This window comes from Vibrio sp. ZOR0018 (genome assembly GCF_963865925.1).
GTDB classification, from domain to species: Bacteria; Pseudomonadota; Gammaproteobacteria; order Enterobacterales; family Vibrionaceae; genus Vibrio; species Vibrio anguillarum.
In genome coordinates this window covers 1-57,671 of record NZ_CAWMCN010000011.1, presented here as the reverse complement: position 1 = coordinate 57,671, position 57,671 = coordinate 1, and the positions used below count along the sequence as shown (strand labels likewise).

Annotated in this window: 54 protein-coding genes and 3 tRNA genes; 36 read left to right on the top strand and 21 right to left on the bottom strand. The window is 44.1% G+C overall.

Annotation, left to right across the window (positions count from 1 at the left end; translation table 11 throughout):
- Positions 1 to 347: 347 nt before the first annotated feature.
- Positions 348 to 1,313: a porin gene (locus AACR75_RS00490; RefSeq protein WP_052190321.1), complete on the top strand. Its 966-nt coding sequence runs from the start codon at positions 348 to 350 to the stop codon at positions 1,311 to 1,313.
- A 66-nt stretch (positions 1,314 to 1,379) separates the two neighbouring features.
- Positions 1,380 to 2,009: a DUF2057 family protein gene (locus AACR75_RS00485; RefSeq protein ID WP_047688325.1), complete on the top strand. Its 630-nt coding sequence runs from the start codon at positions 1,380 to 1,382 to the stop codon at positions 2,007 to 2,009.
- A 114-nt stretch (positions 2,010 to 2,123) separates the two neighbouring features.
- Here AACR75_RS00485 and AACR75_RS00480 read toward each other — a convergent pair whose 3' ends face one another.
- The 4 genes from AACR75_RS00480 to AACR75_RS00465 form a co-directional block, all read right to left on the bottom strand.
- Entirely contained in the window at positions 2,124 to 2,591 is a 468-nt protein-coding gene (locus tag AACR75_RS00480; RefSeq protein WP_047688323.1) for a YchJ family metal-binding protein, read from the bottom strand.
- Positions 2,592 to 2,658: 67 nt separating this feature from the next.
- Positions 2,659 to 3,873 carry an EAL and HDOD domain-containing protein gene (locus AACR75_RS00475; protein ID WP_047688321.1) on the bottom strand — a complete coding sequence of 405 codons (1,215 nt, stop codon included), beginning with the start codon at positions 3,871 to 3,873 and terminating at the stop codon, positions 2,659 to 2,661.
- Between the two features lie 97 nt (positions 3,874 to 3,970).
- A complete protein-coding gene (gene lpxH / locus AACR75_RS00470; RefSeq protein ID WP_047688319.1) occupies positions 3,971 to 4,705 on the bottom strand; it encodes a UDP-2,3-diacylglucosamine diphosphatase in 735 nt (244 codons plus the stop codon).
- A gap of 36 nt (positions 4,706 to 4,741) precedes the next feature.
- Positions 4,742 to 5,236 (bottom strand): peptidylprolyl isomerase, encoded by a 495-nt coding sequence (locus AACR75_RS00465; protein ID WP_010319203.1) that lies wholly within the window; start codon positions 5,234 to 5,236, stop codon positions 4,742 to 4,744.
- A 179-nt stretch (positions 5,237 to 5,415) separates the two neighbouring features.
- On the opposite strand from AACR75_RS00465, the gene cysS reads away from it, so the two are divergent.
- The 16 genes from cysS to nadA all read left to right on the top strand — a co-directional run bounded on the left by cysS (position 5,416) and on the right by nadA (position 19,475).
- Entirely contained in the window at positions 5,416 to 6,798 is a 1,383-nt protein-coding gene (cysS, locus tag AACR75_RS00460) for a cysteine--tRNA ligase (protein ID WP_047688317.1), read from the top strand.
- Between the two features lie 81 nt (positions 6,799 to 6,879).
- Complete coding sequence (ruvC, locus tag AACR75_RS00455; protein ID WP_013856565.1) at positions 6,880 to 7,401, top strand: crossover junction endodeoxyribonuclease RuvC; 522 nt, start codon at positions 6,880 to 6,882, stop codon at positions 7,399 to 7,401.
- A 100-nt stretch (positions 7,402 to 7,501) separates the two neighbouring features.
- The gene (gene ruvA, locus AACR75_RS00450; protein ID WP_013856566.1) at positions 7,502 to 8,122 is read left to right on the top strand and encodes a Holliday junction branch migration protein RuvA; all 621 of its coding nucleotides are present in this window, start codon (positions 7,502 to 7,504) and stop codon (positions 8,120 to 8,122) included.
- Entirely contained in the window at positions 8,119 to 9,123 is a 1,005-nt protein-coding gene (gene ruvB / locus AACR75_RS00445; protein ID WP_047688314.1) for a Holliday junction branch migration DNA helicase RuvB, read from the top strand. Before ruvA ends, ruvB begins: the two co-directional genes overlap by 4 nt.
- 472 nt (positions 9,124 to 9,595) lie before the next feature.
- Positions 9,596 to 11,182 (top strand): cytochrome ubiquinol oxidase subunit I, encoded by a 1,587-nt coding sequence (gene cydA, locus AACR75_RS00440; protein WP_047688312.1) that lies wholly within the window; start codon positions 9,596 to 9,598, stop codon positions 11,180 to 11,182.
- A gap of 17 nt (positions 11,183 to 11,199) precedes the next feature.
- Entirely contained in the window at positions 11,200 to 12,336 is a 1,137-nt protein-coding gene (gene cydB / locus AACR75_RS00435) for a cytochrome d ubiquinol oxidase subunit II (RefSeq protein WP_013856570.1), read from the top strand.
- A gap of 11 nt (positions 12,337 to 12,347) precedes the next feature.
- Positions 12,348 to 12,455 (top strand): cytochrome bd-I oxidase subunit CydX, encoded by a 108-nt coding sequence (cydX, locus tag AACR75_RS00430; protein ID WP_000270284.1) that lies wholly within the window; start codon positions 12,348 to 12,350, stop codon positions 12,453 to 12,455.
- Positions 12,448 to 12,750: a cyd operon protein YbgE gene (gene ybgE / locus AACR75_RS00425; RefSeq protein WP_013856571.1), complete on the top strand. Its 303-nt coding sequence runs from the start codon at positions 12,448 to 12,450 to the stop codon at positions 12,748 to 12,750. The genes cydX and ybgE overlap by 8 nt, the downstream gene beginning before the upstream one ends.
- 179 nt (positions 12,751 to 12,929) lie before the next feature.
- On the top strand, positions 12,930 to 13,349 hold the full coding sequence (gene ybgC / locus AACR75_RS00420) for a tol-pal system-associated acyl-CoA thioesterase (protein WP_047688309.1): 420 nt from the start codon (positions 12,930 to 12,932) through the stop codon (positions 13,347 to 13,349).
- Positions 13,339 to 14,022, top strand: a complete 684-nt coding sequence (tolQ, locus tag AACR75_RS00415) for a protein TolQ (protein ID WP_013856573.1) — start codon at positions 13,339 to 13,341, stop codon at positions 14,020 to 14,022. The genes ybgC and tolQ overlap by 11 nt, the downstream gene beginning before the upstream one ends.
- 3 nt (positions 14,023 to 14,025) lie before the next feature.
- Complete coding sequence (tolR, locus tag AACR75_RS00410; RefSeq protein ID WP_013856574.1) at positions 14,026 to 14,469, top strand: protein TolR; 444 nt, start codon at positions 14,026 to 14,028, stop codon at positions 14,467 to 14,469.
- Between the two features lie 12 nt (positions 14,470 to 14,481).
- Positions 14,482 to 15,552 carry a cell envelope integrity protein TolA gene (gene tolA, locus AACR75_RS00405; RefSeq protein ID WP_047688307.1) on the top strand — a complete coding sequence of 357 codons (1,071 nt, stop codon included), beginning with the start codon at positions 14,482 to 14,484 and terminating at the stop codon, positions 15,550 to 15,552.
- A gap of 27 nt (positions 15,553 to 15,579) precedes the next feature.
- Positions 15,580 to 16,917 (top strand): Tol-Pal system beta propeller repeat protein TolB, encoded by a 1,338-nt coding sequence (gene tolB / locus AACR75_RS00400; protein ID WP_156117091.1) that lies wholly within the window; start codon positions 15,580 to 15,582, stop codon positions 16,915 to 16,917.
- Positions 16,918 to 16,947: 30 nt separating this feature from the next.
- Positions 16,948 to 17,487, top strand: a complete 540-nt coding sequence (gene pal, locus AACR75_RS00395; RefSeq protein ID WP_013856577.1) for a peptidoglycan-associated lipoprotein Pal — start codon at positions 16,948 to 16,950, stop codon at positions 17,485 to 17,487.
- A gap of 15 nt (positions 17,488 to 17,502) precedes the next feature.
- The gene (ybgF, locus tag AACR75_RS00390) at positions 17,503 to 18,279 is read left to right on the top strand and encodes a tol-pal system protein YbgF (RefSeq protein WP_017048054.1); all 777 of its coding nucleotides are present in this window, start codon (positions 17,503 to 17,505) and stop codon (positions 18,277 to 18,279) included.
- A 134-nt stretch (positions 18,280 to 18,413) separates the two neighbouring features.
- A complete protein-coding gene (gene nadA / locus AACR75_RS00385; RefSeq protein WP_047688303.1) occupies positions 18,414 to 19,475 on the top strand; it encodes a quinolinate synthase NadA in 1,062 nt (353 codons plus the stop codon).
- A gap of 111 nt (positions 19,476 to 19,586) precedes the next feature.
- On the opposite strand, the gene AACR75_RS00380 is transcribed toward nadA, so the two are convergent.
- A complete protein-coding gene (locus AACR75_RS00380) occupies positions 19,587 to 20,168 on the bottom strand; it encodes a UPF0149 family protein (protein ID WP_013856580.1) in 582 nt (193 codons plus the stop codon).
- A 161-nt stretch (positions 20,169 to 20,329) separates the two neighbouring features.
- Between AACR75_RS00380 and AACR75_RS00375 the strand changes: the two genes are divergently transcribed.
- The 6 genes from AACR75_RS00375 to AACR75_RS00350 all read left to right on the top strand — a co-directional run bounded on the left by AACR75_RS00375 (position 20,330) and on the right by AACR75_RS00350 (position 27,857).
- Positions 20,330 to 22,753: a hybrid sensor histidine kinase/response regulator gene (locus tag AACR75_RS00375; protein ID WP_052190320.1), complete on the top strand. Its 2,424-nt coding sequence runs from the start codon at positions 20,330 to 20,332 to the stop codon at positions 22,751 to 22,753.
- Positions 22,754 to 22,990: 237 nt separating this feature from the next.
- Entirely contained in the window at positions 22,991 to 23,440 is a 450-nt protein-coding gene (locus tag AACR75_RS00370) for an L-alanine exporter AlaE (RefSeq protein WP_047688301.1), read from the top strand.
- 168 nt (positions 23,441 to 23,608) lie between these two features.
- Positions 23,609 to 23,696: transfer RNA gene (locus AACR75_RS00365), tRNA-Ser, on the top strand.
- A gap of 187 nt (positions 23,697 to 23,883) precedes the next feature.
- Positions 23,884 to 24,918, top strand: a complete 1,035-nt coding sequence (locus AACR75_RS00360; protein ID WP_047688299.1) for an ABC transporter substrate-binding protein — start codon at positions 23,884 to 23,886, stop codon at positions 24,916 to 24,918.
- Positions 24,915 to 26,255, top strand: coding sequence for a diguanylate cyclase domain-containing protein (locus AACR75_RS00355; RefSeq protein ID WP_017050369.1), 1,341 nt, complete (start codon positions 24,915 to 24,917; stop codon positions 26,253 to 26,255). The genes AACR75_RS00360 and AACR75_RS00355 overlap by 4 nt, the downstream gene beginning before the upstream one ends.
- A 150-nt stretch (positions 26,256 to 26,405) precedes the next feature.
- Positions 26,406 to 27,857, top strand: coding sequence for an NAD-dependent succinate-semialdehyde dehydrogenase (locus AACR75_RS00350; RefSeq protein ID WP_047688297.1), 1,452 nt, complete (start codon positions 26,406 to 26,408; stop codon positions 27,855 to 27,857).
- Positions 27,858 to 27,868: 11 nt separating this feature from the next.
- On the opposite strand, the gene AACR75_RS00345 is transcribed toward AACR75_RS00350, so the two are convergent.
- Both AACR75_RS00345 and AACR75_RS00340 read right to left on the bottom strand, forming a co-directional pair.
- Complete coding sequence (locus tag AACR75_RS00345) at positions 27,869 to 28,123, bottom strand: DUF1496 domain-containing protein (RefSeq protein WP_047688295.1); 255 nt, start codon at positions 28,121 to 28,123, stop codon at positions 27,869 to 27,871.
- Between the two features lie 28 nt (positions 28,124 to 28,151).
- The gene (locus AACR75_RS00340) at positions 28,152 to 29,045 is read right to left on the bottom strand and encodes a pyridoxal-phosphate dependent enzyme (RefSeq protein WP_047688293.1); all 894 of its coding nucleotides are present in this window, start codon (positions 29,043 to 29,045) and stop codon (positions 28,152 to 28,154) included.
- A gap of 447 nt (positions 29,046 to 29,492) precedes the next feature.
- Here AACR75_RS00340 and AACR75_RS00335 point away from each other — a divergent pair, with 447 nt between their 5' ends.
- From AACR75_RS00335 to fabV, 3 genes are all read left to right on the top strand, one after another.
- The gene (locus tag AACR75_RS00335) at positions 29,493 to 30,119 is read left to right on the top strand and encodes a TetR/AcrR family transcriptional regulator (RefSeq protein ID WP_010319039.1); all 627 of its coding nucleotides are present in this window, start codon (positions 29,493 to 29,495) and stop codon (positions 30,117 to 30,119) included.
- A gap of 55 nt (positions 30,120 to 30,174) precedes the next feature.
- A complete protein-coding gene (locus tag AACR75_RS00330; RefSeq protein WP_026028135.1) occupies positions 30,175 to 32,457 on the top strand; it encodes an acyl-CoA dehydrogenase in 2,283 nt (760 codons plus the stop codon).
- 177 nt (positions 32,458 to 32,634) lie between these two features.
- Entirely contained in the window at positions 32,635 to 33,837 is a 1,203-nt protein-coding gene (fabV, locus tag AACR75_RS00325; RefSeq protein WP_047688290.1) for an enoyl-ACP reductase FabV, read from the top strand.
- Positions 33,838 to 33,958: 121 nt separating this feature from the next.
- On the opposite strand, the gene AACR75_RS00320 is transcribed toward fabV, so the two are convergent.
- From AACR75_RS00320 to AACR75_RS00300, 5 genes are all read right to left on the bottom strand, one after another.
- A complete protein-coding gene (locus AACR75_RS00320) occupies positions 33,959 to 34,357 on the bottom strand; it encodes a 50S ribosomal protein L7ae (protein WP_047688288.1) in 399 nt (132 codons plus the stop codon).
- Between the two features lie 328 nt (positions 34,358 to 34,685).
- Positions 34,686 to 34,868, bottom strand: a complete 183-nt coding sequence (locus AACR75_RS00315) for a hypothetical protein (RefSeq protein WP_010319035.1) — start codon at positions 34,866 to 34,868, stop codon at positions 34,686 to 34,688.
- 172 nt (positions 34,869 to 35,040) lie between these two features.
- Positions 35,041 to 36,018 carry a J domain-containing protein gene (locus tag AACR75_RS00310; protein ID WP_047688345.1) on the bottom strand — a complete coding sequence of 326 codons (978 nt, stop codon included), beginning with the start codon at positions 36,016 to 36,018 and terminating at the stop codon, positions 35,041 to 35,043.
- A 105-nt stretch (positions 36,019 to 36,123) separates the two neighbouring features.
- Entirely contained in the window at positions 36,124 to 36,807 is a 684-nt protein-coding gene (locus tag AACR75_RS00305; RefSeq protein ID WP_017042255.1) for a DUF2786 domain-containing protein, read from the bottom strand.
- A 129-nt stretch (positions 36,808 to 36,936) separates the two neighbouring features.
- On the bottom strand, positions 36,937 to 37,626 hold the full coding sequence (locus AACR75_RS00300) for a DUF3334 family protein (RefSeq protein ID WP_026028133.1): 690 nt from the start codon (positions 37,624 to 37,626) through the stop codon (positions 36,937 to 36,939).
- A gap of 275 nt (positions 37,627 to 37,901) precedes the next feature.
- On the opposite strand from AACR75_RS00300, the gene ydiJ reads away from it, so the two are divergent.
- A complete protein-coding gene (gene ydiJ / locus AACR75_RS00295) occupies positions 37,902 to 40,937 on the top strand; it encodes a D-2-hydroxyglutarate dehydrogenase YdiJ (protein ID WP_047688286.1) in 3,036 nt (1,011 codons plus the stop codon).
- A gap of 50 nt (positions 40,938 to 40,987) precedes the next feature.
- The gene (locus AACR75_RS00290) at positions 40,988 to 41,479 is read left to right on the top strand and encodes a methyltransferase family protein (RefSeq protein ID WP_081989680.1); all 492 of its coding nucleotides are present in this window, start codon (positions 40,988 to 40,990) and stop codon (positions 41,477 to 41,479) included.
- Positions 41,480 to 41,620: 141 nt separating this feature from the next.
- Here AACR75_RS00290 and AACR75_RS00285 read toward each other — a convergent pair whose 3' ends face one another.
- The 6 genes from AACR75_RS00285 to hutC form a co-directional block, all read right to left on the bottom strand.
- A complete protein-coding gene (locus tag AACR75_RS00285) occupies positions 41,621 to 42,346 on the bottom strand; it encodes a DUF3581 domain-containing protein (protein WP_047688343.1) in 726 nt (241 codons plus the stop codon).
- A gap of 109 nt (positions 42,347 to 42,455) precedes the next feature.
- Positions 42,456 to 43,988 (bottom strand): histidine ammonia-lyase, encoded by a 1,533-nt coding sequence (hutH, locus tag AACR75_RS00280; RefSeq protein ID WP_017048047.1) that lies wholly within the window; start codon positions 43,986 to 43,988, stop codon positions 42,456 to 42,458.
- A gap of 13 nt (positions 43,989 to 44,001) precedes the next feature.
- Positions 44,002 to 45,699 carry a urocanate hydratase gene (hutU, locus tag AACR75_RS00275; RefSeq protein WP_047688282.1) on the bottom strand — a complete coding sequence of 566 codons (1,698 nt, stop codon included), beginning with the start codon at positions 45,697 to 45,699 and terminating at the stop codon, positions 44,002 to 44,004.
- Between the two features lie 77 nt (positions 45,700 to 45,776).
- Positions 45,777 to 46,790: a formimidoylglutamase gene (hutG, locus tag AACR75_RS00270; RefSeq protein WP_047688280.1), complete on the bottom strand. Its 1,014-nt coding sequence runs from the start codon at positions 46,788 to 46,790 to the stop codon at positions 45,777 to 45,779.
- On the bottom strand, positions 46,783 to 47,997 hold the full coding sequence (gene hutI / locus AACR75_RS00265) for an imidazolonepropionase (RefSeq protein ID WP_047688278.1): 1,215 nt from the start codon (positions 47,995 to 47,997) through the stop codon (positions 46,783 to 46,785). The genes hutG and hutI overlap by 8 nt, the downstream gene beginning before the upstream one ends.
- A 127-nt stretch (positions 47,998 to 48,124) precedes the next feature.
- A complete protein-coding gene (gene hutC / locus AACR75_RS00260) occupies positions 48,125 to 48,838 on the bottom strand; it encodes a histidine utilization repressor (protein WP_038148510.1) in 714 nt (237 codons plus the stop codon).
- Positions 48,839 to 49,067: 229 nt separating this feature from the next.
- On the opposite strand from hutC, the gene yqfB reads away from it, so the two are divergent.
- Positions 49,068 to 49,412, top strand: coding sequence for a N(4)-acetylcytidine aminohydrolase (gene yqfB / locus AACR75_RS00255; protein ID WP_010319023.1), 345 nt, complete (start codon positions 49,068 to 49,070; stop codon positions 49,410 to 49,412).
- Positions 49,413 to 49,510: 98 nt separating this feature from the next.
- On the opposite strand, the gene AACR75_RS00250 is transcribed toward yqfB, so the two are convergent.
- Both AACR75_RS00250 and yeiP read right to left on the bottom strand, forming a co-directional pair.
- On the bottom strand, positions 49,511 to 49,831 hold the full coding sequence (locus AACR75_RS00250; protein WP_017048043.1) for an HI1450 family dsDNA-mimic protein: 321 nt from the start codon (positions 49,829 to 49,831) through the stop codon (positions 49,511 to 49,513).
- A gap of 2 nt (positions 49,832 to 49,833) precedes the next feature.
- The gene (yeiP, locus tag AACR75_RS00245; RefSeq protein ID WP_013856610.1) at positions 49,834 to 50,400 is read right to left on the bottom strand and encodes an elongation factor P-like protein YeiP; all 567 of its coding nucleotides are present in this window, start codon (positions 50,398 to 50,400) and stop codon (positions 49,834 to 49,836) included.
- Between the two features lie 134 nt (positions 50,401 to 50,534).
- Here yeiP and AACR75_RS00240 point away from each other — a divergent pair, with 134 nt between their 5' ends.
- Complete coding sequence (locus AACR75_RS00240; RefSeq protein WP_013856611.1) at positions 50,535 to 51,302, top strand: nucleotidyltransferase; 768 nt, start codon at positions 50,535 to 50,537, stop codon at positions 51,300 to 51,302.
- A gap of 24 nt (positions 51,303 to 51,326) precedes the next feature.
- Here AACR75_RS00240 and AACR75_RS00235 read toward each other — a convergent pair whose 3' ends face one another.
- Positions 51,327 to 53,690: a DNA polymerase II gene (locus AACR75_RS00235; RefSeq protein ID WP_047688341.1), complete on the bottom strand. Its 2,364-nt coding sequence runs from the start codon at positions 53,688 to 53,690 to the stop codon at positions 51,327 to 51,329.
- A gap of 480 nt (positions 53,691 to 54,170) precedes the next feature.
- On the opposite strand from AACR75_RS00235, the gene uvrY reads away from it, so the two are divergent.
- The 5 genes from uvrY to AACR75_RS00210 all read left to right on the top strand — a co-directional run bounded on the left by uvrY (position 54,171) and on the right by AACR75_RS00210 (position 57,671).
- Positions 54,171 to 54,815, top strand: coding sequence for a UvrY/SirA/GacA family response regulator transcription factor (gene uvrY / locus AACR75_RS00230; protein ID WP_026028128.1), 645 nt, complete (start codon positions 54,171 to 54,173; stop codon positions 54,813 to 54,815).
- The gene (gene uvrC, locus AACR75_RS00225; protein ID WP_047688276.1) at positions 54,815 to 56,647 is read left to right on the top strand and encodes an excinuclease ABC subunit UvrC; all 1,833 of its coding nucleotides are present in this window, start codon (positions 54,815 to 54,817) and stop codon (positions 56,645 to 56,647) included. Before uvrY ends, uvrC begins: the two co-directional genes overlap by 1 nt.
- Before the next feature lie 46 nt (positions 56,648 to 56,693).
- Positions 56,694 to 57,251 carry a CDP-diacylglycerol--glycerol-3-phosphate 3-phosphatidyltransferase gene (pgsA, locus tag AACR75_RS00220; RefSeq protein WP_013856615.1) on the top strand — a complete coding sequence of 186 codons (558 nt, stop codon included), beginning with the start codon at positions 56,694 to 56,696 and terminating at the stop codon, positions 57,249 to 57,251.
- A 268-nt stretch (positions 57,252 to 57,519) separates the two neighbouring features.
- Positions 57,520 to 57,593, top strand: a tRNA-Cys gene (locus AACR75_RS00215).
- Between the two features lie 2 nt (positions 57,594 to 57,595).
- Positions 57,596 to 57,671: transfer RNA gene (locus AACR75_RS00210), tRNA-Gly, on the top strand.

Genomic DNA, 57,671 nt, shown 5'->3' with positions numbered 1-57,671 from the left:
ATTCGGTTAAATGATGACCTCAATATCTATTTAATCTTGCAAAACTAAATTTTAGTGGTGTTTGATTCTGATGTTTCATGATTGTTAGTTTTTAGATTGAGTGATGTTTTTGCTTGGTAGTCGCCCGTAATTTTATGAAAATATCATGTAACTATATGTTTTTAATTATTTTTACCTTTATTTTTGTTTATTTTTTAGGATATTTGACATGCAGGATAATCTTTTGCAATCTAATCCTTGAGATTTAATGGCGGCAACGAACCGAGTTTAAATTTGGAAGTTGCCAGCAAAAACAAAGGGAACCGGATAAGGAATTCCCATACATAAGAAAAGGCAGTGGATTAATTATGAAAAAGACTCTATTAGCACTATTGGTTGCTGGTGTTGCTACATCTGCACAAGCGAAGGTTGAATTATTCAAAGATGACGCTTCTTCTGTATCTGTGAAGGGTGAAATTGCGACCTTTCTTTATACAAGTGATACTGATGATAAAACAGCAGCAAATAACGATGTGAAAACTGACTTAGACGTTAACGCATGGGCTAAGGTTCAATTTGACTTTTCTCACAAAGTGACTGACACGTTGACTGCTGGTGGTACTTTTGAAATTCAAAGCGGTACTTGGATTGATGGAAGCAAAAACGACGCAGAGTTTGACGACGTTGCTGCTTATTTAAAAGGTAATTTCGGCCTAATTGGTATTGGTGAAATCGGTGATGTATCTGACTCTAATGATGCTGTGTCAAAAACGGACATTTTGAATGAATTAGATAACAATTACTTACCAGCTTATGCCAAGGATAGTACAGGTCACGGTATTTCTTACACTAAAGGCTTTGGTGGCTTAACATTGGTTGTTGATGCTTATACTGAAGCTGCTGAAAATACAGACAGTGTTTTTGGTTTGAGTGCAAACTATGCAGCAGAGATTTTCTCTGTTGGTGCGATGTATCAAAATTGGGGTGACAAACAAGGTTCATACCAAGATAAATCTTCTATGGCGATCGCAGCTGACGTGAATCTAGGCAAAGTAACTTTGGCTGGTTCTTATAACGTAGTGTCTGTAGATACTGTAAAAGATGTTAAAAACACGACTCTAGCTGCAACGTTTGCAGCGACTGATTCTTTCTCTATTTACGGCGTTGCGGGTATGCAAGATGACGGTAGCAAAGATGATGGTCAAGAGTTTATCCTAGGTGCGTCTTACGCTGCGTCTAGCTTACTTACTGCATTCACTGAGATCGCAACTCGCGATAATCACGGTAATGCAGATAAAACTGAAATCTTAGTAGGTGCTTACTTCGATTTCTAATTTTTGAAATTGATTACTATAAAAGCCAGTACATAGTACTGGCTTTTCCATTTCTGGAGTGCGTCTATGTTTATTTATCGACTTCTTAGCTTTCTTTGTATAGCCCTAATTACTGCCCCAACGTTATCTGCAACATTGTCTACAGATTCAAGCATTACGTTGTTAGTCGTGAATCTTGAAAAGGTTACCGAGTCACCACAGGCACTGCCTGATGGTTTAAATCAATTAGTTGTCCAATATAAAGGGCGAATTCGTGATGGAGCTAAGCGAGAGGCGATTTCATCTATCCCTTACGTTATCACTTTGATGACTAAACCTGATGATCATTTACATATCAAATTTGTTGCTAAAGATTTAAGTGACTATCAGCAGCGCTTGCAGCATGGTGATGATCTGTTTGAGTTAACCGTGAATGATTTACCTTCAGTAGCTATTATTGATATTTTGCCTGGTAAGAAGGGCTTTCTCCCATACGGTGATCCTGTATCTCTATTGCATGATTACAATCAGCAGAATGGCATAATGGTAGATTCGGGAAAAGTACGAGCATTAAAACAAGAATTGGCTGAAGTTGAAGAACAAGCTGACCCTATCCAAGGCTCGGAAAGCGAAGCTATTTTACAGCTAAAACTTTGGTATGGTCGTGCAACAGAGCAAGATAGAAAAATATTCCACCAGTGGCTAGGACAAAAGTAAGGTTGCTCATTTACAATCAATAGCCAAATATAAGAAATGGATTGTAGTCAGGATAGAAAACTAATCATATTGTAAACCCTTTTCTGCATAGAAAAGGGTTTTACTTTGAGTACCCTATCCACAACACTTCTTAAATTTCTTGCCGCTACCGCACTGACATGGGTCATTTCGTCCTAGCTTCGTTGGTGTGTTCTCCTGTGGAAATTCACCGTCAACGTAGAACCAGATACCATTTTCTCGTATAAATCGTGAACGTTCTTGCAGACAAAATTGCTGTTGATTCTGTGTGTAATAGGCTTTGAAATGAACGAAGCCTTCATTTTCGTTGTTGCGGATACTTGCGGAGATGACGTCTAGCCCACACCATTGACTGTTGATTGATTCTTCAATCATGTCGCGTTGCTGTGGTGCATTGCAACTCGGATGATAGGTATTGATGACGAAATCAACCAAGCCCAGAACATGGGCACTATAGCGGGCTCTCATCAGTTGTTCTGGATAGATGGCTAAAGCTGAATCACTGTGGATTGGTTCACAACAGTGTTGGTAATCTAAATGGCTACCACAATAGCATTGGCTCATAAATCCTCTCAAATTGCCCATTCATATAAGACGGGGAAGTTTAAGGAGATCTAAACTCGATGTCTACTCAGGAGTGGACACCCAGTAAATCGGCTGTCCATTTCACAGCTTCGTTGTAACACTCTTTCACCACGGGCTCTTCGATATTTAACGCATGAGCAATTTTCTCAACCTTTTGCCAGTCAGCCTGTTCATAAGCTCGAGTTAATTCAAGTACCAGACCTAATTCTCCTTTCCCCTCTATTAGTGCAAGTTTAACGTATTCGTCGATAGGCATCTCTTCCATGATACTTTCTAAAGGTTGATCAAGTAGGCTATCGAGTAGCGAAAACATTCCTGTCAGGAAGGCCGAACCGGGTTCGACGTTCATTTTTGCTTTCACACCAATCAGCTCGCAATATCTTGCCCTTTGAATGGATAAGCCATACAAATAATCCGGTTTAGATTCTTGCGTCGAAGCAATCGCAACCAAGGAGATGAACTTTCTCAATCGTTGTTCACCGAGATAAATCAGCGCTTGTTTAAATGAATGGATCTTTGAACTGACTGTCGCGGATGAGTTAACAAAGGTTAACAGTTTATAAGATAGGGTCAGGTCGGTGGCGACAAGCTCCTCAATGGCTTTGTAATCTAGGTTAGATTTGGCTATTTCTTTGAACAGTTGTACCACAGTAAGAAATGCGGGCTCTAACGCTTTGCGCTGTAACATCTCTGGTTTGCTAAAAAAGTAGCCTTGAAAATAGGTAAAGCCCGCCTTTTTAGCTTGCTTAAACTCTTCATCAGTTTCTACTTTTTCAGCAAGGAACTCAATTTTCGTTGCGCCAAGTTTTTGAATAAAGTGAGCGGCTTTTTCAAGGGAAACAACACGGATGTCAAATTTGATAATTGACACATAGGGGAAGAAGACGAGCCAGCCTGAACTGGGTACAAAGTCATCAAGCGCAATTCGGTAACCAAGCTTCGCCATCTTTTTAATTGCTTCTAATAACTCTAAAGTTGGTTTGCAATCTTCCAATACCTCAACGACCAAATTTTGCGCAGGAAAAAGCGTAGGCACGAGGTTAATCAGGCTTTGATAAGGAAAATTGACAAACCCTAAATGCTTACCCAGCGTATTGTAATGAGTGGATAAAAAATGATCAGAGAGTAACCGGCTCGTTGCTAAGTCTGGGTCTATATCTGGAAAGGTGTTCTTAGGGCCGTCTCGAAATAGCAGCTCGTAGCCGATAGTTTTTCGGTCACGATCGAGTATAGGCTGTCTGGCGATATAGGAGTATTTCAAGGCAAGACTCTTATCTAATTATTGATATCATTGATATTACTTATTATAGCTTAGCTTTTAATACGAACAATTAATAGTATCAGAGTGCGACTTGGCATCAGTTTTTAGAACTAAATGGCCGAGTTTGCAGTTCGTAACCATCATTAGCATAGACTAAGACTGAGCCTTGAGTGTACCAGTCACCTAAAACAATTCGCGTTGCGGTGCCATGAAGTTGATTTCTGTGATGAATCTCTGGTCGATGGGTATGGCCATGAATTATTAAATCGACCCTATACTGGGTCAGAACTCTATCCACTTCACTTTGTGTGACATCCATAATATCCATAGATTTCATTTGCTTATCATTATGGATGCCCGACTGTACTTTACCCACAATACGAACCTTTACAAAAAATGGCAGCCGATTAAATACCCATTGTAGCCAAGGCTGGTGAACCTTCTTTCGATAGGCTTGATACTTTATATCGTCAATACAGAGTGTATCACCATGCAACACCACGGCTTTTTTCCCGTAAAGGTCAATTACTTGTTCTTCTTGGAGAAGAGTGATTCCGGTTTCTTTCGCAAATCGTTTGCCAAGCAAGAAGTCGCGGTTTCCTTGAGTAAAATAGCAAGGAACCCCTTCGCGAGTCAGTTGCTTAAATTCCGATTTTATTTGGTTGGCGAAAGGTGAATTATCATCGTCACCTATCCAAAATTCGAAAAGATCGCCAAGCACGTACAGTGCATCGGCATGAATGGCTTCTTCGCGCATGAAACGGATAAAACAGTCAGTGATATCTGGTCGAGAAGGGCTTAGGTGTAAATCAGAAATAAATAGTGTATGCATAATAAAAATAAGGAGCGCATAGCGCTCCTTTTACCGTTACTCTTCGATGGTTGTGCCAGAAATGAACACTTCTTCTAGTGGAACATCTTGATGCATGCCCATAGAGCCTGTGCTCACGGCTTTTATTTTGTTCACAATATCCATACCTTCGATCACTTCAGCGAACACGCAGTAGCCCCAGCCATCTCGGCTTTCTGAACGAAAATCTAGGAATGTGTTGTTGTTCACGTTGATGAAAAACTGAGAACTTGCAGAGTGTGGATCCATAGTGCGCGCCATGGCAAGAGTACCGATCTTATTGCTTAGGCCATTGTTGGCTTCGTTTTTAATCGTTGCGCGAGTTGTTTTTTCTTTTAGGCCAGAGGTCATGCCGCCGCCTTGAATCATGAATCCATCGATAACGCGGTGGAACAGAGTGTTATCGTAAAAACCGTCACGGCAGTACTGTAGAAAGTTTGCGCTTGTTTCTGGTGCTTTTTCTTCATTAAGTTGAATTTTAATATCACCAAAATTCGTGTGAAGGATGATCATGATAGTTACCTTTATCTATTTTTCGTTGAGGCCCGGATTTTAACTGAACTTTGGACACATTCAAATCAACAAATGTCTTTAGGGGCCGTATTATTGCGAGAGAATAAGGATGACCAAGCTAGGCTAGAGTTGTTATACTGTGAAGCCATTTTAGTTCAAACAGTTATTAGATAGAGATCATGCTGAAAATATATAACTCAATCACTAGACAAAAAGAAGAATTCAAACCAATTCATGCCAACAAAGTGGGTATGTATGTCTGTGGAGTCACCATTTATGATCTCTGTCATATTGGTCATGGTCGCACCTTCGTTTCTTTTGATGTGATTTCTCGCTACTTGCGCTACTTAGGCTATGACCTTACATTTGTGCGTAACATCACTGATATTGATGACAAAATCATTAAACGTGCTGCCGAAAATGGTGAATCTTGCGATTCGCTAACCGAGCGCTTAATCGCAGACATGCATGCAGATTTCGATGCATTGAATATGAAACGTCCAGATGTCGAGCCTCGTGCAACCGCTTATATCCAAGAAATCATAGGCTTGGTGCAACGACTGATTGAACGCGGTTTTGCTTACGTTGCTTCTAATGGCGATGTGATGTTTGAAGTCAACAAATTTGACGAATACGGCAAGTTATCCAAACAAGATCTCGATCAGCTTCAAGCGGGCGCTCGTGTTGATGTTGATCTTGCTAAGCGTAGCCCACTTGATTTTGTGTTGTGGAAAATGTCGAAGCCGGGAGAGCCCACTTGGGAATCCCCATGGGGAGAAGGACGCCCAGGCTGGCACATCGAATGTTCGGCGATGAATTCAGCGATTTTGGGTAACCACTTTGATATTCATGGTGGAGGCTCTGATTTGCAGTTTCCTCACCATGAAAATGAAATTGCTCAATCATGCTGCGCACATGACACTCCCTATGTGAACACATGGATGCACAGTGGCATGGTGATGGTGGATAGAGAAAAAATGTCTAAATCATTAGGGAATTTTTTCACAATCCGCGATGTACTTGCTCACTATGATGCGGAAACGGTGCGCTATTTCTTGATGTCGGGCCATTATCGCAGCCAATTAAATTACAGCGAAGATAACCTAAAACAAGCGCGTGCCTCGCTAGAGCGTCTATACACAGCGTTGAGAGGGTTGGATTTAACCGTAGCAGTTGCAGGTGGTGAGGAGTATGTCAGTCGCTTTACGATGGCGATGAATGATGACTTTAATACGCCAGAGGCTTATTCCGTCTTGTTTGATATGGCACGTGATATCAACAAGTTGAAGACAGAAAATCTTCAGCAAGCCAGCGCTCTTGGCGCACTTATGCGTGAGCTTGCCGATGTGATTGGCATTTTGCATCAAGATCCAGAAGCGTTTCTTAAAGGGGATGCTAATGGCGACGAACAAGTGGCTGAAATTGAAGCTTTGATCAAACTGCGTAATGACTCACGTGCAGCAAAAGATTGGGCTAATGCTGACGTGGCACGCGATAAGTTGAACGAACTCGGCATCATTTTAGAAGATGGCCCAAGTGGGACTACTTGGCGTCGTAAATAATCAGGCAGTTAACTTGTCGATGATGGGCTTGAACTTTATTGGTTAAGCCCATTTTGTTTTTCGTCCACGATTAAGGTTTTCATGTCAATTATTTTAGGTATAGATCCCGGCTCGCGAATCACAGGTTATGGTGTGATCAGGCAGCATGGACGATATTTGTACTATCTTGGTAGTGGATGTATTCGTACCTCCGAAAAAGAGTTACCTGGGCGGCTCAAGCAAATTTACGCTGGCGTGACGGAAATCATCACACAGTTTCAGCCTGATGTTTTTGCCATCGAGCAAGTATTTATGGCAAAGAATGCGGACTCAGCACTCAAACTCGGGCAAGCAAGGGGCAGTGCTATTGTGGCGGCGGTGAATGCGGATCTTCCAGTCTATGAATATGCCGCTCGACTGGTTAAACAATCTGTAGTTGGTACGGGTAGTGCTGATAAAGCGCAGGTGCAACATATGGTCCAGCAAATGCTCAAATTATCGGCTAAGCCACAAGCGGATGCCGCTGATGCTCTGGGTGTGGCAATTTGTCATGCGAATACCAATAAAACCTTGATTGCGTTAGCTGGGCGGGCAAGCAGTGCTAAAAAAGGCCGATATCGCTGAAAAACCGATCTCGAGCGAGGTGGTATTTTTCTACTGGCTATACATCCAGTTATTTATTATCATCCGAGTCAAATAACCTCATTTCTCTAAGGAATTTCCTGTGATTGGACGTCTTCGCGGCATTCTGATTGAAAAGCAACCTCCAGAGCTATTGATTGAAGTCGCTGGCATTGGTTATGAAGTCCAAATGCCAATGAGTTGCTTCTATGAACTCCCTAAATTGGGCGAAGAAGCGGTCATTTATACCCATTTTGTGGTCCGAGAAGATGCGCAGCTTTTATATGGTTTCAACACGGTAAAAGAGCGAGCTTTATTTCGTGAAGTGATTAAAGCGAATGGCGTAGGGCCAAAATTAGGCTTGGGTATTTTGTCCGGAATGACGGCCGGTCAATTTGTTTCATGCGTTGAGCGTGAAGATATCTCCACATTAGTTAAGCTTCCTGGCGTGGGTAAAAAAACCGCTGAACGTTTGGTTGTTGAGATGAAAGATAGGCTGAAAGGTTGGGGAGCCGGTGACCTATTCACTCCCGCTACTGACGCTGCGCCAGTCGATAACAATTCCTTGGAAGCGCTTACGAGCAATGCAGAAGAAGAAGCGATCAGTGCGTTACTTTCTTTGGGTTATAAGCCTCAACAAGCTTCTAAAGTAGTGGCACAAGTAATGAAAGCTGACATGACCAGTGAAGCGCTGATTAAAGAAGCCTTGAGAGCAATGGTATGATTGAAGCTGATCGCTTAATTGCTCCTGATAGCCCTATTTTTAAAGATGAAGATATTATTGATCGCGCGATTCGTCCCAAAAAATTAGCGGATTATCGTGGCCAAGATCATGTACGCAATCAAATGGAAATCTTCATTAAAGCGGCACAAATGCGCAGCGAACCACTCGACCATCTCCTGATTTTTGGTCCTCCAGGGCTTGGGAAAACAACATTAGCCAATATCGTTGCCAATGAGATGGAAGTGAATATCCGCACAACTTCTGGTCCGGTATTGGAAAAAGCAGGTGATTTGGCGGCATTACTGACTAACCTTGAAGAGAACGACGTTCTTTTTATTGATGAAATTCATCGATTAAGTCCAGTGGTTGAAGAAATTCTTTATCCCGCAATGGAAGATTACCAGCTCGATATAATGATTGGCGAAGGTCCAGCCGCTCGGTCCATTAAAATCGATTTACCCCCTTTTACGCTGATTGGGGCAACAACTCGCGCTGGCTCGTTAACCTCACCCTTGCGTGATCGCTTTGGTATTGTACAGCGCCTTGAGTATTACAAAATTGATGATCTACAGTACATAGTGCAAAGAAGCGCGGACTGTTTAGGATTGTCGATGGAAGCGGATGGTGCACTTGAAGTGGCAAGGAGAGCAAGGGGAACGCCTCGGATTGCCAACCGTTTATTGCGCCGAGTTCGAGATTACGCTGAAGTGAAAGGTAACGGGCACATATGTATAGAGACTGCAGATAAAGCGCTAAACATGTTGGATGTTGATACCCAAGGTTTCGACTATATGGATAGAAAGCTATTACTAGCGATTATGGACAAATTTGGCGGTGGCCCTGTTGGTCTCGATAACCTAGCTGCTGCAATCGGCGAAGAAAAAGATACCATTGAAGATGTGCTAGAACCCTTTCTTATCCAACAAGGTTATTTACAACGGACACCAAGAGGACGAATGGCGACCGATCGCGCCTATCTTCACTTCGGAATTGAAAAATAAGTTTACACCTCACCGTCATTTTTAGGTGGTAAGCACAAAGTGTGAACTACATCTTATTTATGATAATTTCCTTATCACTAAAGAGTTAATGATGTGAAGTGTATTGTTAACTCTCTGTGTAATTCGTTGTATTAATTTCTATCCCTTTCACTAAATACTCACAACAATTTCATTCTTCCTTTGATGTGGATCATTTTGTTCTTTTTTTGTTCAGATTTGCCGCGTGAAAATTGATGTAAATCAAGGCGTTTTTCTCCCATAAATCTTTTGAAACAACCTGCATTTAGAAGTAGTATTAGTCCCAGCTATATTAGCTGATGCTTAACAATTAACTAACCATAACGGTACATGCTTGCAACAAAATTCTGATATTTTTCAACATTTGATGAGGTTATATCACTGATGAATTTTGAGGAATTTTAACCCGTTTAGCATGTCAAAAGTGTCATTCAGCCGGCACAAAGGAGTTACCATGATTGACGTCGTTGATCTATCGCGGTTGCAGTTTGCACTGACAGCGATGTATCACTTCCTGTTCGTTCCATTGACTCTAGGTATGGCTTTTCTTTTAGCCATCATGGAATCTTTGTATGTAATGACTGATAAGCAAATCTATAAGGACATGACAAAGTTCTGGGGTAAGCTTTTTGGTATTAACTTTGCCCTTGGGGTGGCCACTGGCCTCACTATGGAGTTCCAGTTCGGTACAAACTGGTCATACTATTCCCACTATGTAGGTGACATTTTTGGCGCCCCTCTTGCGATTGAAGCACTTGTAGCCTTCTTTTTAGAATCAACCTTTGTCGGTTTGTTCTTCTTTGGTTGGGATAGACTATCAAAACGCCAGCACTTGGGCGTGACTTGGTTGGTTGCTTTGGGGTCCAATTTCTCGGCACTTTGGATCTTGATTGCGAATGGTTGGATGCAAAACCCAGTCGGCGCAGAATTCAATTTTGAAACTATGCGTATGGAAATGGTCAGCTTTGCTGAAGTCGTTTTCAACCCTGTCGCTCAAGTAAAATTTGTGCATACCGTCGCTTCTGGTTACACCACTGGTGCGATGTTCATTCTTGGTATTAGTTCATATTACTTGCTGAAAGGCCGAGACGTTGCGTTTGCACGCCGCTCATTCGCTATCGCTGCATCATTCGGCATGGCCGCTATTTTGTCCGTGATTGTGCTTGGTGATGAATCAGGATATGAAGTAGGTGAAGTTCAAAAAGTGAAGCTGGCTGCGATTGAAGCTGAGTGGCACACGGAACCTGCACCGGCTGCATTTACACTGTTTGGTTTGCCTAACCAAGACGCCATGCACACCGATTATGCAGTAAAAATTCCATACGTGATGGGTATTATCGCTACACGTTCTCTCGATACTGAAGTCACAGGGTTGCGTGATTTACGTGATGATCACGTCGATCGCATCCGTAACGGTATGTATGCCTATGGTTTACTAGAAAAACTTCGTGCGGGTGAAAAATCTCAAGCGAATATGGATGCATTTGACGAAGTGAAAGGTGACTTAGGTTATGGTTTACTTCTTAAGCGCTATACCGAAAAAGTGACGGACGCAACGGAAGAGCAAATTCAAGCCGCCGCCGATGATTCAATTCCAACCGTATGGCCACTATTTTGGTCATTCCGTCTGATGGTCGGTGTTGGTTTTGTGATGCTATTTGTCTTTGGTGCAGCATTTATTCAAACTTGCCGTCAGAAAATTGAGCAAAAACAATGGGTACTTAAAGCCGCCTTGTTCAGTATTCCTCTACCGTGGATTGCAATTGAAGCGGGTTGGTTTGTTGCTGAATATGGCCGTCAACCATGGGCTGTTGGTGAAATATTGCCGACCAATGTTGCCGCTTCTGCGCTAACTCTGGGCGAATTATGGACCTCATTGTTTGCGATTCTTGCACTGTACACTGTGTTCTTGATTGCTGAAGTTTACCTGATGGTTAAATTTGCTCGTAAAGGGCCTAGCAGCCTGAAAACTGGTCGTTATCACTTTGAGCAAAACGCAAACTCTGTTGAAGACAAAGTTAGCCGTCAAGTCGAAGCATAAGGCAGGGAGATAGAATAATGTTTGATTACGAAATCTTGCGACTAATTTGGTGGGTGCTGATCGGCGTACTGCTGGTTGGTTTTGCAATCACAGATGGTTTTGACATGGGCGTTGGTGCTCTTGTTCCCGTCATTGGTAAGAATGACAGTGAGCGTCGTGTCATGATCAACTCTATTGCCCCACACTGGGATGGTAACCAAGTTTGGCTTATCACGGCAGGTGGTGCACTGTTTGCGGCTTGGCCGTTAGTCTATGCGACATCATTTTCCGGATTTTATTTGGCTATGATTGTAACATTGGCTGCATTATGGCTTCGTCCGATTGGTTTGGATTACCGTTCAAAAATTGAAGATCCAAAGTGGCGTAATACTTGGGATATCTGTATTTCAATTAGTGGCTTTGTACCACCAGTCATCTTTGGTGTTGCCTTTGGCAACTTACTACAAGGCGTGCCATTCCAACTCAGTGATTTCATGATGCCAACGTATCACGGTTCATTTTTTGGTCTGTTGAACCCATTTGCTCTGCTTTGTGGCTTAGTCAGCTTGTTTATGATTATTTTACAAGGTGCCGCTTGGCTACAGATGAAAACCACCGATGAGCTGCATGCACGCGCTCGTGGCGTCGCTCAACTAATGGGCTTGTTGGTTGCTGTTACTTTCGTCGCTGCAGGGTTTTGGATCCAAAACATCGATGGTTACGTGATTACCAGCGTAATTGATACACATGCTGCATCAAACCCACTCAATAAAGAAGTGATACGTGAGGCGGGGGCGTGGATGGCTAATTTCAACGCTTACCCATTACTATGGATCGCACCAGCTTTGGGTGTTGCCATGCCACTACTTGCTGTGTTGGCGTCGCGTTTTGAAAAAGGTGGTCTCGCATTCTTGGCTTCTAGCTTAGCCAATGCGGGTGTGATTTTCACCGCTGGTTTTGCGATGTTCCCATTTATCATGCCTTCAAGCTTAGTACCAAGTAACAGCTTGACCATGTGGGACTCAACATCGAGTGAATTGACGTTGAACTTAATGACAGTGGTCGCTTTTGTAATGGTACCTATCATTCTTGGTTACACCACTTGGACTTACTACAAGATGTTTGGTCGTCTTGATAGCAAGTTTATTGAAGAAAACAAAAACTCACTTTACTAAGGAGCATAGATATGTGGTATTTCGCATGGATTCTAGGTGTGCTTTTAGCTTGTGCATTTGGCATCATCAACGCTCTTTGGTTAGAGCATTCTGAAATGATGGACAAAGACAGTGAGTAAACTTGCAATGCAAGTCACTGAGTACCATAAACTGGTTGATAAGACTCTGCTCAGAGTCTTATCGCTCTTGCTTGGTTTTTATCATATCGCCATGATTATGTGGGATCCCGAGTTGTATTCTCAGAGCATTGGTGGTTTTAACGCGGTTATTTCACCACTCATGATATGGGCGCTGTGTGCAAGTATGGTTTTTGGTGTTGGCTTTAGACCACGCAAATGGTTTTGGCAATTATTGTTTAGCCCCTACATTTCATTATCGATCTTAATTTACCTAACGATTATTCGACTAGTTTGATATTTACTGTGTATGAATAACCTGTCGAAGGTTGATTAACGACCCACATTAGTGCTGCCTCTTTGAGACAGCACTAATTTTTTGTTTCAAGTTTTGTAAAAGTCCACTCAATGCTTGTACTAACGTCAATGAGTTGCGTTATAGTATCCGCCTAAATCTGTATATGTGTTGGAACCTTTGTGCAAAATACAGCCTCAGCCTTTCATTGGCCTGTAACGATTTACTATGAAGATACGGATGCTGGTGGTGTCGTCTATCACTCAAACTATCTTAAATTCTTTGAACGAGCCCGAACTGAAATGTTACGCGCAGTTGGAGTGTCTCAGCAGACGCTTTTGCAGCAGAACATTGGTTTTGTGGTCAGGCACGTTGACATCGATTTTCTACAAGCTGCACGTTTAGACGATATGCTGGCGATAAATACTGTGATTTTGGCGTTGAAAAAAGCCTCACTGATCTTCTGTCAGGAGCTCGTCAATCCTGAAGGTAAAGTATTGTGTAAAGCAATAGTTAAGGTAGCATGCATCGACAATCAGAACATGAGGCCCAAAGCGATGCCTCAATCAATAATTTTGGAGTTAACCCATAGTGACTGCTGATATCTCAATTCTCGATCTGTTTTTGCAAGCCAGCTTATTGGTCAAGATGGTGATGCTAATCCTTTTGGGGATGTCTATCGTTTCGTGGGCGATGATCATCAAACGTAGTAAAGTCCTTTCCCAAGCAGAAAAGAACGCTGATGCTTTCGAAGACAAATTTTGGTCTGGTACTGACTTATCCGTTATTTATCAAGATGTCAAAAAGCGTAAAGATGAACTTTTGGGTACAGAAGAGATTTTTTATTCTGGCTTTACCGAATTTGCACGTTTACGCAAGACTAACGCCACTTCACCTGATTTCATCATGGAAGGGACGGGACGTGCGATGCGAGTTGCTGTCGCAAGGGAAGTGGACGAGTTAGAGACCAGTCTGCCATTTCTAGCGACCGTGGGTTCTATCAGCCCATACATTGGATTATTTGGTACGGTATGGGGAATCATGCACTCATTTATTGCGTTAGGTGCGGTGAAGCAAGCGACGTTAGCAATGGTGGCTCCTGGTATTGCAGAGGCGCTGATTGCGACCGCCATGGGTTTATTTGCGGCTATTCCTGCGGTGATGGCTTACAACAGGTTGAGCAATAAAGTTAGCAAATTAGAGCATAATTACGCCACCTTTTCTGAAGAATTTCATAGCATTCTTCACCGCCAAGCGATGGCTGGTAGGGAATAGACGATGGTGGGTTACCAGCGTAAAAAGCGCAAGTTGACAGCTGAGATTAACGTTGTCCCTTATATCGACGTTATGCTCGTGTTGCTGATTATTTTTATGGTGACATCACCGTTTGTCACTCAAGGCGTTGATGTCGAGCTTCCTAAAACCACCACTTCAAAGTCAGCGGCTGAGCTGAAAGGTGATAGTGATAGTAGTTTTATCATCGTGGAAATAGATAAAGAAGGTCGTCTCGGGTTGAGCGTAAATAATGAGGAAGTCGAGCGGGGTCTTTCGCTGCAAGATGTCATCATTAGAGTCAAAGCAGAGCTGTCGTTGAAACCGGATTCACCGGTTGCGGTTGGCGGTGATGCTGCAACGCCTTATGCAGAAGTGATACTGGTTCTGGATGAATTGAATCGTGCGGGCATTTCAAAAGTAGGTCTGCTAACCGAAATTAAAGGATAGTTTGTACTGTTCATGAAAGATCATAAATCCAAAAAAAGTGATTACAAAAAGCCCATCATTATCTCGGCTGTTTTGCATATAGTGTTGATCATTGCTTTGTTATGGGGTTCGGATTTTAGCCTAACTAAGCCCGAGCCTGCAGGGCAGATGGTTCAAGCTGTGGTGATTGATCCACAACTGGTACAAAAACAAGCCCAGCAAATTCGTAACCAGCGTGAAGCTGCTGCCAAAAAAGAGCAGGATCGGCTGGATAAGTTACGCCGCGAAAGTGAGCAGTTGGAAAAAAACCGCAAGGCGGAAGAAGAGAATATTCGCCAACTAAAAGAACAACAAGCTCAGGAAGCGAAAGCGGCCAGAGAAGCTGAAAAGCAACGTGCCGAAAAAGAACAAGAGCGTAAAGTGGCAGAAGAACGAGCTCGTAAAGAAAAAGAGCGAGCGGTAAAAGCGGAAACGGAACGTAAGATAAAAGAAGAAGCGGTAAAAAAAGCAGAGCAGGAGCGCATCGCTAAAGAGGCTGAAATTGCGAAAGCGGAAAAAGAACGCATTGCCCGTGAAAAAGAGGCAGAACAAGCTAAAGAGAAAGCTCGTAAAGAGCGAGAAGCAGCAGAGCGAGCCGAGAAAGAGCGAATAGCCAAAGAACAAGAGGCGAAGAAAGCGGCCGAAAATGCAAAAAAAGAGAAAGCACGTCTAGAGAGATTGGAGCGTGAACGCAAAGAACAAGAAGCGGCGCTGAATAACATTTTTTCTGGGTTAGAAACAGAAGCAGAGCAAAATAGTTCAGCTCGTTCTCAATTTGTAATGAGTGAAGCTCAGCGATATGGAGAAATTTATGTGCAGCTCATTCAACAAAATTTGCTGATTGAAGACAGTTTTAAAAGTAAACAGTGCAAAGTGAACCTACGGCTCATTCCAACGGGAACTGGAGCAATAGTCGGTAATCTAAGCATTATTGATGGTGACTCAAGGTTATGCGCGGCGACAAAACGTGCTGTGGCGCAGGTGGGGACGTTTCCGCTGCCCAAAGATGATCTTGATGTAGTCAATCAATTGAAAGACATTAATTTAACTGTAGAACCAAATTAAAAGGAAAAGCTTGTGTTAAAGCGATTGATGTTAGGATGCCTACTTGTCATCGCAAGTAGTGTACAGCTCGCCAACGCCGCATTGGAGCTTGTGATCACCGACGGCATTAATTCAGCAAGGCCGATTGCTATCGTACCGTTTAAGTGGGAAGGCAAAACCAAATTACCGCAGGATGTCTCTGCGGTGATCGCGTCAGATTTGCAACGTAGTGGTAAATTCAGCCCGATTGCGACCAGCAAAATGCCACAAACGCCTTACAATGAAACCGATGTGAAGTTTGATGCTTGGACCAGTATTGGTGTTGATGCTTTGCTCACAGGTAGCATTACGCAAAATGCAGAAGGTAACTATGTCATCAACTACCAACTGGTAGATGTAGTGCGTGGTCAACTGACACAAGGCCAAAGCAAAGCATTAAGTAACGATGGACAGTTGGTGATTTCTAAAGATCATGTTTTATTCAATAAAGTTGCCACCGTACCAGCAAACCGAATGCGTGAGTATGCGCATCGAATTTCAGATTTGGTCTATCAAGAACTCACGGGTGATAAGGGTGCGTTTCTCACTCGTATTGCCTACGTGGTGGTCAACGACGATGAACAATATCCTTACCAGCTAAGGGTTGCTGACTATGACGGTTACAATGAACGTTTAGTACTTCGTTCAAAACAGCCTTTGATGTCACCGACTTGGTCACCTGATGGTAAGCAACTGGCGTATGTGAGCTTCCAAAACGGCCAAGCGGAAATATTCATCATGAATATTTATACTGGTGAAAGAGAGAAAGTGACCTCGTACCCACGCCATAATGGGGCACCGAGGTTCTCGCCAGATGGGAAAACCCTTGCTTTGGTGTTGTCTAAAACGGGCAGCTTACAGGTTTATACTCTGGACTTGGCAACCAAGAAGCTGAAACAAATAACGAGTGGCAGATCAAATAATACAGAACCGTTCTGGCATCCTGATGGTAAATCGCTAATATTTACTTCGGATCGGGGTGGTAAACCACAGATATATCAAGTAAATTTATCAGACGGTTCTACCAATCGTCTGACATGGCAAGGCAGCCAGAATTTAGGTGGACAAATAACGCCTGATGGTCGATTCCTTGTCATGGTCAACCGAAGTAATTCGGGTTTTAATCTGGCGAAACAAGATTTGGAAACGGGTTCAGTGCAAATTCTAACAAAGACTTTGCTCGATGAGTCTCCAAGTATTGCACCCAATGGTGGTATGGTCATATACAGTTCTATTTATAACAAAGCGAATGTACTTTCGATGGTGTCTATAGATGGGCGTTTCAAAGCTAGATTACCGGCAACAAATGGTCGCGTTAGGGCTCCTGCGTGGTCTCCGTTTTTATAGCAAGTAAGTATCAAAAAGTAAGGAAAAAAAATGCAACTTAATAAAGTTCTTAAAGGGCTACTGATTGCGCTACCAGTACTTGCAGTAACTGCATGTAGTTCAAGCGATGAAGCGACAAACGCTTCTGGTACTCAAACTAACCAGTCTACTTCAGGTTCAGCAAACAGCGTTGATACAACTGTAGTTTCTCCAATTGATGCGAATGGCCAACTCTCTGAACAAGAGCTAAAGGAACAAGCTCTTCGTGAAACTCAAACCATTTATTTCGCATTTGATAACGCGACAATTGCTGGTGATTACGAAGATATGCTTGCTGCACACGCAGCTTACCTAAGCAAAAATTCAGCAATGAAAGTTACCATCGAAGGCCATGCTGACGAACGTGGTACGCCTGAATATAACATCGCGCTAGGTGAGCGTCGTGCACAAGCTGTAGCGAAATATCTACAAGCGCTAGGTGTACAAGCTGACCAAATCTCGATCGTTAGCTATGGCGAAGAGAAGCCACTTCTTCTTGGTCAATCTGAAGAAGTGTATGCGAAGAACCGCCGCGCGGTTCTCGTATACTAATCGAGGAATCGCCTCATGTTCAGTAACTTAAAGCGAATTGTAACGCTTACGTTACTGGCAAGTGCAGCGGGTCAAGTACTCGCTGCACCAGCTCCAGTATCCGATCTTAGCAATAGCTCTTCAGCAAGCACATCTCGTGCTCAACAATCATCATCTGAATCTAATGTACAACGTCTTGAACGTCTGCTTGAAAACCGTAATAGCGTTCAACTCAAAATGCAGCAGCAGCTCGATGATATGGCACTTGAAATCAGCGAATTACGTGGCCAGTTAGAGCGTAATAGCTACGATATGCAGCAAATGTTGCAGCGTCAGCGTGAACTCTTTATCGAGTTAGATCGCGTACGTGGCGAAATGAAGAATACAACCACAAGTTCGTCACAGCCGACAACGGACACTGATATTGCAGGAACGTTTAGCAGCAATGTTGATGAACAAACTGCCTATCAGAATGCGGTTGATTTGATCCTGAAGAAAAGGGATTACAGTGGTGCTATTGCAGCGTTTCAACAGTTTCAAAAAGATTATCCAGATTCTAATTTTGCGTCTAATGCCCATTATTGGTTAGGGCAGCTCTATTTTGCGAAAAAGCAGGATAAAGAAGCGACGCAAAGTTTTGCCGCCGTGCTCACTTACAGTGACTCCAATAAACGTGCTGATGCGCTGGTTAAGTTAGGTGATATTGCCAAGCGCAATAATAATACTGCGCAAGCAAATAAGTATTATCAGCAAGTTGTGGATGAATACCCTACAAGTGCGTCTGCCAAGGTTGCTAAAGAGAATTTGAATTGATAACAATTTGAGTTAATAAAAAGAGGCCTTGTGGCCTCTTTTTTCAACGACACTATTTTATGAATCGCTTTTGATCCTTCGCTAGGTGCGGTGTACAATGCTCGGATTCTTGGAAGTTGCGTAGAGCAAGAGCAATGAGCCACATATTAGATACGATTGAAACTATTTATCCATTTCCGCCAAAGCCCATTCCACTGACGGTTGAGCAAAAACAAGCCTATACAGCAAGTATCAAACAACTCTTAAAAGAAAAAGATGCTGTATTAATTGCGCATTACTATACCGATCCTGAAATTCAAGCTCTCGCTGAAGAAACCGGCGGTTTTGTCGGTGATTCATTAGAGATGGCCAAGTTTGGTAATCGCCATCCTGCCAGTACATTGATCATCGCTGGTGTGCGATTTATGGGCGAATCAGCAAAAATCTTAACCCCTGAAAAACGCATTTTAATGCCAGCCTTAAAAGCAGAATGCTCCTTGGATCTGGGGTGTCCTGCCGATAAATTCACAGAATTTTGTGATGCACACCCAGATCATACCGTTGTTGTGTATGCAAACACATCGGCTGCGGTCAAAGCTCGTGCCGATTGGGTGGTTACATCGAGCATTGCACTTGATATTGTTGAGCACTTAGATGCGGAAGATAAACCCATAATTTGGGGGCCAGATCGCCATTTAGGCTCATACATCGAGAAAAAAACGGGCGCAAAGATGTTGCTCTGGCAAGGTGAATGCGTAGTACACGACGAGTTCTCTGCCGATGCATTGCGTAAGATGAAAGCACTGTATCCTGATGCAGCCATCCTTGTGCATCCAGAATCACCAGCCAGTGTGGTAGAACTTGCGGATGCTGTAGGCTCTACAAGCCAGTTGATTAAGGCAGCAAAATCCTTACCTCAACAGAAAATGATTGTGGCAACCGATAAAGGCATCTTTTTTAAGATGCAGCAGTTAGTCCCTGAGAAAGAATTGATTGAAGCACCGACGGCAGGGGCAGGGGCAACATGCCGAAGCTGCGCGCATTGTCCTTGGATGGCGATGAATGGTCTTCGAGCGATTGAGTCAGCTCTTATGGAAGGCGGTAAAGATCACGAAATTTTCGTCGATGAAGCCGTGAGAGTGAAATCACTCATCCCATTAAACCGTATGTTGGATTTTGCTGAACAGTTAAATTTGCAAGTCAAAGGGAATGCCTAATTCCTTTCGGCGGTAGTGGATGAAAAAAGGCTCTTATTCAGAGCCTTTTTATCGCAAGCAAATTGATTTGAAATTAACGTTATTCGAAAATAAAACTATTCAAAAACAAAGTTATTGCTCTAGTGCCAATTGAGCGCCGCGCTGCGTTAAGCCACACAACATCACCGGTATGGCCTGATAGATTTCTTCAAACTGGTCGAGTCCTTGCATACCTTGTTGGGAAAGTGTTGCTAAGGACGTCTCCGGATCATAAAGCATACTCAGCGAAAGGAGCACGCCCCCAAGTAGCGCATTATCTTGGCTATCTTCAGGCATTAACGTTTCCCAATCATCACGCGTAAGTTGCCAACCTTGAAGAAAACCTTCACAAAAATCACGGACATGTTCAGTCACTATTTCTTGTTCATCGAGTGAGCAACCTGCAGGCCAGCTCCATTGATTTTCGAGCAAAGCAGGGCGATAGTCATTCCACATTTCAACGATCAGTTGGAAATAGGTTTCTAGCTGTTTGCCTTCGCTAAATGGCGCGATCTCTTCTCCCCCCCATAGAAAAGGGAGCCATTCCTCTGGCGGGAGCAAGTTAGGCGCTGACGCCATGGATGCGACAAAACCTTGAGTTTTGGCCTCATTAAGCAATTTATCTTCTAGTTCGGGTTGGGTAAGGAGTTCTTGTAAATTCACAGCAGATCCCATCAGTTGCCGAGTGTATTTGCAGCCATTTTAACGTTAAAGCGATACAATGTGCGAACTTTGCTGATAATTTGTTGGCTTTAGTGATGTTTTACAACAATCAACATATTGCTCGCTAAGATTATTCACTATAATTTGCACAAAAGAAAAAATTGAAAGGATTTATGAGAGCACCTATTTCATTGAAGAAGAAGAGCATTATCGCCCTTTCTTTTTATCTCTGCTTTTTTATTGCGATCACAGGTACCGTCACTTATTGGATTGTCGAAGCGCCACTACGAGCTGAATTAAAACAGAATTTAGATCTTCGTGCAGAAGTGTTATCAGCCCAAATTCGCGAACCTCTCAACCGTTCTATTGGTGTGCTCCAAAGCATTGTCAGCCTTGGGCAAGCTGCAACTAACCAAGCTGAGCAAGACAGAATGCTCTCTTCGCTGTTCACTATACTTGATGATGTTGTCGTCAGTGGTGGGCTATGGCCGAAACCCTACAGTATTAATGCATCGCAGCGATACAGTAGCCTGTTTTATAATCGGGCCGCTGACGGTCAAGTCGACAAATTGCATTCTTGGAACAATCAAGAAGCGTATGGTTACGATAACGAAGAGTGGTACAACGCAGCAAAAGAAAAGCCTGTCGGTAGTGTGGTATGGTCAGAAGTCTATGTCGATGCCTATACGCACGTTCAGATGATCACGGCTTCATCGCCCTATTACGTTAACGGTGAATTTTCTGGAGTAGCAACAGTCGATCTGTCATTGGCGGGGTTAGCCACATTTATTGCCAGTCAAGCGGAGCTTTATAACCTTGGCGTATCCTTAAGTGATTCGGGGGGCTCCCTGATCACTGAACATAATTTTATAATACGTGAAGAAGCTAACGTAAGTCATTTCGGTTTTGGTGATTTTGAATGGCGAGTTGATGTTATTAATGCCCATCGGTTAGTGAATGACGAAGTGTTTGATCTGGTGATGAATGTCGAACGGAGTATCATTCCAATCCTTTTAGTTTGCGTTATGATCGGTTATTACTTGATCAATCAATATGTGATCAAACCGATTACCATCATAGCCAAAAAAGTGAGTGATTCTAAACAAGGCGGTATTATCGATATGCCGTATCGAAGCCAAGATGAGATCCGCCAGCTTATCGATTCATTTAACCAAAAAACCGTTTATCTTGAAGCGGAAAAAGTGAAAGCTCAAGCTTCCACTCAAGCCAAAAGTGCCTTCTTAGCAACTCTGTCACACGAAATCAGAACTCCAATGAATGGTGTTTTAGGAACCGCGCAAATCTTATTGAAAACAGAGCTTTCCCCAGAACAGAGGCAACACCTTAATAGTCTGTATGAGTCTGGCGAGCACATGATGGTGCTGCTTAACGAAATTCTCGATTTCTCCAAGATTGAACAAGGGCGATTAGAACTTGATAACACCCGTTTCCCCTTGGATTCACTGATTGGTAGCATTAACAGTGTTTACCATACCTTATGCAATGAAAAAGGACTGCAGTTTAGGATTTACAGCGATATTGTTCACGATCGCTGGTATTACTCAGATAAAGCACGATTGAGACAGATTCTGTTTAATTTACTGAATAATGCGGTTAAGTTTACCTCTCACGGCTTTGTCGAAGTGACTCTAAAAGAGCAGCAGATGGAAGATAAACGGTATCTTTCTATTCGGATACGGGATTCGGGGATAGGTATAGCAAAAGAGGCTCAGGAAAAAATATTCCGCCCATTTGAACAAGCTGAATCATCGACGACAAGGCGTTTTGGTGGAACGGGGTTGGGCTTAGCGATTGTAAAACAAATTGTAGAGCTAATGGATGGGACAGTCACGGTAACCAGTGAGTTAGGAATTGGTACCAGTTTTCACGTTATGCTAGCGATAGAAATAACGACGCCCGGGACCATTGAAGTCAAGCCACGTCGCAAGCTTAATTACCAAGGACTGAAAGCTCTCATTGTGGAAGATAACCGGACCAACTCTATCATCATCGAAACCTTTATGAAGAATAAAGGGTTTACATGCGATTGTGTTGAGAATGGTGAATTGGCAATTCAAGCGGTTGTTGGCGGGAATTATGACCTGATATTGATGGATAACCATATGCCCGTAATGGATGGCGTAGAAGCGGTGTCTGCGATTCGGATCTTAGTTGGGGAGCAACGTAATGTGCTCATTTTTGGTTGTACTGCTGATGTTTTCAAAGAAACTCGTGAGCGAATGTTGTCGGCCGGTGCTGATTATATTGTCACCAAACCCATTGATGACAATGAATTAGATGATGCTCTTTTCCAATTTGTCGAAAAACTGTATCAATATCATCCAGAGTCCTCTATGCCGCTAAAGATAGGCTCAGCAGAGGAATCATTGGTGACGTTTTATATGGCCGTGGAAGATCAAAACATAGAACTTGCATTAGCCATGATTCAACGTTTGATACAACAGTTGCCGGAGATTGAAAATACTCATATTCATCAAGTGTTAATCGATACCCAAACAAGCTTAGAAAAACACCAGTTACCTACACAGCAGCAAGTCGATTTGCTAACGGTATTGCTTTCCGATTTTTGTAATTAAATAACCATTTTAAGATTTAGTAAGAATGCGTTGTAACAGGAATTTAAAGAATAGCGTTAGATTCTAGTTTCTGATTCAAAATTGGTTATAAATTTACCTAAGTTAATTAAAATTGGTCACTAAATCTACAAAATATGTGTTCTAATTCCCTCATTATCTAGCTTGTTGTTATTTTCTAGGTATCTGTATTGCTGATTGGCATATTTAATAGTTATATCTATTGTGTAGAGGGAAGTAATGAAAGCTCGTGGCCCATTTTGTATTCGTCATGCTGCGGCGGACACATTTGCAATGGTTGTTTTTTGTTTTATATCAGGCATGATCATTGAAATTTTCATCTCTGGAATGACCTTCGAACAGTCGCTAGCATCACGTACACTGTCTATCCCAGTTAATATCGCAATAGCATGGCCTTATGGCTTATTTCGTGACTTTATTCTGCACCAGGGACGTCAATGGTCTGAGACTGGCTTAATGAAGAATGTCTCGGATTTGGTTGCTTACGTTCTATTTCAATCTCCTGTCTATGCCGCCATTCTATGGGCTGTAGGCGCATCTACAGAGCAGATCATAACCGCAGTATCAAGCAATGCCATTGTGTCGTGTGGAATGGGCGTTCTCTATGGCTATTTTTTAGATATGTGCCGCCGTTGGTTCCGTGTCCCTGGCTATCATCGTAGCGCCTAATCGTGACACTCACTGAAGAAAAGCTTGTATTGAATTTCATCAAATAAGTCAATAAGTAGTCAAACGAACCAAAGTGGTGGGCTTTTTTATTATTTTGGCTTGACCTAATCTTATAGAATCATTAAATTAGCGCCTCGTTAGCCAAATGCGCTAACCACAATATAATTTGGTGAGTTGTCCGAGTGGCTTAAGGAGCACGCCTGGAAAGTGTGTATACGGCAACGTATCGAGAGTTCGAATCTCTTGCTCACCGCCATATTCTAAACCGTAGACGATCGTCTACGGCTTTTTCTGCGTAAAATACCATGTCAACTCAAGCTTAACTCACTGTTTAATCTAAAAAATCTCAATGCATCCCCTGCTAAAAGTTATTAAATAGCCATTCACTCAAAAATAATTCCAATTCAGAGCTAAACTGTCATATATAAAACTAATTTCAATTATTGGCTATGGTTACGAAAAAGCACAAAGCTCAGACCTTTCATAAAGTTGCAGTGGCTATTGTTGTATTGGTAGTCACTATTGCTATTTTTAATAGGCAACTTGGTCATTTTTATGATGCTAGCCGTGTTGAAGAGCGTAAAGAAGTAAGAATAGCGGTTTCGCAAACGCCACTCTCTTCCTCCTTTATTATTGCCGAAAGTTTGGGTTTTTTTGAACAACAAGGGGTGAATGTCGAACTAGTGCCCTGTTCTGGAGGTGTGGCCTGTTCTCAAGCTTTGTTTAGTGGGAATGTAGACTATGCGACTGCCTCTGAGTCGGTGGTTATGTTTAAGCTTTTCCAGCGTAATGATTTTGCACTATTAACCAGTTTTGTTGAGTCAGATAACGATTTAAAGCTGCTCACGTTAGAGCGATTAGGCATTGTTAACCTGAGTGACTTGGAAGGTAAAAAAGTAGGCATCGTTAAGGCGAGTGCCAGTGAGTTTTACTTTGATTCATTGTTGATTGCCAGTGACCTGAAAGAGATGGCTGTTGAAAAAGTCTATTTACCACCAGAAGCGCTAAATGACTCATTATTCTCCTCACAAGTTGATGCTATTTCTGTTTGGGAACCTTACGGTTATAAAACTGAAACCTCTGCACCATCCGATGTATTGAACCTTGGGCTATCTGGTATTTATCATTTGTCGTTTAATTTACTTTCGATGAAAGCAACCGTCGAAGAGGCGCATGACGAGATAGTGGCAATATTACGCGCATTAAAAGAGGCTAATGAATGGATTAACCTCAATCCTGAACAATCGAGAGAGGTGATTGCACAGGCCTTAAATATTCCGTTACCCCAACTCGAGTGGTCTTGGAATGATTATGTATTTCGTTTGTCGTTAGGTAATGCACTTTTATCTAACTTACAGCTTCAAGCAAGATGGGCGATTGAGGCTGGTATGGTTACGGGCGACAAGCCGGATTTTCGGACAGTGCTTGCTTCCAAGCCGATCGAGGAAGTGCTACGTACTAAGGTATCGATAAAATGATCAGTTCGATTGTACGTAAATTGACATTATTGTTCGCATCCACGGCATTTCTAATCCTTTTGATCACTTTTTCTCTGTGGGGCTTACTTAAAGAACAAGAGCAAACAAAAAAAGATCTAGAAGATATTATGCAGATCCAATTGAGTGTGGATTTGTTGCGTAGCCAACTTTGGATTTTCCTGCAGTATTCTGATGTATCAAGTTTGGACCAGGTTGATATTGCTCAGCAAAGCCTCTCCAAGAGACTGCTTAATCATAAGATGATGGGCAAACATATTGAAAACTTACAACGCATGAATTCTAGCCTTTCTGTCTTACTGAAACAAGAAAAAAAGCTTACTAATCAATACCATGAAGAAAAAATTAACTCTTTAATTAGTGCGAAAGGGCTGCTACATTCACGTTACAATATGCTCGTGCAAAATATGACTGAAGAGTTGTTTTACTTACAAAAATCAGTCTTAGCAAAAAGCATTGAGAGTCAACAAATGACCTTGATGTTGAGTGCACTGAAAATATTATTTTTTTCAATCTTAGTGAGTGGCATTGCGTGGTTGATTTTGAAACGTTTCAAAAGAGGGTTTGCGTCAATTAAACAAGGTATCCTAGCTTTGACGTATGGTGACCTTGAAAGCAAGATTGAACCAGTTAATCTGGATATTGAATTTGTAGCTTTGGCTGACTTTTTTAACCATATGAAGGTCTCACTAAAAACGACAACCGTGACAAAAGATGAATTGCAATTAGAGGTTGAGCGACAAACCTCAGAGTTAAAAATCCAAAAAGATCAGCTTCAGTTTCTATCTGAACATGATTCGTTGACGGGGTTACTTAATCGGCGAGCGTTTGAAAAGTTGTTGGATAACGCCATCGTAAAAGCCAACAGGACTAAGGTGAAGTTAGCGCTGCTCTTCATTGATTTGGACAATTTCAAAACTATCAACGACACTCAAGGCCACTGCGCGGGAGATGAAATTTTAAAGCAAATCGCGATTCGCTTAGAGGCCAGTATCCGCCAATCTGATTTTGCGGCAAGGCTTGGAGGCGATGAATTTGTAGTGTGCCTCGATCTGATTGATGAGTACGACTTTGTCGCAGAGAAAGTCAAACAAATCATCAAATGCTTAGGGCTGCCCATTGAGTTTGAAGGGCAAAGCCTAACCGTTGGTGTTAGTGTCGGTATCAGCTATTTCCCCTTACAAACCAATAGTATGCACCATTTAATGGCCTTGGCTGATGAGGCGATGTATCAAGCGAAAGAGGTGGTGGGTAACACTTATTGTCAAAACATTGATCCCCTAAGGGGAGTTTTTACAGTGGAAGACGTGGTGAGTTAACACCATTTTTCTGTATAGGGAGTGGCCGTGTCGAGCTTGATGCATGAGTAGATAGTCGCAATCCCTGAATAATACCGTTTATCAATTGAACCTGACTCAGTTTCCTTTTACCCTGTTCTCTCCCCCTTATTCATCGCTAGGAGCATTGTCATGCAGCTTCGTGATCCTCAACTTTTTAAACAACAATGTTATCTCAATGGTCAATGGGTTTGTGCATCCAACTCGCTCACCTCAACCGTTTACAACCCTTATGACGGCACTCTGATTGGAACGGTTCCGCAGCTAGATAGTGCGCAAGTTCAACAAGCGATTGAGGGTGCAGAGTTTGCGCAGAAACTGTGGAAAAAACAGCCAGCGGCGGACAAAGCGAGAGTGCTTAGAGCTTGGTATGAATTGATTGTTGAACACAGCGATGATCTGGCACTGATTTTAACCAACGAGCAAGGCAAACCTTTAGCGGAAGCGAAAGGCGAGATCAGCTATGCTGCCAGCTTTGTCGAATGGTATGCCGAAGAGGCAAAACGAGCTTATGGTGAGCTTGTCCCGAGTCATAAAGCGGATGCAAGAATACTGGTATCGAAAGAACCTATTGGTGTGGTTGCTGCGATCACGCCTTGGAATTTCCCTGCGGCTATGGTGACTCGTAAATGTGCTCCAGCGATTGCGGCTGGGTGCGCAGTGGTACTCAAACCAGCACCAGATACGCCTTTTACTGCTCTTGCTTTGGCGGAATTGGCGCATCGTGCTGGGCTTCCCGCTGGCTTATTGCAAGTGGTGACCGGAGAGGCAATCGCAATCGGGCAGCAATTAACCAGCAGCAAAGTGGTACGCAAACTCTCATTTACTGGCTCAACAGGAGTGGGGAAAATATTAATGGCACAGTGCGCGCACAACATCAAAAAGTTGTCGCTCGAGCTGGGTGGTAATGCCCCTTTTATTGTGTTTGATGATGCCGACATTAATGCCGCCGTAGAGGGGGTGATGGTGGCGAAGTTTCGTAACGCTGGTCAAACTTGTGTCTGTGCCAATCGAATCTATGTGCAAGAGGGCGTGTACGATAAATTTGTTAAAAAATTGGTTGATAAAGTCAGCAAGCTGATTGTGGGAAATGGGTTGGAATCAGGCGTAACAATGGGGCCTTTAATCAATGATGCGGCGGTGGCTAAAGTCAAATTACATATTGCGGATGCCACCGCGCAGGGCGCTTTAGTGCAATATGGCACTCTGCCTCAAACCGGTAGCCGTTTGTTTGAGCCTCACGTATTAACTGAGATGACAGAAGAGATGTTGGTGGCTCAAGAAGAAACCTTTGGCCCACTTGCACCTTTGTTCCGTTTCTCTCACGAAGAGGAAGTAATTGAGCGTGCAAACCACACGGATTCTGGATTAGCTGCATACTGCTATACACAGTCACTGGCTCGGGCTTGGCGCTTGAGTGAGGCACTGGAAGTCGGCATTGTTGGTATTAACGAAGGTTTGATATCAACTACAGTCGCACCGTTTGGCGGCATCAAAGAGTCAGGTCTTGGCCGCGAGGGAGCAAAGCAGGGGCTAGACGAATATTTGGAAGTGAAATACACCCTAATGGGAGGCTTAAACTAACCTTCCTCTCACTATTTTTGTTGAGTCAGTAACCCCCATCTTAAGGGGCCATTGGTTTCAAAATCATTGGCCTCCTGGCAGATCATATACAGCTCACCGACTTGAATCACTGCACCGATAGAATAAGCTTGGTCCTTATAATAGCAAACACGTTGCAAAGCTTTACCTTCTGTAGCCACCACAACCGGTAGCGAAGCGGTAGTGATTACTTTCGTGTAGCCAAAGCTAGGAGCAATCAATAATAACCAAACACAGTACTTCAGCATGGTGTATCTCCTATTTATAGTGAGGTAGTTAATCAAATTGCCGCTGATAGCGGGGCAGCATACTTTCATTGCCCAGTAACCCACCTTGATGAATATAAATCACCGTTTTTTCTGGATGAGCTTCCATCCAAGGTAACAAACATTGCCACATCATAGGGTCATACAACAGGTCAAATTCCACATGAGTCTGCTCAAGTAGATTTTGCCACATCCGATAATCGGCTTCGTACAATCGTCCAAAGTGATGCTTTTTCTCTGTAGATATAATCGTAGGGTACTGGCGCTCTTCAAGCTCGTCAAATTGTTGGATGAGGTAGTCATTTCCCCCTACACAAGCACAGGTCAGAACCTCAATGCCGTGCGGTTTTAGATATTTTTGCAGGTAGATCGCAGTGGTTCCTGTCCCGGAGGGCAACGCAACGACGAATTGCGTTTTTGTCTCCATCCTCATCCAGTTGAGAATTTCTAGAGCCAACTGCTTAATGCCCGTTTCGGCCACCTTTGAGCGACCGCCTTCCGGTACGACTAAGCATGAAGCATCAGGCTGACGGATCGTATCAATATACTGCTCGGGGGCCATTATATTGATGGGGTTAACTTCGATGATGTGCGCTCCTAAATCCAGTGCACCACGATAGTTGCCAATCGGCCTTTGTTGTAACCACGTTGGAATGTGGTCTACATAAAACTCAAATTTCCACCCTTTAATGCGCGCAAGAGCCGCAAGAGAATAGAGAGCATTCGACTGCGCCGAACCATAGCTGATTAAAGTGCTGATGCCGGGGAGATCGCTATCCAATAACGCCATAAACTTACGCGCTTTATTTCCTGAAAAATGGCTGTGAAGTTGATCATCACGTTTTAAATAGAAGCGGTTATTGGCAAAAGTATGTTGTGTTATGGGGGTGTCAGACAGTTTCATGATGATTTTCGAGCAGAAAAGGGCCGTAGTATATACTGACCTGAGTAAAAATTGCAGTGTTGGCCGATTTTATCGCTCGTCAGTTACTGCTTTGCCTCTCATGCGGCAAAAAAAAGCCCAGAGCAAAAGGCGCTGGGCGGATACAAATAAACATAGGAGTTAATAAGAAAAAGCAGCATATCGGTAGTTACAGTAAGAAGAAAAATTTGACGGCCTGTAAAATTCTTAATGCTCTGCTAACTACACTTATTGAGACTGAGCATTTCACAATCAGTTCCATCTTAAAGCCATTTTTTTCAATTTATTTTTAAAATATTTATCTTTCATTAGCTTACTTGTATTTTACTCTTCAGCTCCGATCATTTCGTAAAAATGTGATGTTAATTGCTTGTTAATCAATTGTGTCGATAGTATATTTCAAACACCTGTTTGATACGAGTGATTGAAATGGCACCAAGAAGTAGTACCAAAGAAAAAATCCTAGATGTTGCAGAGGGATTGTTTGCTGAACATGGCTTCAACGATACATCGTTACGAGCTATCACCAGCAAAGCTGGAGTAAATCTAGCCTCGGTTAACTACCATTTTGGTGATAAGAAAACGTTAGTGCGTGCAGTGTTGAATCGTTATTTAGAAGCATTTATGCCGGCCGTTCAACAAGCGCTGCAGGAGTTAAACTCCCAAGATGAATATCAAATGTCGGAAGTGTTTGAGTCATTGCGTACACCATTACGTGCGTTGAATGATGTTAGGCCCAATGGTACCAGCCGTTTTATGTTGTTGATTGGTCGCGGCTATACCGATGTGCAAGGTCATTTGCGTTGGTTTATCACCACACGCTACAGCGATGTATTGTCACTGTTTACTCAGTCAGTGATGAAGGCGAACCCAAAACTGACGCCTGAAACTCTATTCTGGCGTTTGCACTTCACGTTAGGCACGTGTGTTTTTACCATGGCGTCGAGCCAAGCATTGGCTGAGATTGCCGAAAGTGATTTTGGCAACCAAGTGGATGCCAAAGCCGTCGTCGACTTACTTATTCCTTATTTAGCCGCCGGCGTTGCGGCTGATTAACCCAATTAAATCTATTATAAGAAGTAACAATCCAAGCGAACAAAAGGATCTGATCATGAGCTCTCTACGAAGAAAATGGATAAGCGACCCCGCCTTTAAACTGTTTAAGCAAGTTTTGCCTCCGTTATCGGAGACAGAAAAAGAGGCGATGGAAGCGGGCAGCGTTTGGTGGGATGGTGAACTGTTTTCAGGTCGTCCAGACTTTACCAAGCTGCATCATTACCCAAAACCAACCTTGTCAGATGAAGAGCAATCTTTCATTGATAATGAATTGGAAACGCTGCTGTCTATGTTAGATGACCATAAAATCGTGAAAGAAGATCGCGACTTGCCTGCGGAAGTGTGGACGTTTCTGCGTAAAGAGCGTTTCTTCTCTTTGATTATTTCAAAGGCTTACGGTGGTCGTGAATTTTCCGCACTCGCTAACTCCACCATAGTGTCACGGATTGCGACGCGCAGTATCAGTACCGCTGTTACAGTGATGGTGCCAAACTCGCTTGGTCCGGGAGAGCTTCTCTCTCACTACGGTACACAACAACAGAAAGACTACTGGCTTCCTCGCTTAGCTGACGGTACGGATATCCCTTGTTTTGCGCTGACCGGGCCAGAAGCAGGCTCCGATGCTGGCGGCATTCCTGATCAAGGCGTGGTGTGTTACGGCAAGCACGAGGGCAAAGAAGTCCTTGGGATTAAACTCAGTTGGAATAAGCGTTATATCACGCTGGCTCCGGTTGCAACTGTGCTAGGCCTAGCTTTCAAACTCAGTGATCCTGAAAAACTTCTAGGCGATAAGCTCGATATCGGTATTACCTGCGCGTTGATCCCTGCTAATCACAAAGGCGTGGAAATTGGCGAGCGACATGATCCACTCGGTCTTGCGTTTATGAACGGCCCAACGCGTGGTCAAGATGTTTTCATCCCGATGGATTGGCTCATCGGTGGTGCTGACTATGCGGGTAAAGGCTGGCGCATGCTGGTGGAATGTTTGTCGGCAGGGCGTGGTATTTCATTACCCGCACTTGGTACGGCGATTGGTCACTTAACTTCGCGCACGACAGGTGCATACGCTTATGTGCGCAAGCAATTTGGCATGTCAATTGGTAAATTTGAAGGGGTAGCTGAAGCACTGGGCCGTATCGGTGGCTTAACTTATTTGCTTGAAGCGACACGAACCTTAACCACAACCTCGCTCGATTTGAAAGAAAAGCCGGGTATAGTGACCGCCATTGCCAAATACCATATGACAGAAATTGCGCGCACAATTTTAAATGATTCGATGGATATTCACTCTGGTCGAGCGATTCAAGATGGACCAATGAACTACCTCGGAACACATTATCTTGGTATCCCGGTCGCAATTACGGTTGAAGGGGCCAATATCCTAACTCGCAATTTGATGATCTTTGGCCAAGGTGCCACTCGCTGTCATCCTTATGTTTTGAAAGAGATGGAAGCGGCGGCTAATCCTGATACAGAGCAAGGCGCGAAAGATTTCGATAAGCTGTTGTTTAAGCACATTAGCCACGCGACCAAAAATACCTTTGGGGCGCTCGGTGCTGCATTAACGGGTTCGCGCTTTGTCAAAGCGCAGATGAGCGGCCCAACAAAAGCGTATTACCAACAGTTAACGCGCATTAGCCGAGCACTTGCCGTGAGTGCCGATTTCGCTATGTTGACGTTAGGTGGCGATCTTAAACGTAAAGAGATGATTTCAGCGCGTTTAGGTGATGGTTTGAGTTATCTGTACATGGCTTCAGCGACCTTGAAAAAGTATGAAGATGAAGGCCGCCAACAAACTGATTTAGATTACGTGCACTACGCGGTGCAATATTGTTTGTACCACGCGGCTAAATCTTTGCAAGAGGCGTACAGCAACTTCCCCAACAAAGTGGTTGGGCGCTTACTTAAGGTGTTGGTCTTCCCTTTGGGCAATCATTATGACAAACCTAGCGATGAGCTGTCGGTCAAACTGGCGGAAAGCTTAATGACTCCTGGAGCACATCGAGATCGTCTCACTCATCTTTGCTACATTGGGCCAGAGGAAGACGATAGCGTTGGCTTGATGGAAAAAGCGTTTTTGGCGATGTATGGTATCAGTGCACTTGAGCGCAAGCTGTTCCGCGCAGCCAAAGAGGGTAAAATTGCGCGTAAAGGTGCCCTGACTGAGCGATTGGCTCAAGCCTTAAGCGAAAATGTGTTGACTCAAACTGAAGTAGACCAAATTTTGGCCGCAGACAAACTGCGTTATAAAGCGATTCAAGTTGATCACTTTAGCCATGACTTGAGCGAGGTGATGACCAATAAGCCGGGAAAGCCAAAGCTTAATCATGTTGCTTAGTCGCGAATATCGTTACTAAAAGTGTGACCATATATCAGGGCATCCTAGTCGGGTGCCCTGATTTTTTGAGCCACGAGAGATCCAACCACTTGCAATTTCTGCCTGTTTTTAAAGAAATAGGGTGAGATCTTCGAGCGAAACTTTTATCCTAGCGGAGATTTTTGAAGGAAGTTGAATATGATCATCAAACCTAAAATTCGTGGATTTATCTGTACGACAACGCACCCTGTGGGTTGTGAAGCTAATGTAAAAGAACAAATTGCTTACACCAAAGCACAAGGCCCTATCAAAAATGCACCGAAACGTGTACTTGTTGTAGGCTCATCCAGTGGCTACGGCCTTTCGTCTCGTATTACCGCCGCTTTTGGTGGAGGTGCTGCGACCATCGGTGTTTTCTTTGAAAAACCGGGCACAGATAAGAAACCAGGCACCGCCGGTTTTTATAACGCAGCCGCGTTTGACAAGCTTGCTCACGAGGCGGGTTTGTATGCTAAAAGCCTAAATGGTGATGCATTTTCTCACCAAGCAAAACAGAAAGCGATCGAGCTAATCAAACAAGACTTAGGTCAAATTGATATGGTGGTTTACTCGCTTGCTTCACCAGTGCGTAAGTTACCTGAAACTGGCGAACTGATTCGCTCATCATTGAAACCGATTGGCCAAACATACACCGCGACAGCGGTTGATACCAATAAAGACATCATCATTGAAGCCAGTGTTGAACCTGCAACTGAGCAGGAAATTGCAGACACGGTAACGGTTATGGGCGGTCAAGATTGGGAGCTATGGATCCATGCACTTGCTGAAGCTGGCGTATTGGCTCAAGGGTGTAAAACCGTGGCTTATAGCTATATCGGTACTGAGCTAACTTGGCCAATCTATTGGGATGGTGCGCTAGGTAAAGCGAAGATGGATTTAGACCGCGCCTCATCGGCACTGAATGAACAGCTTTCTGTATTAGGCGGTACGGCTAATGTGGCCGTTCTTAAATCGGTTGTTACTCAAGCCAGTTCAGCTATTCCTGTTATGCCTCTTTACATCGCAATGGTGTTTAAGAAAATGCGTGAGCAAGGTGTACATGAAGGATGTATTGAACAGATCTATCGCATGTTTAGCCAACGTCTTTATAAAGAAGACGGTAGTGCGCCGGAAGTAGATGAGCAAAATCGTCTGCGTCTGGATGACTGGGAACTGCGTGAAGATATTCAAAAGCATTGCCGTGAGCTTTGGCCACAGATCACTACTGAAAACCTAAAAGAGCTGACGGATTACGTTGAATACAAAGAAGAATTCTTGAAGTTATTCGGTTTTGGTGTTGATGGCGTTGATTACGAAGCCGATGTCGATACTGAAGTGGCATTCGATGTAATTGATATCTAATCCATTGGTGTCACAGTGACACAATAAGATGTTCTAATCTCAAAGGTCTAGCCACAGTGCTAGGCCTTTGCCGTTATGGAGGGTAATACAGCATTATTCACCCTCAACAGCATTTTCTCGATCAATGAAACGGTTGCTGTTTCCCTGCAACAAAAAATACATCACAGTGGTGCTCGGCCGCTAATTGCTTGAGTAGGTGTTGGTTGATAGGCTCAATAGTATTTGACGCGATTATCGCACTGGCATTTCCGGAGCGGATAGCTTTAATCACAATCTCTAATTCCGATAACGTTTGAGAGGGTTTCATGTGGATCACTCTGTCGCAATGTATATTGAAAGAAGCAAACTGTTCATACTGTGGTCGAGGACATTCAGAGGTGAATAAGATCCACTGCTGTTGGTGCTGGGATAGCTTAGCAAGCTTTGACATCATGGCTTGTTCAATCGTATTGACTGAGCGATGGGCACTAGCCAAAGGGTACTGAGCTGATAGTTGAGAAGCGAAATTTACTTGAAGCATAACACTGTCCTTTCATACATGCTGTATGTGTGTACAGTATTTGAGTTGTAGATACTGATCAAGTTTTTTTTGCTGAATTTATCAGCATAACCAAGCTTGAATTCGTTAGATTTTGTTTTAATTTATTGATTAATAACTATTTTTAGCAAACAATTAAATTGTTCAAAGATAAAGCGCTGCTGTCTGTTTTGTGATCAATGTAAGTATCCTAGTAACAGTGTCTCGTCACTAATTAGATAAGTTATCATAGTCGCTGAAATGGTTGTGCTTTAAAACAGGCAGTAAAAAAGCGCCGTGTTGGCGCTTTTTCATGTATAGCTATTGATGCCTAATGTGACAGTGACTGTCGATCTCGAAATGCTTGCTCTGCAATATTAAACTGCCTGACATCCATGCGCGCAAACTCATTGCAACTTTCACATGAGTGATGCGATTTCCCATCAATATATTCGTGTTTTATTAATAGCTTTGGTTGTTTACACCAATCGCAAATACCTTCAATCGTAAACATGTTTTCTCCCCACCTAGAAGATTTAGGTGTAATTTTCGCGGCGCATTATCCCATATAAAAGAGAATTAAGTTAACTATTTGTTACTTTAAGTGAGATGGAGATCGATTGCGTTGTCTATCTTTAGCGAGTGTTTTAATCGCGAGCGGTAATATTTTGCATTAAAAGTAACATTTACTTAACGTGAGGCAGGATGATTTTTAACGCACCATTGAGTCGTTTCATTTCTTCTTGTGAGCCTTGAAGATCTGGGTGGTATATTTTGCACAGTTGCTTGTAGCGAAGCTTGATGCTTTTTTCATCGGGAAGTTCACTGGGTTTAAAGCCAAATAATGCGCAGGCTAATAGTAATTTTTGATCCTGAGATTGAGCCACATGATTGTTTTGCAGTCTTTTGATCTCTTTGAATAAGCTTTCAAGCTGCCTTTTTTGCTGTTTGATCATAAAGGCCTGCGATTCGATTTCTTGCTGGTGTTGACTATTTTTATCGTGTTGTTGAGTCTTACGTTTTCGGCTCCAGAAGCGGAAAAGATAGATAAGCATCAAAAGGAGTAACATCAGCAACAACAGAGATAAGTAATCCGTCATGATAGAGCTTGTCGAGTCGTGCTCAACGGGTGCAGTGCTGGCCACCATGTCAGCTTCATCGCTGCTGTCAAAAGCGCTGTCTAATTGGCTGATGGAGGAGACTTGTTTTGCACGTTGTTGATTGAATTTTTCTTGCAATACACGGGCATAACCCTCTTCGGCTTGGCTGCTCTTACTTGCCGCAATGCGATACCACATTTCTGACAATTCTAACGCAGAGGGTGGCGAAGGGAGTGTTTCGTAAGTTCTAGCGAGTTGTAATTGAGCATTCACATCGCCGCTAGTGGCTAAGTCTGTCAGCCAAAATAGAGCTTGAGGGATGTCTTTTGGGGTTCCTTGTCCCTTTAAATAGAGATTGGCTAGCCTAGATTTGGCTAAGGGGTGTCCATTCTGCGCCGCTTGCTGAAACCAATAAAACGCATTGTTTAGGTTAACAGCAACTTTGTCCCCTTGCTGATAAGCCAGCGCCAATTGATATTGTGCATTTGAGTTTTGTTGCTGAGCTTGGGCAGTTAGCTCAGCAACAGGAGAAGCCAATACTAATGAGGAGAAAAACAGGCACAAACTAAGGACAACTCTCAAATTTTCACCATGTTTTGTGGGGCTAATTTCTGTTCAAATAGTAGCGCATTTCTATCGAATGCACAGAGCAGAATAGCGTATTAATGGTTATCTAAGACGTTTTGGAGCAGGTGCGCCATCAATCGGTCGGTTTACAGATACTTTACGGCCTTTTTTTAACCCAGTTTCGTAATCCGCGGTAATATTTTTCATAGCATCACGCAGCTGCTGCTTGAAGGTTTCACGGTCAATATTTTGAAACTCTTTATCAATGTAATTATTGATTTTGTTATTGGATTCATCATCGGCGGTGATCACTGGAAGCTTTTCTAATGCCCCTTCAATCCAACCCGAAACGAATGAATTGACGCGCCGTGTGACTTCCATGCTGGAAGTGCCACTACCCGCGAAACTATTTCGAAATTGGCCTGTGTGCTCGTTCATTTCTCGGTAAATGATATCAAAAGCGAAGGCGGCAAAAATAGCGCGATCGGCCTCACCAATAAACTCAACACGTTTGAGTCCTTTATGATTGAGTAGCACCGCTTCTACACCAAACTTAGTATTGATACCGCGGATCACTCGCAGTAGTGATGAGGTGATCGATGCGGGTAGTAAATGGGTTGATTGGGTTTTGCCCATCTTGATAAATTCGATGTCATCTTTATCAAGCCCATACTTCAGCATCAGGCTATGCGCCATCTTGATGGCATTGGCCGCTTCATTCACATTCGCGGAATTACCAAGTTCAAGACATTTAGCGATCTTCTTTAGAGCTTTCTGTTTATCCATTAATTCGCAAATACAATTCTACAACTTCAGAAAAGTCCGACATTTTAGCGGTTTTATGCTGGAAGTGAAAGCGAAGTGGAGAATCGCTGCCCAAAATCAGGCAGCGAGTCGAGAGGAGGTTGGTGGTTTTTAAATACCAAGTTCATCCAATAGGTCTGTTGTCAAATCATCATCACTGTTGTTTTGCTTGTCGTTTTTTGCTTTGGCAGACAGTTTTTGCTGAGTCGCTTCTAAAATTGAATCAGGGCTTTCATCTTCTTGAACTTCAAACTCTTCAAGTTGGATGAATTCGGTTTTATCCATTGCCAGTTCAAGATAGAAAATATTATTACTTTCTGTCGAGAAGGTAACTCGGCGTGCTTGTGGACGATCTAAATTAGTATCCACCGACAAAATTACCTGTTTGTTGAGTGACAGCATCTTCGGTTGGTTTTGAGTAATGTTGGTTTGCAGTTCTTTGCGGATTTTATTTGTGAAGTCGCCTACGAGTTGATTCATCAATTCGCCCAGTACATCGCCCACCTCGTCAGAAGTGTGCAGTACGGCCAGCTCTTCTTCTGGCATTCCCATGTTGCGCATATAACTGGTGTAAATTTCCAGCGCAGCCTTGGCCGTAAAGTTGATAACAACGAGCCCAGAGAAGCCACCATCAAACAAAACGAAACAGCCGAAATCTGGCTTTAGTGACGTTTTGTTGATTTTTTGTACCATCGCTGAGTAAGCAATGTTGGTCGCCGTTGCAGAACTGAGCACTCCTGACACTGATTGACAAAGCTTAAGCAAAATATCTTCAGTGGTAACAATCTTGTTTTTTTTCATTCTGATATCCGTAATGTGCATTGCAGTTTAAAAGCGGTATTTAACTCTCTATATCAATATATAAAGCATAAAGCGTTAATTAACTATATATAGCTAAAATGTTGTGTACAGGAAAAATGTCGTACTGATGACTTTTTAGAGAGATTCATTCTTGCATTGAGATTCTGATTTGATCACCTTTTTAAATGTTGTAAAGTGACGAAATTCAAAGATTAATATCAAAATAACCATTAACCCACAGCTGATTGGATCAGCGCAGTAGGGGCAGGAAGCAAATGTTACCAAGACTTCATCACCAAACGGACGTCGATCCCGTCGTTTTGAGCTTTTTACAACAACTCGAAAACGAGGGGTTTAGCGGCGATATCGAATCACAATACTCTAGCCGACTTGCTGTTGCGACTGACAACAGTGTCTATCAGCAATTGCCTCAAGCCGTTGTGCATCCCAAATCAACTCATGACGTAGCACTTATTGGTAAGATTAGCTCAAAACCAGAGTTTGAGAGAGTCACTTTTTCACCGCGCGGTGGTGGCACTGGTACCAATGGCCAGTCGTTAACCAAAGGTATTGTGGTTGATTTATCTCGTCACATGAACCAAGTGCTTGAAATTAATGCTGATGAAGGTTGGGTAAGAGTACAAGCTGGCGTGGTGAAAGACCAATTAAATGATGCGGTCAGACCATTAGGTTATTTTTTCTCACCGGATCTTTCGACCAGTAACCGAGCCACACTTGGTGGCATGATCAATACCGATGCGTCAGGGCAGGGCTCTTTAAAATATGGCAAAACGTCGGATCATGTCTTGTCTCTGCAAGCCGTTTTTGCCGATGGTTCGGTACTTGAATCGGATCTCTCATTAGGCTTGCCTGAAAGTGGTACTTTTGCTGCAAACGCTTTGCAAGTGACCGAAGCGGTATGCCGCGACAAGCGCGAACAAATTGTGGCGAAATTTCCACCTCTTAACCGCTTTCTGACGGGCTACGATCTTAAAAATGCGCTTGATGAAGAACGTGATCACTTTAATCTCACTCGGGTACTTTGTGGCGCAGAAGGCTCTTTGGTCTTCATCACAGAAGCAACCTTGAATCTGACGCCTATCCCCCAAGCTCGCACCTTAGTCAATGTGAAGTACAACAGCTTTGATTCGGCATTGCGTAATGCTCCTTTAATGGTAGCGGCCAATGCGTTATCGGTTGAAACCGTCGATTCCAAAGTATTAAATCTAGCTAAGCAAGATATTGTTTGGCATAGCGTCAGTGAGTTATTAGCGGATGTTCCGGGCAAAGAGATGCAAGGCATCAATATGGTCGAATACGCAGGCCAAAGCGAGCAAGAGGTCGCCGCGCAGGTCGCTTCATTGACGCAGCGTCTTGATCAGATGCTTGAGCAAGAACAAGCGGGCATCATTGGCTATCAAGTGTGCAGTGATTTGGCGAGCATTAACCTGATTTACAACATGCGCAAAAAAGCGGTGGGGTTATTAGGGGCGGCCAAAGGCAAGGCTAAACCTGTTGCTTTTGCTGAAGATACTTGTGTTCCTCCTCAACACTTGGCTGATTTTATTAGCGAATTCCGTACCTTGTTGGATAGTAAAAATCTCAGTTATGGCATGTTTGGTCACGTGGATGCGGGCGTGTTGCATGTGCGTCCTGCTTTGGATTTGTGTGACCCACAGCAAGAGCTTCTGATGCATGAAGTGTCTGATGAGGTGGTCAAGCTGGTGGCAAAATATGGCGGTTTAATGTGGGGCGAACATGGCAAAGGTTATCGCTCCGAATATGGCCCCGCGTTTTTTGGTGAGGAGCTATTTACTGAATTACGACGCGTTAAAGCCGCCTTTGACCCGCACAATAAAATGAACCCCGGCAAAATATGTACGCCACTTGAGACCAATTTTGAATTGGTCAAAGTCACGGACACCAAACGCGGCTATTTTGATCGTCAAATCGATGTGAAGGTCCGTGACAGTTTCAAGCAGGCGATGGAGTGTAATGGTAACGGTTTATGCTTTAACTATGACACCAGTTCGCCGATGTGCCCGTCGATGAAAGTCACGGCGGATCGTCGTCACTCACCGAAAGGCCGTGCCGGTTTGGTGCGTGAATGGTTACGCCAACTTACCGAGCAGGGTGTGGATATTCTTGACCTAGAGAAGCAAGTGTTGGAGTCAAACCCAACCATCAAAACTATGATTGATCGCGTGCGTAACTCTTTCAATAAATCGCGTGAGTACGATTTTTCACATGAAGTGTATGAAGCGATGAACGGCTGCTTGGCGTGTAAAGCGTGTGCCAGCCAATGTCCAATCAAAGTGGATGTGCCGAGTTTTCGCTCTCGTTTTTTAAATATCTACTACTCACGTTATCAGCGTCCGGCTAAGGATTATCTCGTCGCGAATATTGAAACGCTTTTACCGGTCATGGCAAAGGCTCCGCAAGTGGTGAACGGGGTGTTGGCTCAGAAATGGGTACAAAGCCTCACCGCTTCAACCGTTGGCTACGTTGATGCACCCTTGCTTTCGGTACCGACGTTGGCAAAGCGTGTCGCAGGCCAGGTGGTGAAATTTGATATGCAGCGTCTCGCTGGTCTGTCACAGCAAGATCGCGCTGAACATGTGATTATCGTTCAAGACCCATTCACCAGTTATTATGATGCTGATGTGGTTGAAGATTTCGTGCAATTGCTGATCAAATTAGGCAAAAATCCGATACTGTTGCCATTCAAACCCAATGGTAAAGCGCAGCATATCAAAGGATTTTTAAAGCAATTCACAACCACTGCGAAAAACACCGCTGCGTTTTTGTCACAAGTGGCTGATCTCAATATTCCAATGGTCGGTGTCGATCCAGCGTTAGTGCTTTGCTACCGTGATGAGTACAACGAAATTCTTGGCGATAAGCGTGGTGAGTTTGATGTGTTGACCGTTCATGAGTGGCTGTTGCCACGTTTGTCGGAGTTTAACCATCACCAAAACCACAGTGACGCGCCTTGGTATCTGTTTGCTCATTGCACGGAAAAGACCAAACTACCGAATGCAGAAAAAGAGTGGGGCGCGATATTTAGCCATTTTGGTTCTCAGTTAAAAACGGTGCCAGTTGGTTGTTGTGGCATGGCTGGAACCTTTGGCCACGAAAAGGATAAGCTGGAGATGTCGAAAGATATTTATGGTTTAAGCTGGAAGCCAAGTTTAGAAAAACTGCCCAAAGAGCGTTGCTTGATCACAGGGTATTCCTGCCGTAGTCAAGTGAAACGATTTGAACAGGTAAAACCCAAGCATCCGTTACAAGCTTTACTGGCATTGTTGTAAACCCTAAGCCCAGACCTTACTGGGCTTTTTACTATACTGTCGATATTGGTTTGGAGCGAAGCACAGTCAGGTGGAGCAGCATGGAAAAATTTGAACTGAAAATACCCCCAGTGGCGATATTTATTGTGGCGCTACTGTTGATGCATCGTATCTCATACAGTTTTGAGTTTGTAAGCCTCGCTTTACCTCTGCCTCGAGTGGTCTTTGCGATTTGCTTTGTTTTATCTGGCATCGTTGGTTTACTGGGGATTTACGAATTTCGCCGCAAGAAAACCACGGTCAATCCAACCAAACCAGAAACGACATCGTGTATTGTGGATAGCGGTATCTACCGTTATTCGCGTAATCCGATGTATCTGGGGCTCTTTTTCCTGTTGTTTGGCGTGGCTTATTGGCAACACAATGGGTTGAGCCTCGTGGTCGCATTTTTATTTGTGTGGTTTATGAATCGTTTTCAGATTTATCCAGAAGAGCGAGTGCTGGAAGCGCGTTTTGGCGAAGAGTATGTCGATTACAAGCAGCGTGTCAGGCGCTGGATATAGTTGAATGTCGTAAGGCATCCGAAATCAAAAGCCCCGCAAGAATAGCGGGGCTGCAATCTATACAACGAACATGGTTCTATACAACAAATATGGTTCTAGATAATGAGCAAAAGAGCTCAAATCATAGTAAAAAGAATACGGTTAGGCTGCTTTTGAAAATTGAGCTAAAAACATCTCTTTACGTTCATTGAAGCGATTAACTAAGTCATCGACTGCTTCTTGGTCATAAGGTTTCAGGCCACTAGCTACCATGCGCTTTACCCCTTTCCCTACGATTTGACCGTTTTCTTTAAAGGCAAAGTTAAGCGTGACAATGCCACGTTTACCGTCAACATCAAACGTCGCACCAGAAAACTCAACTTCAGGTGAAGAGAGGTCTAAACGTTCAAATTCCACTTCCATGCTTTCATAGATGACTAATGGGCGCTGGCAGTTAATCATCATTTGCGCTTCTTCCATCAATGGCACCATGATGTGCGGGAAGTTCATACCAGAAAACTGCACATAGTTCGTCACAACGTGTTCGATAAATGCGGTGTTGTGGCTTACTTGGCCTTCGCGGCTCATGTGTAGATACTCTTTGCCGGCAGTATCGACAAGAGCGCTCTCTTTCATACACTTATTTTCAATGTGCAGTGCAATGCCATCGCTGACCATGCCTGAAAAATCAAAACGCATCTTTTGGCTAATGCCTTCTTTTTGCAGCAATACTGCAAAGAGCAAATCGCCCGGAACACAGAAACGCTTGCTGTCTTCGTCGTGGATTGGGTTGAAATCTCCCGCCACTTTTTTAGCAAAGTGACTCGCTTGTTGGCGAGTGAACTGGAATTTTTGATCTTGATGAGAGAAATAAGATGTAAGAGACATAATGTACGCTGTATAGCCAAAACTGACGCGATTATAAGTCAACTCCACTCGATGAATGGTCCAATCAGTAAAAAGAGCCTCACAGAGATCGAGGCTCAATAGCGTAACATTATAAGCTAGGGAGAAGATTTTCCGGCATGAGCGAGTTATGTACCGCCAGCTCTAGCAAGGTATTAGCTTGTTCAATATCTGGCGAGAAGTAGCGATCCTTATCGTAAAACGAAACTTTTTTACGCAGGATTTGTTTTGCTTCTTCGACTAATGCGGAGGATTTATTAGGCGCTCTGAAATCGAGCCCCTGCGCGGCAGAAAGATACTCGACCGCTAAAATACCACGCGTGTTTTCGCTCATATCACGCAGACGACGACCAGCAAACGTTGCCATCGACACGTGATCTTCTTGGTTGGCTGAAGTGGGTAAGCTGTCTACCGAAGCCGGATGGGCGAGCGTTTTATTTTCACTGGCTAGCGCTGCCGCCGTCACTTGCGCAATCATAAAGCCAGAGTTAACGCCACCGTTGTCGACTAAAAATGGCGGAAGCTTGCTGAGCGCGCTGTCAATCAAGAGTGCCATGCGTCGTTCTGACAAACTGCCGATTTCGGCAATTGCTAGCGCCAAGTTATCCGCAGCCATCGCGACGGGCTCTGCATGGAAATTTCCGCCAGAGATGATGTCGCCATCGTCTGCAAACACCAGAGGGTTGTCGGAAACGGCATTGGCTTCCACTTCTAGCGTTTCAGCCGAATTGCGAATTTGCTGTAAGCACGCGCCCATCACTTGTGGTTGGCAACGCAGTGAATACGGATCTTGTACTTTTTCACATGCGGTGTGGGATTCACCAATCTCGCTGCGGCTGTCAAGTACATGGCGATAAGCGCTGGCGGCATCCATTTGCGCGCGATGGCCGCGAACGCGATGAATGCGCGGATCAAACGGGCGGCGACTGCCCAGCGCCGCTTCGACCGACATTGAACCACACACAATGGCGGAGGCAAATAAGTCTTCTGCGGCAAATAACCCCTCTAGGGCAAATGCGGTAGAGGCTTGTGTGCCATTGAGTAGCGCGAGCCCCTCTTTTGGCGCTAAAGTAATAGGAGTTAGCCCTGCGATTTTCAACGCGTCCAGTCCAGAGATAATTTCGCCGTTGTGGCGAGCTTGCCCTTCGCCGAGCAGCACCGTACTCATGTGTGCTAAAGGCGCTAAATCACCCGATGCGCCAACCGATCCCTTTTGCGGAACACATGGGTAGACTTGGTGATTAACTAACGCCATCAAGGCGTTGATCACCTCAAGTCGAATACCAGAATACCCACGGGAAAGGCTATTAATTTTGAGTACCATCATCAAGCGAACGGTTTCATCCGCCATGAATTTACCAATGCCCGCAGCGTGTGAAAGCACGATGCTGCGCTGCAAGGTTTCTAAATCTTCAGGGGCAATTTTAGTATTGGCAAGTAGGCCAAACCCCGTGTTGATACCATAAACAGTACGATTTTCGGCAATCACTTGTTCAACGACTTGTGTGCTTGCTTCAATACCCGCTATCGCGCTGGAGTCGAGTGATACGGTGACCGGCTTTCGGCTTACTTGACGCAGTGCTTTTAAGCTCAATTGGCCCGGTTTAATAACAAGATTTAACATGTTTTTTTTGTCCTTACTTCAGTTGCGCGAGTTCATGGTTGAGCATTGGCAGGTCGAGCTTTTGTTCTTTAGCACAGCGTTTCGCAATGTCATAACCTGCATCAGCATGGCGCATGACACCTGTGGCTGGGTCGTTATGTAAAACACGTGCAATGCGTTGCGCTGCGTCATCTGAACCATCGCAGCAGATCACCATGCCAGAGTGCTGAGAAAAGCCCATACCTACGCCACCGCCGTGGTGGAGTGACACCCAAGTTGCGCCACTGGCTGTATTGAGCAGTGCGTTGAGCAGCGGCCAATCGGAAACAGCGTCTGAGCCATCTAGCATACCTTCAGTTTCACGGTTTGGGCTTGCTACCGAGCCGGAATCTAAATGGTCGCGACCAATCACGACTGGCGCTTTTAACTCGCCACTTTTCACCATCGCGTTAAAGGCTTGGCCTAAACGTTCGCGATCTTTCAAACCCACCCAACAGATGCGAGCTGGTAGGCCTTGGAATTGAATGCGTTCGCGCGCCATGTCTAGCCAGTTATGTAGATGGGGGTTATCAGGGATTAACTCTTTCACTTTTTGGTCGGTTTTATAAATGTCTTCGGGATCGCCAGACAGGGCGACCCAGCGAAAAGGTCCAATCCCCTCACAAAATAGCGGGCGAATGTAGGCTGGCACGAATCCTGGGAAGTCAAAAGCGTTTGCCACTCCTTCTTCGAGAGCCATTTGGCGGATATTGTTGCCGTAGTCGAGTGTGGCAGCGCCGCGTTTTTGCAGCGTTAACATCGCTTGAACTTGGACGGCCATCGATGCTTTGGCCGCCTTGATCACTTTGCTTTCATCTTGAGTGCGCATTTGAGCGGCGTGTTCCATGCTCCAATTTAAGGGTAAATAACCATTGAGTGGGTCATGGGCCGAGGTTTGGTCTGTCACCACGTCGGGGGTGATATTACGCTCAACTAGCTGTGGAAAAATATCGGCGGCATTACCTAACAAACCGACAGAAATCGGTGTCTCCGAGCTATCGATCATCGCCAAGGCTTCATCTAAACTGGTGGCTTTTTTATCGACATAACCAGTGCGTAAGCGGTAGTCGATGCGCGATTCATCACACTCGACCGCAATCATGGAAAACCCAGCCATGGTTGCCGCTAATGGCTGAGCGCCGCCCATGCCACCTAAGCCGCCAGTCAACACCCAGCGGCCTTTTGCGCTACCAGCAAAATGCTGTTTAGCGATGGCGACGAAGGTTTCGTAAGTACCTTGTACAATGCCTTGTGAGCCGATGTAGATCCATGAGCCAGCCGTCATTTGACCGTACATCATCAAACCTTGCTTATCGAGCTCATTAAAGTGCTCCCAGTTGGCCCAATGTGGTACAAGGTTTGAGTTGGCAATTAGCACACGTGGTGCATTTTTGTGCGTCGGGAAAACACCGACAGGTTTGCCTGATTGAACCAAGAGCGTTTGATCCTCTTCAAGGCGTTCAAGCACTTCAACAATTTTATCAAAGCACGGCCAATTTCGGGCCGCGCGGCCAATGCCACCATACACCACAAGTGCATGTGGGTGCTCTGCAACGTCTGGGTCAAGATTGTTCATGAGCATGCGCAGTGGCGCTTCGGTTAACCACGATTTGGCTCGAAGTGTTGTACCGTGAGGGGCGCGAATGGTGCGCGTGGTATCAAGACGTTGCTCTTGAGTATGGGGTTGCGTCATGTTGAGACTCCTTGTGTTTCACAATGTGGCGCTATTGTTGTTATGGTGCCAGTATCGGGTTTAGTGAGGTGTAGCGATTAATCGTCGGTCATGGCATTGGCGATATCCCAACACAGCCTTGCCGCGAGACGAGCAGTTTGATTGTTTTGGTCAAATTGCGGGTTGTATTCGGCAATGTCGGCAATTAACAGCTTATTTTTGTGGTAGAAAATTTTGTCAAAATAAGGGGCAAGCGCTTCATAACTTACGCCACGTGCCGCTGGGGCGCTGACTCCCGGCGCCGTTGCAGCTGGAAAGACATCTAAGTCAATCGTTAAATAGAGATAGTCACACTGGTCAATGAAGTGTTGCAGTTCACGCAGATGATCAATCGGGCTCAGTGCTGAAAACTGATTATCTTGCATATACCAAACGCCCAGTTCATCGGCTCGTTGAAACAGTGCAGTAGTATTACTTGCTCGGCTTACACCTAAGCAAGCGTAATGAAATGGCCATTGATTTTGCTCACACCATTGATGAATTTGATTAAAGGGAGTGCCGGAGCTAGGTCGCACCGAAGCGATCTCTGACTCAAAAGCACGTAAATCGAAATGTGCGTCAAAATTGATGATCCCAATTCGTGGTTGGCTGATGGCTTGTTGACTCAGATATTGCGCTGCGCCTTGAAACGTGGCCCAAGCGACTTCATGACCGCCACCCAGTACGATAACGGGCGTTTGTTTAAGCGTATGGGCAATCACATCAGCGCACTGTTGCTGAGCCAGCTCAAGTTCATCATCAATACAGCGAATATTGCCCAGGTCAAAAAAGCGAGAGTGCTTATGCCAAGCCATGTTGGCCAGCGCTTGGCGAATGGCATCGGGAGCCTGTTTTGCGCCAATGCGTCCTTTATTGCGGGCCACCCCTGCATCGCATTCAAAACCGATAATGGCAATGGCTTTCTCATCTTGGTTTTGTTGAATGGGTAGCGTATTGACGGTGCAACGTTGAGTTTGATGGTGAACGCGTGTACCTAACTCGCCATCTTCGGCATCGTGACGGCCTTGCCACTCGAAGCTGTGCTGAGTGTTGCTAAAGGTAGGGTTATTCATAGGTAAATGCTCCGTCAACTACGCGTGCATGCAAACGCGGTACGCCCACTTGATAACTTAAATCGGCTGGGTGGCTAATATTCCAAATGGCGAGATCGGCATCGTAGCCAGTGGCAATTTTGCCGCGAGAATCAGCAAAACCTAACGCTTGCGCAGCATGTTGAGTCACCCCTCGTAAGGCTTCTTGGGGGGTTAAGCCAAACAGTGTGCACGCCATATTCATAATAAGAGTGAGGTCAGCAAACGGCGATGTACCGGGGTTGAAATCACTTGCGATGGCCATTGGAATATGATGCTGACGCAGTAAATCAATCGGTGGGCGTTGGGTTTCACGTAAGAAATAAAAAGCACCGGGCAGCAAGGTTGCCACGGTATTGGAACGGGCGAGTGCAAACACACCTTGCTCATCTAAATATTCGATATGATCGGCAGACAAACCTTGGTAATGGGCGGTTAAAGCGCTTCCCCCTAGGTTTGATAATTGCTCGGTATGACCTTTCACTTGCAGCCCATGCGCAATTGCGGCTTGGAACACTTTTTCTGTTTGTGCCAGCGTAAAACCAATCGATTCACAAAACACATCGACGCTCGAAGCGAGTTTTTGTTCGGCCACCAGAGGGATGATTTCCTGACAAATATGCTCAACATAATCGTCTGATCGGTGTTGATATTCTGGTGGAATGGCGTGAGCGGCGAGCAGTGTTGTGACGACTTTAATGCGGCGATGATCCTCAAGGTGCTTAGCCGCTTTGAGCATTTTTATCTCATCATGGAGCGTTAAACCGTAGCCCGATTTGATCTCAACGGATGTGACACCGGAACGCAGCAATCCCTCTAATCTTGGTAGTGCCAACTCAACCAATTGGTCAATGGATGCGGTGCGGGTGGCGTGGACGGTTGATAAAATACCGCCGCCTTGCTTGGCGATCGCTGGGTAGGGAACGCCTTGCAAGCGCATTTCAAACTCATTGGCGCGGTTACCGGCATAGATAAGGTGAGTATGGCAATCTATCAACCCCGGAGTGATAAGCTTGCCTTGGCAATCTATGACTTTGTGTTCTGGCGTGGCAGCGATGGGAATGTGGCTATCAAGGCTGGCGTCAATTTTGCCCGCTTTTATCACCACAGTTTTAGGAGAGCTAGGTTGATAGCCAAGCTCCCCTTGTTCCATGCTGACGATACGCGCGTTGGTCAGTATTAGATCCATCTTTATTGTCACCGTTATCGCTTAGTACGCTGCTGATTTAAATGTATATACAAATAAATAAGGCAAAAGCGCACGCGGTGCAAGATGAATGTTGCAAAAGTGTGATCGAATGTTGAAATGTGTAGCGTTAGTCGAGCATCACTTTAGAGGTTAATTTGTATTTCGAACCCGGGTGATAAAGCAGTGCAGAGCTGACTAACTTATCGCCACTCCAGGTACGGCGATTAAGTAGTAAACAGGGTTCATTGACGGCCAACTGCAACAATTGTTTGATGTGATGCTCGGCAATAATGGCTTCAACAGTGTGCTCAATGGCACTTAATGGGCAGTTTTGTGAAAGATATTGATTGGGCGTCATGAACGAGAAGTTTTGTTCAAGATAGTGGGGCGCGTAGCGGCTATTGACCCAACGCACTTCCAGTTGTATCGGAGTGTCATTAGCAAAGTGAATGATTTCACTATAAAAAACAGAAGATCCTAGCATGACGCCGAGTTTGATAGCGACACTTTCATCTGCTGTTAACGCAAGTTGCTTTAAGACTTTACTGCGATATTGCTTCCCTCGGCTAGCGACCTCGTCAGCAATATTACGAATATCAAGCAGCGGTGATTCCGCTTTGTCTTCTACAGCGCAAACAAAAGTACCTAGCCTTGGTCGGCGTTGCAGTTTTCCATCAGCTACCAGATCCCGTATCGCTTTATTCACCGTCATCCGACTCACATTAAATTGCTCAGTCAGTTCTAGCTCGGTGCTTATGCGTTGGCCGACAGGCCAGTGTCCGGATTCAATGTTATCTAAAATAAATTGTTTTATTTGTCTATAAAGTGGTGAGCTTGACATGGGCATGATGAGTTTTATTTGAATATACAAATAATTAACGAAGTCGCTGGGAAATGCAATATTTAGATAAGGCTTTGCGATCATCATCGGCCAAAACTGTGAATTGGTGAAGCAGCTATCGACGACAAAGGGTCAGTGTCACGGTAAGATGGCGTCGTAACTTGTGTTGTAAATAGTAACCTGTGTTGTAAATGATAACTTGTGGTTTAAATAATAAAGAGAAAATACGATGACAGCTCCAACAGAAATGACTTTTTTCGCTCGTTTTGAAGCGGATATTTTGGCGAAAAAGAAAGTGATCACCATTCGTGATGAGAGCGAAAAGCACTACCAAGTTGGCTCTATTGTCGAGGTGAGTACGTTGGAAGAGGGACGAAAGTTCTGCCGCTTGTTAATCAATAAGGTTGAACCGATCCTATTTAGCGAATTAAGCCACTACCATGCAGAGCAAGAAAATATGTCACTCACGACACTGAAAGAGGTGATTCAAGACATTTATCCCAATATTGAACAGTTGTATGTCATTCACTATCAACTGGTTGAAGAAAAAGCTCTGGAAAAAGATCACGCTTAAAAATAATAACGCCAATCAATCACGATTGGCGTTATTGCTGTTTGCCTCAAGACCGTGTCACGACGATTTCATTATAAAACGCAGCAACAGTAATGAGGTTAGTCACGCTTCCACAGAATGTGGCAGAACTTTTGGTCTGGGTCGCGGCTGACGAGCATTCTTGCAAACACATCGTCTAGTACGTCGTCCTCTTCATTGACAAGACCGATCAATACTTCCGCGTAAGCTTCCTTATCGACGTCAAAACCCACGTGTTGAACCCAATCATCACCAACGTCAACCAGTTCAGCCGCGCCACGGTCTTCAAATTGTGCTGTAAACAGGATGACATCAACAGGTTCTAGATTATCGGGTGCCATTTCAAGAAAGATGTCGTAAGCCGCATCAATGGCATCGTCGTAAGAAATCAAATCAGACATTATTATGCTCGGCTCATGTATTTGCGTTCAGCGGTGTTGATAATAATACGGTCGCCAGTTGCGACATATTCAGGAACCTGCACAACAAGGCCAGTGCTTAAACGTGCTGGTTTTGAACGCGCAGAAGCTGAAGCACCTTTGATGGAAGGATCAGTCTCTTCAATCACAAGCTCAACAGATGAAGGGACATCTAGTGCTACCGCAACACCGTCAACGACAACCACATACATACCTTGGATTTCTTCAGTGATGAACAGTAGCTCATCTTCGATATCCGCCTGTTTAAACGTAAATTGAGTGTAATCTTCGTTATCCATGAAGATGTACTCATCACCATCAACATAAGAAAACGAAACCGCACGGCGGTTCATGTCAACGGTGTCGACAAAGTCATCGGCTTTTAAACGCTCATCAACGCGAGCGCCAGTGTTCAAATCAGTACAACGTAGTTTGTAGATTTTAGAACCACCGCGGCCACCAGGAGTGGTCACTTCGATGTCTTTGATCAATAGCGTCTTGCCACCAGAAATAATAGCAAACCCTTTTTTTAATTCATTCGCCTTTGGCATGGAATTTTTCCTTCATACTTAGTTTCGGCGCATTATACCTTGCCGTTTTCGAAAAGGAATATCTTGATTGATTGCTTTGCATAGTAGAACATGACCGCGTGTACTTTTTCTTAAATTAACTAACGCTTTTTGCTATGTATTTATCGGTTATTGACCCAAAACAACCCTTTCAGGCTGAATATCAAGCGGCTATCGATGATCTCATCAAGTTTCTGCGTGCCGGGTTAGGTGACAATCTACATAGTCTTTACCTTTATGGCAGTGTGGCGCGCAGAACTGCGCGTTATGGGCGCTCCAATTTGGATGTGGTGTTGGTCACGCACCGTGATTTCTCCGAGCAACGAGCAACGTTACTAAATACGATAAAATGGCGATTTCAGAAAAGTTTCCCACATATCACCGAAGTCTCGATCAAAACTGCACTCGTGAGCGAGGTAGCCACTTTAGAGAGCATTTTTACGTGGGGATTTATGTTACGCCATTGCTGCGTTTGCATCTTGGGTGATGATCTGGCGGAATGCTTTGGCGATTTCGAACCCAGTTGGGAAATAGCCAAACACTGGAATATGGACATCGCAGATTGGGTCTTTTTTTACCGTGATAAAATTGCAAAAACCAGTTCTGAAAGCGAACAGAGCAAGGCGCAAGTAGCCATTGCCAAGAAATTACTGCGCGCCAGTTATTCTTTGATTATGTATCGTGACAAAAATTGGTTTGATGATCCTATCGAATGCGGGCAGCAGTTTTTACGTTATCACCCGGAGAAAAAAATCGACATTGAGAGATTGGGTATTTTGCTTTCTGGACGAGTGATCGCCAAACGCTCAGTGATTGGAATTCTAGACAGTTATGGGCAATGGCTTGCAAAGCAGTATCAAAAAACAGAGTTTCGGATTGGTTAACCGCTGGCTAGATCGTCGTACTTCTTAAAATAACCCAAGTTGTGGCTGGCTGAGCTGTTCGAAATTCAAGCCAACAAAAGGTAAAATGGCTTCTGCGACTGGCTGCAATTGTTTATCGATATAGTGCTGATAATCGATAGGACTTTTTAAATACTCTTTAGGCTCAGGGCCATTCAGTGTGATGAGATATTCGATACGACCTCGATTTTGATATTGCAATGGTCGGCCTAACTGCTGGTTTATCGTATCAGCAAGTCGTGCGGCTCTTACTTGTGGTGGTACGTTTTTTTGGTATTCATGCAGCTTGCGACGCAACCGTTTTTGGTACACGAGCTCATGGTCGAGTTGACCGGTTTGAGTTTGCTCAACGATTTCACGAATAAACGCCGCAGGGTCTTCACCATTAAAAATCATCGAATAAAGTTGGTGCTGAAAGCGTTGTGCGAGCGGAGTCCAGTCCGTTCTTGCACTCTCAAGCCCTTTAAAAATTAGCCGCTCGTTTTCGCCTTCACCGATCAATCCCGCATAGCGTTTTTTTGACCCCGTTTCTGAACCTCGGATGGTTGGCATCAGAAACTTTCGGTAGTGGGTTTCGTATTCCAATTCCAGCATCGATTCCAATCGGTACTCTTCACGCAAGTGGGTCGTCCACCATTGATTGATGTGTTCAACCAGTTGTTTTCCTACGCGATCCGCTTGCTGCTGTGAATATTGACCACCTAAAGAGACAAAAGTTGAGTCGGTATCACCATAAATCACTTGATAGCCTTGCGCCTCAATTAACTTTTTAGTTTGCTTCATGATCTCGTGTCCGCGCATGGTAATACTGGACGCCAAACGAGTATCAAAAAAACGACAACCTGACGAGCCAAGCACCCCGTAGAAAGAGTTCATGATGATTTTTATCGCTTGTGAAAAGGCTTTGTTATTGTTCTTTTTCGCCACATCACGCGCAGCCCATAATTTCTCGATCATTTCTGGAAGAAAATGTTTGGTGCGGTGAAATTGACCGCCACGAAATCCCGTTACCGCTTGGTTATCCTCTTTACCAAGCGGAATTTTTAGCCCTTCAATCAAGCCAAGTGGGTCAATTAAAAATGAACGAATGATCGAGGGATATAAGCTTTTAAAATCAAGAAGTAATACAGAGTCGTAGAGGTTAGGGATGGAGTCCATCACATAGCCTCCGGGGCTTGCGACCCAATTTTCGGAGTGTAAGTTAGGTGCGATGTAACCCGCGCGATGCAATTGAGGTAAATAGAGATTGGTAAAGGCGGCGACAGAACCGCCGACGCGATCTAGCTCCACACCCGTGAGACGGGAACGTTCAATGGCGAAATCCAGCAAATGGGTATGTTCAAAGATTTTATTCACTAACACACAATCTTGCAGGTTGTATTTCGCCAGTGAAGGTTTGTCTTTTTTAAACATACGGTTGATTTCATCCATCCGATCATGGGCGTTATGAATCGCTTTTCCTTCGCCTAATAGCTCCCTTGATACTGATTCCAATGACCAAGAACGAAATTGGTAAGTGGCTGTTTTTAATGTATCAATTCCATCCAACACTACTCGCCCGGGAATAGTAATAAACCCTTGCTGACTCTGGTTTGAACTACGAAAAAAACTGTGCTGTTTGCCGCGACCAATCGCAAGTTTTAACTTATGCCACTCGGCTCTTTTATGGAGTAAGCGAAAATCAAAATCAATCACGCTCCAGCCAATTACTACATCAGGGTCGAACTCAGTGAACCAATCGATGAGAGCGTTGAGCAATGCGTATTCGTCTTTCACCCATTGAATTGGGGTATCGCAAGGCTCAGGCTCACCAATCATGATTACGCGGCTGTCCATTGGGCTATCAAAACCAATCGAGTAGAGAATGCCTTTTTCAGAACACTCTAAATCCAGCGAAACCACTTTCAGATGAGGAAGATAGTTGCCCGGTCGACATTTCGCCTGTTCTATTTTTGAGTGGGAAAACGTCTGGGTAAGCCGTCCAGTGAATTCAATGCTGCCTTTAAGAAAACGCTCCATAAGAAAGCGGTCGGCAAGCTTAATATCATCTTCTAACGTCAGAATATGATGTTGCTTTAGTAGTGCCGAAAACTCAGCATGCGTTTGAATCGTTTGACAATAACAACCCGCTAGGAGGGTATGTTCAAAATCTTCCAAATCCAATGTTTTTAATTCGATAGAGAGCTGCCGCTCTAACGCTAATTTTTGCGCTTGTGGTACATCTTTCTGTGGTATGAAGAAAACGGGTTTTTCACCACGGATAATCAGTTGGGTTGGACCTTGAGGCGTACTCAACCACAACTCAATATGAGTCGAGCCATGAAGGTCTCTTGCATGGCGAGTAAGTAAAAAACCGTGTTGAATAACCAAGCGTAATAAATCCAAATAGTCGTAACCTTGGGGGAGGGCATCATATCAGAGCTACGAGGTAAATAACGAATTCAGTGAGGTGAGTAAGCGGGCGATGGAGATGAAATAACCGTTAATTGGTATGGTGTATGCATTTTAACTTTATGATTTGTTTTGGTTTTGTATTTTTATGAGGCTGGTTGCATTTTTATGTTTAGGTTCAAATTTGTCAAAAAATCATGTAAAAGTCGTGCGGCATCTCTGCTAATATAATTAAGCTTTTGATTTGTTGATGGATTCTCATTGGATGATTAGCCGAACAAATAAGTACTTGCCAAATTTGGGGTTTGAGCACATATTCAGTGTGAGTAAAAACCAATGTTAAGTTAATTACCCGATTGTGAGTTAATTTCCAATTGTGAGCTAATTAATGTGGGCCGCGATGCTGCTATCCACGATTCAGTGGGTGCAGAGCCAATAGATGAGTGTGGAGATACAAGTTTGATAAGTGTTTTCCTTGTAGATGATCACGAGCTGGTTCGCACAGGGATACGACGTATTATTGAAGACGTCCGTGGAATGAACGTAGTAGGGGAAGCTGACAGCGGTGAAGAAGCAGTAAAATGGTGTCGCAGTAATCATGTCGACGTTGTTTTAATGGATATGAACATGCCTGGTATCGGCGGTTTGGAAGCGACAAAAAAAATTCTGCGCTTTAATCCAGATGTGAAAATCATCGTGTTAACGGTTCATACGGAAAATCCATTTCCGACCAAAGTGATGCAAGCTGGAGCCGCGGGTTATTTAACCAAAGGTGCAGGCCCAGATGAAATGGTCAACGCGATTCGCATTGTGAATAGTGGGCAGCGTTATATCTCGCCTGAAATCGCACAGCAAATGGCATTAAGCCAATTCTCGCCAGCTTCTGACAATCCATTTGCTGATCTCTCGGAAAGAGAGCTGCAGATTATGATGATGATTACCAAAGGGCAAAAAGTGACGGATATTTCCGAGCAACTTAGTCTTAGCCCCAAAACAGTAAATAGCTATCGCTATCGACTGTTTAGTAAGTTAGCGATCAGCGGTGATGTTGAACTGACCCATTTAGCTATTCGACACGGAATGTTAGACACCGAGACGCTTTAGTGACTTCTTTGTTCGACTCGGTCGCTTTTCTTAAAACCGTTACCCATCAGCCCGGCGTTTATCGAATGTATAACGCCGAGGCTGATATCATCTATGTTGGCAAAGCCAAAGACCTCAAAAAACGCCTTTCTAGTTACTTTCGAAAAACAATCGACAGTGAGAAAACGCGCGCGTTAGTCAGCCATATCGATAAAATTGATGTCACCGTTACTCACACTGAAACGGAAGCGTTGATCCTTGAACACAATTACATCAAGCAATATTTGCCTAAATACAATGTGCTGCTGCGAGATGATAAATCTTACCCGTATATTTTTATTAGTGGGCATAAGCACCCTCGTTTGTCGTTGCACCGTGGCGCGAAAAAGCGCAAAGGTGAGTATTTTGGTCCATACCCTGATTCTGGTGCGGTTCGAGAGTCGTTACACCTCATCCAAAAAATATTTCCGGTAAGACAATGTGAAGATACCGTCTATAGCAACCGGACTCGTCCTTGCCTGATGTATCAAATTGGCCGCTGCGCTGCACCTTGTGTGAGTCATATCATTGCGGATGAAGAGTATGCTGAATTGGTTAATTATGTTCGATTGTTTTTGCAAGGCAAAGATAACCAAGTACTTGAAACATTAGTGCAAAAAATGGAACAAGCCAGCCAAGCACTGCAGTTTGAAAATGCCGCTAAATTTAGAGACCAGATCCAAGCCATTCGAAGAGTCCAAGAACAACAGTTTGTTTCTGAAGAGACGATGGATGACATGGATGTATTGGGATTTGCCCAAGAAAATGGCATCGCTTGCATCCATATTTTGATGATCCGCCAAGGTAAAATATTGGGTAGTCGTAGCCATTTTCCTAAAATTCCGGCTAACACGACTCAAGAAGAGGTGTTTGATGGCTTTTTAGGACAGTATTATTTAAGTCACAATGAGGCGCGTACGATCCCAAGTCGAGTGATCTTAAATGCGGGTCTGCTAGAGGATGAAAAGCCGCTGCAAGAAGCCTTACAGACCCTGGTCGGGCGTAAAGTTTCTTTCCACATCAGCCCAACAGGTGTGCGTGCTCAATATTTAAAATTGGCTAATACCAATGCATTGAGCGCAATAACGGCTAAAATTAACCATAGAATGACGATCAACCAGCGTTTTAAAGCACTTCAAGCTGTTTTAGGGTTGGATAGCATAGAGCGTATGGAGTGTTTTGATATTTCGCACACCATGGGAGAGAGCACGATCGCCTCATGCGTGGTATTTAACCAAGAAGGGCCTGTTAAACCAGAATACCGCCGTTATAACATCACTGGAATTACTGGTGGGGATGATTATGCTGCAATGGGACAAGTGTTAGATAAGCGGTATTCCAAGCAGCTTGACGTGGAAAAAATCCCCGATGTCATTTTCATTGATGGTGGTAAAGGGCAATTGAATCGAGCTTTGCAGATCATCTCTAGCCATTGGCAAGATTGGCCGAAAAGACCGGTGATGATTGGTATCGCCAAAGGCGTTACCCGCAAACCGGGGCTAGAAACGTTGATTACAACCGATGGAGATGAATTTAACCTGCCAAGTGATGCGCCAGCTTTGCATTTGATTCAGCATATTCGCGATGAAAGTCATAATCACGCCATTGCTGGGCATAGAGCCAAACGAGGTAAAACACGGCGTACCAGTACATTGGAAGGCATAGAAGGGGTTGGGCCTAAACGCCGGCAAGCACTGCTGAAATATATGGGAGGGCTGCAAGAGCTAAAAAGAGCCACTGTTGAAGAAATCGCCAAAGTGCCCGGTATTAGCCATTCTTTAGCTGAAAACATTTATCAAGCATTGAAACAATAAGAAAAATAACGCAACATAACCGCGCAATCGATAAGAGCCTATAAATATGCGTTTGAATATTCCTAATATTTTGTCTTTATTACGACTTTTCCTTATCCCAGTATTTGTCGTTGTTTTCTATCTGCCTTACGGCTGGGGCCCTTTTGCTGCGGCAATGGTGTTTTGGGTAGCGGGTTTTACCGATTGGTTAGATGGCATGCTTGCGCGAAAACTTGGGCAAACCTCTCGCTTTGGTGCTTTTATCGACCCAGTAGCGGATAAAGTGCTCGTTGCGACGGCTCTTATCTTGATCACCGACCATTACCACAGTCTCTGGATAACGATTCCAGCCGTGACAATGATTGCACGTGAAATCATCATTTCTGCGTTGCGAGAATGGATGGCGGAAATTGGTAAAAGAGCCAGTGTGGCCGTTTCATGGGTTGGGAAGGTTAAGACGCTCACCCAAATGTTTGCATTGTGGGTATTGATTTGGCGTCATGATGATTGGATGGTGTGGGTCGGCTATGCAGCGTTATACATCGCAACCATTTTGACCTATTGGTCAATGGTTCAATACTTGGCGGCAGCTAAAGACGACCTCCTCAATGCAGAACATCATTAAGAAACGGGCTTAGGCCCGTTTTTTGTTCCTCCAATTTCTACAATCCCTTTCACAACATGCATTATTGCTTCAGTTAAAGCACAGTTATCTCGTGTGAAAGGTGGTGAATTTTGCTATCAAATTAACCAAATCCGTCCTTTTTGAATGCAAAATAGCCAAACGGTTTAAAAACTAAAAAAATAATATTGACTCATCGAATCGAATGCGTAGAATGCATCCCGTACTTGAGAGGAACGGAAGAAACAACCCAACCCCTTGATGTTACAGGGGCGCGTTGGCAGAGGGGCTATGCAGCGGATTGCAAATCCGTGGACCTCGGTTCGACTCCGGGACGCGCCTCCATTGCGACACTAGCTCAGTTGGTAGAGCGCAACCTTGCCAAGGTTGAGGTCACGAGTTCGAACCTCGTGTGTCGCTCCA

Excerpts from the sequence above, each read along its gene's own strand:
- ydiJ (WP_047688286.1), top strand. The coding sequence starts at position 37,902 with ATGTTACCAAGACTTCATCACCAAACGGACGTCGATCCCGTCGTTTTG.
- AACR75_RS00465 (WP_010319203.1), bottom strand. The coding sequence starts at position 5,236 with ATGATCATCCTTCACACGAATTTTGGTGATATTAAAATTCAACTTAAT.
- AACR75_RS00315 (WP_010319035.1), bottom strand. The coding sequence starts at position 34,868 with ATGTTTACGATTGAAGGTATTTGCGATTGGTGTAAACAACCAAAGCTA.
- AACR75_RS00485 (WP_047688325.1), top strand. The coding sequence starts at position 1,380 with ATGTTTATTTATCGACTTCTTAGCTTTCTTTGTATAGCCCTAATTACT.
- AACR75_RS00300 (WP_026028133.1), bottom strand. The coding sequence starts at position 37,626 with ATGAAAAAAAACAAGATTGTTACCACTGAAGATATTTTGCTTAAGCTT.
- cydX (WP_000270284.1), top strand. The coding sequence starts at position 12,348 with ATGTGGTATTTCGCATGGATTCTAGGTGTGCTTTTAGCTTGTGCATTT.
- tolA (WP_047688307.1), top strand. The coding sequence starts at position 14,482 with ATGAAAGATCATAAATCCAAAAAAAGTGATTACAAAAAGCCCATCATT.
- ruvB (WP_047688314.1), top strand. The coding sequence starts at position 8,119 with ATGATTGAAGCTGATCGCTTAATTGCTCCTGATAGCCCTATTTTTAAA.
- AACR75_RS00350 (WP_047688297.1), top strand. The coding sequence starts at position 26,406 with ATGCAGCTTCGTGATCCTCAACTTTTTAAACAACAATGTTATCTCAAT.
- cydA (WP_047688312.1), top strand. The coding sequence starts at position 9,596 with ATGATTGACGTCGTTGATCTATCGCGGTTGCAGTTTGCACTGACAGCG.
- hutU (WP_047688282.1), bottom strand. The coding sequence starts at position 45,699 with ATGACGCAACCCCATACTCAAGAGCAACGTCTTGATACCACGCGCACC.
- hutH (WP_017048047.1), bottom strand. The coding sequence starts at position 43,988 with ATGTTAAATCTTGTTATTAAACCGGGCCAATTGAGCTTAAAAGCACTG.
- AACR75_RS00250 (WP_017048043.1), bottom strand. The coding sequence starts at position 49,831 with ATGTCTGATTTGATTTCTTACGACGATGCCATTGATGCGGCTTACGAC.
- AACR75_RS00240 (WP_013856611.1), top strand. The coding sequence starts at position 50,535 with ATGTATTTATCGGTTATTGACCCAAAACAACCCTTTCAGGCTGAATAT.
- AACR75_RS00335 (WP_010319039.1), top strand. The coding sequence starts at position 29,493 with ATGGCACCAAGAAGTAGTACCAAAGAAAAAATCCTAGATGTTGCAGAG.
- AACR75_RS00490 (WP_052190321.1), top strand. The coding sequence starts at position 348 with ATGAAAAAGACTCTATTAGCACTATTGGTTGCTGGTGTTGCTACATCT.
- yqfB (WP_010319023.1), top strand. The coding sequence starts at position 49,068 with ATGACAGCTCCAACAGAAATGACTTTTTTCGCTCGTTTTGAAGCGGAT.
- AACR75_RS00375 (WP_052190320.1), top strand. The coding sequence starts at position 20,330 with ATGAGAGCACCTATTTCATTGAAGAAGAAGAGCATTATCGCCCTTTCT.
- AACR75_RS00285 (WP_047688343.1), bottom strand. The coding sequence starts at position 42,346 with ATGTCTCTTACATCTTATTTCTCTCATCAAGATCAAAAATTCCAGTTC.
- fabV (WP_047688290.1), top strand. The coding sequence starts at position 32,635 with ATGATCATCAAACCTAAAATTCGTGGATTTATCTGTACGACAACGCAC.
- pal (WP_013856577.1), top strand. The coding sequence starts at position 16,948 with ATGCAACTTAATAAAGTTCTTAAAGGGCTACTGATTGCGCTACCAGTA.
- yeiP (WP_013856610.1), bottom strand. The coding sequence starts at position 50,400 with ATGCCAAAGGCGAATGAATTAAAAAAAGGGTTTGCTATTATTTCTGGT.
- AACR75_RS00320 (WP_047688288.1), bottom strand. The coding sequence starts at position 34,357 with ATGCTTCAAGTAAATTTCGCTTCTCAACTATCAGCTCAGTACCCTTTG.
- AACR75_RS00480 (WP_047688323.1), bottom strand. The coding sequence starts at position 2,591 with ATGAGCCAATGCTATTGTGGTAGCCATTTAGATTACCAACACTGTTGT.
- AACR75_RS00330 (WP_026028135.1), top strand. The coding sequence starts at position 30,175 with ATGAGCTCTCTACGAAGAAAATGGATAAGCGACCCCGCCTTTAAACTG.
- hutC (WP_038148510.1), bottom strand. The coding sequence starts at position 48,838 with ATGTCAAGCTCACCACTTTATAGACAAATAAAACAATTTATTTTAGAT.
- AACR75_RS00355 (WP_017050369.1), top strand. The coding sequence starts at position 24,915 with ATGATCAGTTCGATTGTACGTAAATTGACATTATTGTTCGCATCCACG.
- ybgF (WP_017048054.1), top strand. The coding sequence starts at position 17,503 with ATGTTCAGTAACTTAAAGCGAATTGTAACGCTTACGTTACTGGCAAGT.
- AACR75_RS00305 (WP_017042255.1), bottom strand. The coding sequence starts at position 36,807 with ATGGATAAACAGAAAGCTCTAAAGAAGATCGCTAAATGTCTTGAACTT.
- nadA (WP_047688303.1), top strand. The coding sequence starts at position 18,414 with ATGAGCCACATATTAGATACGATTGAAACTATTTATCCATTTCCGCCA.
- tolB (WP_156117091.1), top strand. The coding sequence starts at position 15,580 with ATGTTAGGATGCCTACTTGTCATCGCAAGTAGTGTACAGCTCGCCAAC.
- cydB (WP_013856570.1), top strand. The coding sequence starts at position 11,200 with ATGTTTGATTACGAAATCTTGCGACTAATTTGGTGGGTGCTGATCGGC.
- AACR75_RS00345 (WP_047688295.1), bottom strand. The coding sequence starts at position 28,123 with ATGCTGAAGTACTGTGTTTGGTTATTATTGATTGCTCCTAGCTTTGGC.
- AACR75_RS00340 (WP_047688293.1), bottom strand. The coding sequence starts at position 29,045 with ATGAAACTGTCTGACACCCCCATAACACAACATACTTTTGCCAATAAC.
- ruvC (WP_013856565.1), top strand. The coding sequence starts at position 6,880 with ATGTCAATTATTTTAGGTATAGATCCCGGCTCGCGAATCACAGGTTAT.
- lpxH (WP_047688319.1), bottom strand. The coding sequence starts at position 4,705 with ATGCATACACTATTTATTTCTGATTTACACCTAAGCCCTTCTCGACCA.
- pgsA (WP_013856615.1), top strand. The coding sequence starts at position 56,694 with ATGCGTTTGAATATTCCTAATATTTTGTCTTTATTACGACTTTTCCTT.
- hutG (WP_047688280.1), bottom strand. The coding sequence starts at position 46,790 with ATGAATAACCCTACCTTTAGCAACACTCAGCACAGCTTCGAGTGGCAA.
- AACR75_RS00380 (WP_013856580.1), bottom strand. The coding sequence starts at position 20,168 with ATGGGATCTGCTGTGAATTTACAAGAACTCCTTACCCAACCCGAACTA.
- AACR75_RS00370 (WP_047688301.1), top strand. The coding sequence starts at position 22,991 with ATGAAAGCTCGTGGCCCATTTTGTATTCGTCATGCTGCGGCGGACACA.
- hutI (WP_047688278.1), bottom strand. The coding sequence starts at position 47,997 with ATGGATCTAATACTGACCAACGCGCGTATCGTCAGCATGGAACAAGGG.
- tolR (WP_013856574.1), top strand. The coding sequence starts at position 14,026 with ATGGTGGGTTACCAGCGTAAAAAGCGCAAGTTGACAGCTGAGATTAAC.
- cysS (WP_047688317.1), top strand. The coding sequence starts at position 5,416 with ATGCTGAAAATATATAACTCAATCACTAGACAAAAAGAAGAATTCAAA.